The sequence below is a fragment of the Kitasatospora sp. NPDC057936 genome (genome assembly GCF_042887525.1).
GTDB lineage: Bacteria > Actinomycetota > Actinomycetes > Streptomycetales > Streptomycetaceae > Kitasatospora.
The window spans coordinates 1-55632 of sequence record NZ_JBHVPD010000044.1 but is presented as its reverse complement, the minus strand read 5'-3'; the positions used below and the strand labels follow the sequence as shown (position 1 = coordinate 55632).

The window sequence follows — 55632 nt, the reverse complement described above, 5'->3', positions numbered from 1 at the left end:
GCGGGTCGGTCCTCAACCCCAAGCTCCAGGGGGACCCGTACGTCGAGGAGAACATCCACGAGGTCCGGCGCAAGGAGATGGACGCCGCGCGGGCGATCCTCGGCGTGCGGCAGGCCTGGCTGGGCTTCGTCGACTCCGGCCTGCCCGAGGGGGACCCGCTGCCCCCGCTGCCCGAGGGCTGCTTCGCCCTGCAGGACGTGGAGGAAGCGGCCGAGCCGCTGGTCCGGCTCATCCGCGAGTTCCGCCCGCAGGTCATCACGACCTACGACGAGAACGGCGGCTACCCGCACCCCGACCACATCATGACCCACAAGATCACGATGGCGGCCTTCGACGCCGCCGGGGACCCGGACGCCTACCCGGAGGCCGGCGAGCCCTGGCAGCCGCTGAAGCTGTACTACAACCACGGCTTCCCGATGGACCGCATCCGCGCGCTGCACGCCCACCTCACCGAGCAGGGCCGCGAGTCGCCCTACGGCGAGTGGATCGCGAACTGGGAGAAGAGCGGCCGCAAGGAGCGCGAGATCACCACCCGGGTGCGCTGCGACGACTGGTTCGAGACCCGCGACCGCGCGCTGATCGCCCACGCCACCCAGATCGACCCGGACGGCCCGTGGTTCCGCGTCCCGCTGGAGGTCCAGCGCGAGGTGTGGCCCACCGAGGACTACGAGCTCGCCCGTACCCTGATCGACGTGGACCTGCCGGAGGACGACCTGTTCGCCGGCCTGCGCACCCCCACCCTGGCGGCCGAGGCCGCCGACACGCGCGACTGAACCACCCCCCGATGGCCCGGCTCGCCGTGAGCCGGGCCACCATAGAGATATGAGCGCCCCCGTGAACCTCGTCCACCTCGCCGCCGACCTCGCCGTCGACGACGCCAAGGTCACCCCCGGTCTCCTCGGCTTCGTCGTCTTCGCCGCCCTCGGCGTGGCCACCTGGTTCCTGGCCAAGTCGATGAACCGGCAGTTCAAGAAGGTCAACTTCGCCGAGGACCCGGAGTCCCCGAAGGAGTGAGCCCCGGGCCCCCGTCCGGGCGCCGATGCGCGAGGATGGGGCCATGCCGAACCGTCTCGCGGACGCGACCTCGCCCTACCTCCTGCAGCACGCCGACAACCCGGTGGACTGGTGGCCGTGGAGCCCGGAGGCCTTCGAGGAGGCGCGCCGGCGCGGCGTGCCCGTGCTTCTGTCCGTCGGGTACGCGGCGTGCCACTGGTGCCACGTCATGGCGCACGAGTCGTTCGAGGACGAGGACGTCGCCGGGTACCTCAACGAGCGGTTCGTCGCCGTCAAGGTCGACCGCGAGGAGCGGCCGGACGTCGACGCCGTCTACATGGAGGCCGTCCAGGCGGCCACCGGGCAGGGCGGCTGGCCGATGACGGTGTTCCTGACGCCGGACAAGGAGCCGTTCTACTTCGGTACGTACTTCCCGCCGCAGCCCCGGCACGGCATGCCGTCCTTCCGGCAGGTGCTGGCGGGCGTCGAGGCCGCCTGGCGGGACCGGCGCGAGGAGGTCGGCGAGGTGGCCGGGCGGATCCGGGCCGACCTCGCCGAGCGGGCCTCGGTGTACTCGGCCGGTGCGCACCACCCGCCCGCGGCGGCCGACCTGCACCAGGCGCTGGTCACCCTCGGCCGCGACTTCGACGAGCGGCGGGGCGGCTTCGGCGGCGCGCCCAAGTTCCCGCCGGCCATGGTGATCGAGTACCTGCTGCGCCACCACGCCCGCACCGGCTCGCAGGCGGCGCTGGAGATGGCCGTGCGCACCGGCGAGGCGATGGCCCGCGGCGGCATCCACGACCAGCTCGGCGGCGGCTTCGCCCGGTATGCGGTGGACGCCGGGTGGGTCGTGCCGCACTTCGAGAAGATGCTGTACGACAACGCGCTCCTGCTGCGCGCCTACCTGCACCTGTGGCGCGCCACCGGGTCCCCGCTGGCGCGCCGGGTGGCGCTGTCGACGGCGGACTTCCTGCTGCGCGAACTGCGCACGCCCGAGGGCGCGTTCGCCTCCGCGCTGGACGCCGACAGCCTCGACGGGGAGACCGGCGCCTCCGCCGAGGGCGCGTACTACGTGTGGGAGCCGGGCCAGCTGGTGGACCTCCTCGGCCCGGCCGACGCCGCCACCGCCGCCCGGCTGTTCTCGGTGACCGCGGACGGCACGTTCGAGCACGGCACCTCCGTCCTCCAGCTCCTCGCCGACCCCGAGGACTTCGACGAGTTCGAGACCATCAGGGAGCGGCTGCTCGCGGCCCGTGCCGAGCGGCCGGCCCCCGCCCGCGACGACAAGGTCGTCGCCGCGTGGAACGGCCTCGCGATCGCCGCGCTCGCCGAGACCGGCGCCCTCCTCGACCGGCCCGACCTCGTCGAGGCCGCCGAGCGCGCCGCCGACCTGCTGCTCGCCGTCCACCTCACCCCCGACGGGCGACTGCTGCGCACCTCCAGGGACGGCCGGGCCGGTGCCAACGCGGGCGTGCTGGAGGACTACGCGGACATCGCCGAGGGCTTCCTCGCGCTGTACGCCGTCACCGGCGGGGCGGAGTGGCTCCAGCTGGCGGGCGGGCTCCTCGACACCGTGCTCAAGCACTTCACCGACGAGGCGTCCGGCGCGCTCTACGACACCGCCGACGACGCCGAGGAGCTGATCCGCCGCCCGCAGGACCCGACCGACAACGCGACCCCGTCCGGCTGGACGGCCGCCGCCGGCGCCCTGCTCACGTACGCCGCCTACACCGGCTCGGCCCGCCACCGCACCGCCGCCGAACGGGCGCTCGGCATCGTCGGCGCGCTCGCCGCCCGGGCGCCGCGCTTCATCGGCTGGGGCCTCGCCGTCGCGGAGGCGCTGCTCGACGGGCCGCGCGAGGTCGCCGTCGTCGGCCCCGCGGACGACCCGGCGACGGCCGCGCTGCGGCGGGCGGCGCTGCTGGCCACCGCGCCGGGGGCGGTCGTGGCGGTCGGGGCGCCGGCGACCGGCGACACCGAGGTGCCGCTGCTGGCCGACCGGCCGCTGGTGGGCGGGGCGCCCGCCGCGTACGTCTGCCGGCACTTCGCGTGCGACGCGCCGACCACGGACGCGGCGGTGCTGGGCGAGCGGCTGGGCGTGGCCGTCGAGTAGCCGCGGGCGGCGCGCGGCGGCCGGTTAATCGGTGGTGGCGGTGTCCGGGGCGGCGCGAGAATGGCGCATGGCCTGGACCCTGAGCAGTTCCCTCGACGACTTCCGCGAGCGGGCGGGCGGCTTCCTCGCCGCGCACCCGGCCGAGAACACCGTCCTGCTCACGGTCGTACACCGGCTCGCCGAGTCGGGGCCGCAGGTCTTCGGGCAGCGGCCGCCGGCCTTCGGGTGGTGGACCGCGGCCCCGGGCGGCCCGGTCCTGGGCGCCTTCCTGCAGACGCCGCCGTACGAGCCCCGGCTCGGCCGCATGCCGGCCGACGCGGCGGCCGAGCTCGCCGCCGAACTCGCCTCCGCCGGGCCGGAGTTCGCGGAGGTCGACGGCGTGTCCGGCGGGGTGGGCGCGGTCCGTGCCTTCGCCGCCGCGTGGACGGCGACCAGCGGGTGCCGGCAGTCCGTCAAGGAGAACCAGCGGCTGTACCGGCTCGGCCGGCTGACCGGCCCGCCGCGCCCGCCGGCCGGCCGCCACCGGCAGGCCTCGGCGGCCGACCGGGAGCTCGTGATCCGCTGGTACGAGGAGTTCGCGGCCGAGGCCGGTGTCCTGGCGCCCGACATCCCGCGGTCCGTCGACGACCGCACCGCCGCCGGGGGCCTGCACCTCTGGGAGGACGGCGGCGAGCCGGTCGCGCTGGCCGGCAACAGCCCGGTGATCGCCGGGATGTCCCGCATCGGCCCCGTCTACACCCCCGCCGACCGGCGCGGCCGCGGCTACGCGAGCGCCGTCACGGCCGCCGCCACGGCGCACGCCCTCGCCGAGGGCGCCGCGCAGGTGCTGCTCTACACCGACCTGGCCAACCCGGTCAGCAACTCGATCTACCGGCAGATCGGGTACCGGCCGGTGGAGGACTGCCTGGGGGTGGCCTTCACGCGGTAGCGGCCGCGGCCCCGTCGCGTCGCGGCGGATCACTCCCAGTCCCACCGGACCCCGAGCAGGCACGGGGTCAGCGCCGTCGCGACGAGGTGCACGCAGTGGTGCCCGTCGAGCGTCAGCTCCTCGCTCTCGTACGGTGCTTCGCCCGGCGAGTGGAGCGCGAAGCGGTGGCAGCGGACCGGCAGGGCGGCCGGGTCGAAGGTGACCTGGAGGACGTACTGGCCCGCGCCCGAGTTGAAGCCGCGGACGTACTCGCAGCTGGGCCCGGGCGAGGGCGCGTCGTCGAAGCCGTAGCCGAGCAGGTGGGTGTCGCCCGCCCGCAGCCGGCGGTCGAGGAGGAGCTCGGCGACGAGCAGGTGGTGGGCCTGGTCGCGGCGGACGCGACCCGGGCGGCAGTTCTCCTCGGCGCGGACGCCGACCTGGGTGATGTCGCAGCCCGGGTCGCCCTGGTAGATGGCCAGGTAGCGGTCGATGCCGTCGCGGTGGGCGCGCAGGGCGTGCTGGGAGTCGCGGCGGACGAGCTGGCGGTCGGGGCCGATGCGGATCCGCTCGATGTGGGTGATGGTGTGCAGCCCGGTGTCGCGGGGGCCGGCGATGGTGGCGAGCAGGTCGTCGACGGCCGTGGCCGGGGTGATGAGGTCGCGGTAGGGGCGCACGGGCGGGCCGGTGGGGGCGGTGTCGGCGGCGCGGCGCGGGCCGAGCAGCCGGGTGAGGGAGTGCTCGGGCAGGTCCAGCACCGCCTCCAGGGCGGCGACGGCACGGAGCGATTCCGGCCGTTCGGGGCGCCGCCGGCCCTGCTGCCAGTAGCTGAGGCTGGTGAGGCCCACGTGGACGCCGCGCAGCGCGAGGTGGCGCCGGACGCGGTGCAGGGCGAGGCCGCGGGCGGTGATGGCGGTGCGCAGGGCCAGGTGGAACGGGCCGGTGCGCAGCGCGGCGGCGAGATCGGGGTGCTCGCTGCGGTGCATGTCTTCCTCCTGGGGAACGGGCGTGGGGAGCCCAGGATTTGACCGTGAATATTCACATCAGCCCGGCCGTTTGTCACCCGTCCGGGCGTGTCGCGCGGGCGTTCCACGGGCGGTGTTCACACCGGGTCACGCCCGTTCACACCTGATCCGCGGCGCCCGCGGCGCCCGTTGACCGGCCTTCGTCAACGGCGCGATGCTCATGGCGCGATCCGGACCGCGCCCCCACACAGCACTTCCCTCTGCTCGTGCAAGGAGGCATTCCCCCATGCCAGTTCCACGGATACGGCTGCGCCGCGCGGTCTCGGTGCTCGCGCTGGGCGTGCTCGGCCCGGCGCTCACCGCGGCCGCGGCCACGCCGGCCGCCGCCGCTCCCGGCCAGGACCGGGTCCCCACCCCGGTCCGGCCGCACGCCCAGGTCCGCCAGGCCGCCGCGCCCGGCAGCACGGCCGACCTGGCCGGCACGTACAAGAAGCTCAACATCACCATGCAGCAGCAACAGCAGACCAACTGGTGCTGGGCGGCGAGCGGGAACACCATCGCCACCTGGTTCGGCTACACCTACAGCCAGAACCAGTTCTGCAACGCGGCGTTCGGCCGCTCGGTCGACTCCGGCTGCCCCAACAGCCAGGCCACGCTGGGCGACGTCCAGAACGCGCTCGGCTGGATCGGCATCAACCCCGGTTCGTACGTCACCGGCTACCTGCGCTACAGCACGGTGCAGGCCGAGGTGGACGCGAACCGGCCGATCGAGGCGCGCATCCAGTGGAGCTCGGGCGGCGGGCACATGCACGTCCTCTACGGGTACGACACCGGCAACAACTGGGTCTACTGGGGCGACCCGTGGCCCTCCAACTACCGCTACAACTGGGCGGACTACTGGTACTACGTGAACAACGACACGTTCTCGTGGACCCACTCCCTGTACCGGATCGGCGCGTGAGGGGCGACCATGACTGACCTCGGGAAGACCCGCCGGGCCGCCATCACCGCCCTGCCGGCCACCGTGCTGCTGGCGGTCGGCGTCGTGCTGGCCCTCGCGCCAGCCGCGCACGCCGACGCACCGGCCGGCGCGCCCGCGCCGGTGGCCGCCGCCGACCTGGCGAAGGCCCGCGACGCCGTGCGGAGCCCGGCTGTGCTGGACCGGCTCGGCCACTTCTTCGCCCGCAAGGGCGTCCCGCCGACGCAGCAGCTGACCATCGGCGCGGACGAGGAGGCGCGGGCGGCGACCGCCGAGACGCCCCGGCTCGCCGGCGACACCGTGCCGGTGTACACCCTGGACGCCGCCTTCGTGGCCGGCACCCCGGGCGCGGCCGTCGCGAGGGCGGAGTTCACCGCGAGCAAGGTGGTCGCGGCGGACGGGCAGACCGCTTCGGTGTGGACGGTCCGCCAGGGCGACGACTGGCGGGTCGTCAACATCGCCTCGGGCGGCGACGAGGGCGACTACGCGGCGAAGGCGGCGGCGGACGGCGGCACCGCGTTCCGCGAACCGCAGATCAACGCGTGGTACGCGCTGCGCGACGGCCGGGTGCTGCCGCTCGACGACGAGGCCCGTCGCTCGGTGGGCGCGGACGGGGTGGCGCTGGCCGCGTACCAGCAGCTGGTCCACCAGCGGTACGGCGACAAGCTGCCCGGCTCGGCGTACGACCGGGCGGGCGAGGGCGGCGGCTACCAGGTGGCCGCCGCCGCACCGGAACCGGCCGGCCACGGTGCGCTGCTCCCCGCCGCGACGGCGGGCGCGGCGCTGGGCGCCACCGCGCTGGTCGGCGCGGCCGCGGTCCTGCGGCGGAGGACCGGCGCCCGACGAGGGTAGGGCGTCACCGCACGGGGAGGCGGGGCCCGGCCGACACGGCCGGGCCCCGCCCTCGTGCGTTCGGGGTCGGGCGCTTTCGGACGCGTAAAGAGGGGACGGTACGGCGGCCGTCGACCCGGGAGGGTGATCCCGGGGGGCCGTGGGGCTCGTCCGGGGGTGCTTTAAGTGCGGCTCCCGCACATGGAATTGACGCAACGTTGATCTGTCGTTCGCCGTCCGGAGGCAGCTCGGAGTGACTGACGGTAGATACCATGTGGCAATCGGTCAGTGCTGGCCGACGCGTGCCGAGAGCGGAGAAGGGGTGGGGCGGCAGGAGCCGACCACGAGCCCGGCGCCGGGAAAGGGGAGCCGTAGTGGCTGACAGTGACGACAGGCGGGCCGGTGCCCAGGTGTGGGGCGCGGCCGTGGTGGTGGGGTCCGCGCTGGCCGTGGTCGCGGCCTATCTGATCAACGGTGCCGCGCTGGTCCTGGCGGTCGCCGGGGTCGAGGTGCTGCTGCTCATGGTGTACGTCGCCCGGCGCTGGCGGGCGCTGCACCGGGCGGACGCGCCCGGCGGCCACCGCCCGTCCGCCGGGACCCCGAACGCCGCGCACTGCGAGCGCTGCCGCCGGGCCCGCGAGGCGCTGGACGCGCGCCAGTCGCGCGGCGGCGCGGGCGCTGCGGGCCGTGCGTCGCACCGGCGCCACCCACAGGGCCGGGCGCCGCACGAGCACCCCTGGACGGCGGAACGGGCGGTCACCCGGTCCGTGGACGTGGACCGGACGACCGCCCGCCGTGGAGCGCCGGACTCAGCCGGCCGCGCTGTAGGCCACCAGTGAGACCCCGACGTACTGCACGATGAACGCGCCGAGCGTGAAGGCGTGGAACACCTCGTGGAACCCGAACCAGCGCGGTGACGGGTCGGGCCGCTTGAGGCCGTACACCACCCCGCCGACGCTGTAGAGCACCCCGCCGACGATCATCAGCACCAGGACGGCCACGCCGCCGGTGCGCAGGAAGTCCGGCAGGAAGAACGCCGCGGCCCAGCCCAGCGCGATGTACACCGGCGTGTACAGCCAGCGCGGCGCGCCGACCCAGAACACCCGGAACGCGATCCCGGCCAGCGCGCCGCCCCAGACCGCCCAGAGCAGCACCTGCTGGGCGGCGCCCTTGAGCAGCAGGATCGTGAACGGCGTGTAGGTCCCCGCGATGATCAGGAAGATGTTCGCGTGGTCCAGCCGGCGCAGGACGGCGTCCCCGCGCGGCCCCCAGTCGAAGCGGTGGTAGACCGCGCTGACCCCGAACAGCAGCCACGCGCTCGCCGAGTAGACCGCGCACGCGATCTTGGCGGGCGTGGAGTCGGCCAGGCAGATCAGGACGATCCCGGCCGCGACGGTGGCGGGGAACATCCCGGCGTGCAGCCAGCCGCGCCACTTCGGCTTGCTCTCCGTCGCGTTCGCGGCGCCCCGCACGAGCTCTGCAGTCATGCGCAGCATGCTACCCGGTACTTACGGGTCCGTAGGTTACTGGCAGGTAGGAAGTGGCGATCGCCACACTTAGACATTTTGGAGCAATTGAAGTGTGGCGCAGCGCACTCCGGCCCGGACGTGAGCGACGTGTTACTCGCCAGTAATCATACTAACTGTAGTAAAAGATGCGTCAATTTCACCGGTGTGCCGCAATCCGGCCTTGAACCCGGAGCTACGCTGCAAGCACCCTCAGACCCCCGCTACGCCGTCTCCCCGCCGGGATGGCGTGAAGGAGCGATCGTGTCGTACGAGATCTCTGCTGTCAGCGCATCCGCGCCCACCCGTCACCAGCGCCTGGTGGCGTGGGTGAGCGAGATCGCTGAGCTCACCCAGCCGGCCCGCATCGAGTGGTGCGACGGCTCCGACGAGGAGTACCAGCGCCTCGCGGACCTGCTGGTGGCTCAGGGCACCTTCAAGAAGCTGAACGAGGAGAAGCGCCCGAACTCCTACTACGCCGCCTCGGACCCGTCCGACGTGGCGCGCGTGGAGGACCGCACCTTCATCTGCTCCGAGCAGGAGAAGGACGCCGGGCCGACCAACCACTGGAAGGCCCCCGCCGAGATGCGCGAGGTCTTCCAGGGCGAGCAGGGCCTGTTCCGCGGCGCCATGAAGGGCCGCACGATGTACGTCGTGCCGTTCTCGATGGGCCCGGTCGGCTCCCCGCTGGCCGCCTACGGCGTCGAGATCACCGACTCCGCCTACGTCGCCGTGTCGATGCGCGTCATGACCCGCATGGGCAAGGCCGTGCTCGACCAGCTCGGCGAGGACGGCGACTTCGTCAAGGCCGTCCACACCGTCGGCGCCCCGCTCGCCGAGGGCGAGGCGGACGTCCCGTGGCCGTGCAACAGCACCAAGTACATCTCGCACTTCCCGGAGACCAAGGAGATCTGGTCCTTCGGCTCGGGCTACGGCGGCAACGCCCTGCTCGGCAAGAAGTGCTACGCGCTGCGCATCGCCTCGACGATGGCCCGCGACGAGGGCTGGCTCGCCGAGCACATGCTCATCCTGAAGCTCACCCCGCCGTCCGGCGAGGTCAAGTACGTGGCCGCGGCCTTCCCGTCGGCCTGCGGCAAGACCAACCTGGCCATGCTCCAGCCCACCATCCCGGGCTGGAAGGTCGAGACGATCGGCGACGACATCGCCTGGATGCGCTTCGGCGCCGACGGCCGCCTCTACGCCATCAACCCGGAGGCCGGCTTCTTCGGCGTCGCCCCCGGCACCGGCGTGGACACCAACGCCAACGCCATCGACACCCTCTGGGGCAACACGGTCTTCACCAACGTCGCCCTCACCGACGACGGCGACGTGTGGTGGGAGGGCCTCACCGACGAGCCCCCGGCGCACCTCACCGACTGGCGCGGCAACGACTGGACCCCCGAGTCCGGCACCCCGGCCGCCCACCCGAACGCCCGCTTCGCCGTCCCGGCCGCGCAGTGCCCGACCATCGCCCCCGAGTGGGAGGACCAGGCGGGCGTGCCGATCTCGGCGATCCTGTTCGGCGGCCGCCGCGCCACCGCCGTCCCGCTGGTGACGGAGTCCTTCGACTGGCAGCACGGCGTCTTCCTCGGCGCCAACATCGCCTCCGAGAAGACCGCCGCCGCCGAGGGCACCGTCGGCGAGCTGCGCCGCGACCCGTTCGCGATGCTGCCGTTCTGCGGCTACAACATGGGCGACTACTTCGCCCACTGGCTGAAGGTCGGCGCCCAGGCGGACGCGGCCAAGCTGCCGAAGATCTACTACGTGAACTGGTTCCGCAAGAACGCCGAGGGCAGCTTCGTCTGGCCCGGCTACGGCGAGAACAGCCGCGTGCTCAAGTGGATCGTCGAGCGCCTGGAGGGCACCGGCGAGGGCGTCGAGACCCCGATCGGCGTGCTGCCCACCACCGAGGGCTTCGATCTGGACGGCCTGGAGCTGGCCAAGGAGGACGTCGAGCTGCTCTTCACCGTGGACGCCGACATCTGGCGCCAGGAGGCCGCGCTCGTGCCGGCCCACCTGGAGATGTTCGGGGACCACACCCCGAAGGAGCTGTGGGACGAGTACAAGAGCCTCGTCGCGCGTCTCGGCTGAGCCTGAGCCTCAGCCGTGACAACGGCCGGTGCGCTGCACGAACTTCGCACCGGCCGAGCGGCAGGACGGCCGGAGCCCCCCGCCGGACGGTCTTTCCCCGACCAAGGAGACCGTCCGGGCCGAGGCTCCGGCCGTAGTGTTCTTCCCGCGCGTCCTTCCGGCGCCTACGGCTGGGCGTAGCCGCTCAGGAAGTCCCCGATCCTGGTGACGGCGTCGGTGATCTCCTCGGCGCGGGGCAGGGTGACGAGGCGGAAGTGGTCCGGCTCGGGCCAGTTGAAGCCGGTGCCCTGGACCAGCAGGATGCGCTCGGAGCGCAGCAGGTCGAGCACCATCTGGGCGTCGTCCTTGATCTTGTAGACCTTCGGGTCCAGCCGGGGGAAGGCGTACAGCGCGCCCTTGGGCTTGACGCAGCTGACGCCCGGGATGTCGTTGAGCAGCTCGTACGCGGCGTCGCGCGAGGCGAGCAGCCGGCCGCCGGGCAGGACGAGGTCGCGGATGGACTGCCGCCCGCCGAGCGCCGCGGCCACCGCGTGCTGGGCCGGCATGTTGGCGCACAGGCGCATCGAGGCGAGCACGGTGAGGCCCTCGATGTAGCTGCGGGCGCGGGTGCGGTCGCCGGACAGGACCATCCAGCCGGAGCGGAAGCCGGCCACCCGGTAGGACTTGGACAGCCCGTTGAAGGTGACGCAGAAGAGGTCGGGCGCGAGCGTGGCCAGCGGGACGTGCTCGGCGTCGTCGTAGAGGATCTTGTCGTAGATCTCGTCCGCGTAGACGACCAGCTTGTGCCGGCGGGCGATCTCGACGATCCCCTCCAGCACCTCGCGCGGGTAGACCGCGCCGGTCGGGTTGTTGGGGTTGATCACGACGATGGCCCGGGTCCGGTCGGTGACCTTGGCCTCGATGTCGGCGAGGTCCGGGTACCACTCGGACTGCTCGTCGCAGCGGTAGTGCACGGCGGTGCCGCCGGCCAGCGAGACCGAGGCGGTCCACAGCGGGTAGTCGGGCGCCGGGACGAGCACCTCGTCGCCGTCGTCGAGCAGCGCCGTCATGGCGAGCTGGATCAGCTCGGAGACGCCGTTGCCGAGGAAGACGTCGTCGACGGAGAGGCCGTGCAGGCCGCGGTCCTCGTAGTGCATGACGACGGCGCGGCGGGCGGACAGGAGGCCCTTGGAGTCGCCGTAGCCGTGCGCGGTCGCGAGGTTGCGCAGGATGTCCTGGAGGATCTCCGGGGGCGCCTCGAACCCGAACACGGCGGGGTTCCCGGTGTTGAGCTTGAGGATGCGGTGGCCCTGTTCCTCCAACCGCATCGCCTCGTCGAGCACCGGTCCGCGGATGTCGTAGCAGACGTTGGCGAGCTTGCTGGACTGGATGACCTGCATGCCTGCCTACTTTAGGGCCACGACCGGGCCCCGCGGCGCGTGTCCTGCAACACGTGCGGCGGGGCCCCGCGAGGGCTCCTTCGATCGGCAGGCGGGTGCCGTCAGCCGACCTTCCAAACCAGGGGTGCGGTGTCCAGGATGTTGCCGTACGTGAGGAACGCCGGCGGGTTCTCGTTCGGAACGAGATAGACGGCACACAGCTTCACCGACTGCCCGGGCGCGAGCGTCACGAGCGACTTGGTGTCGCACTGCGGGATCGCCTTCTCCAGGGTCGGCGCCGGCAGCGTGCCCGCGGAGTGGTCCTTCGGCTTCACCCACACCCGCATCATGTAGGCGTCCTGGGCGAGCGCGGTCCCGGTGCGGTTGGTGAACGTCATGCTGACGTAGTAAGGGGTCTTGCCGGTGGCGAGGTCCGGCAGGAAGCCGAACGGGGCGATCTCGTTCGCGGTGCCCTTGGTGATCGAGACGGCCGTGGCGTCCACGGTCGAGCTCTTGCCGAGGTAGCGGCCGGTGCCGCCGAGCGCGAGCGGGTGGTCGTAGCTGACCTGCGTGACGTTGTTGCCGCCCGCGGTGACCGACGGCTGCGGGCCGTCCCCGGGTGCGGCCGGGGCGCCGGTGGCCGCGGAGGGGACGGCGCCCGGCGTGGCTGGCGGGGTGGCGGTGGCGGTGGCGGGCGGCGCGGCCGGGTCGCCGGTGCTCGCGGCCGGGTCGGCGTTGTCCGGGCCGCAGGCGGTCAGCAGCAGCGCGAGCGCCGCGGCCGGAACCGCGGCGCGGGCGGCCCGGGTTGTGAACCGGGTCTTCGTCATGGTCGTTCCCCCGTTGGATGATGTGGGTCGGTGGGCCCCCGCCCGCCGGGCGTCCCGCTTGTCATGTGGGCGCTGAGCGAGAGGGGGTTGCGCCGGTGATGCTAGCGGCCGCCGGGGCGGTACCGACCGGTTTTCTGGTGGCTCCGTTGCTGCGGGGCCTGGTGGCCAGGTTCGCCGTGCCCGAGGGCGAGGCGTGGTGCCGGGCCTGCCCGTCGTGCGCGGCTCCGACGCGGCTGCTGCCGCCGACCGGGCGCTGCCCGCGCTGCCGGGAGCGGGTGGGCGCCGGCGCGTGGACGGTCGAGGCCGCCGCCGCGGCCGTCGCCGTCGCGGTGGTGCTCGCGGCGGACGGGTCGTCGGCCGCGGCGCTGGCCTGGGCGGCCGGGCTCGGCGTGGTGCTCGCCTTCGTCGACGGCCGGGTGCGCCGGCTGCCGTACCGGCTGACGCTGCCGCTGGCCGCCGGGCTGGCCGTGCTGCTGGCCGCGTCCGCCGTGGCCGAGGGCCGGCCGGGGGTGCTGGTGCGCTGCCTGCTGGTGGCGCTCGCGGCCGGGGCCCTGTTCGAACTGCCGGTCTGGCTGGGCCTGATGGGCCCGGGGGACTCCCCGCTGGCGTTCGCGCTGGGCGGTCTGCTCGGTTGGTACGGGTGGGGCGTGGCGTTCAGCGGGCTGTTCTTCACCGTCCTGCTGGCCGGCCTGTGGGCGGTGCTGAGGGCCGTCGCCGCGCTGGCGCGCCGCCGTCCGGTGCGCGGACTCGAGGTCCCGGTGGGCCCGTTCCTGCTGCTCGGCACGTTGTCCGCGGTACTGGTGCGCTGAGCGGCCGCGGCCCGCACGGCTGGAGCCCGCACGGCCGCGGCACGCACGGACGGGGCCCGCAGCACCGGTCGCGGTACTGCGGGCCCCGCCGCGGACGCGCCCACCCCACCCTCAAGGAGCGGCGCGTCGCGGGGAATCAGGTCCTGGCGGTGCTCACTGCATCTTGTGGACGAACGGGCCGACGGCGTTGGAGAACGCGTTGCCGTTGTTGGCGTCCCAGTTGGTGGACCAGGTCATCGCGCCGCGGATGGTCGGCCACTTGGCCGGCGGGACGAAGCTGCCGCAGTTGGTGCCGGTGGCCAGGCAGTTGAGCGCGTTGTTCACGACCGACGGGTCGACGTAGCCGCCGCCGGCCGCCTTGGAGGAGGCGGGGACGCCGATGCCGACCTGGTCGGGCCGCAGGCCGCCCTGGATGTGGGTGCAGACCTGCGAGGTGATGAAGTCGACCGTGCCCTGGTTGTAGACCTTGCCGTCGCAGCCGTTCATGCCGCCCGAGTTGTAGAACTGGGTGTTGACGACGGTCAGGATGTCCTTGGTGTTGAGCGCCAGCTGGAAGTAGGCGCCGGCGGTGCTGTACATCCCGATCGTCTCGGGCGCCATCGTCAGGACGAAGCCCGGGCCGGCCTTGGCCTGCAGGGCGTGCAGCGCGTCGCCGAGCGGGCCGGGCTGGACGCCGTTCTCCAGGTCGACGTCGACGCCGTCGAAGCCGTAGTCCTTGAGGATCGCGGCGGCGCTGTCGGCGAAGGCGGCGCCGGCCGTCGCGTCGCCGACGCTGATCGCGCCGTTCTGGCCGCCGATGGACAGCACGACCTTCTTGCCGGCCGCCTGCTTGGCCTTGATGTCGGCCCGGAACTGCGCGTCGGTGTAGCCGCCCAGGGCCTTGGACAGGCCCGGGTCGAGGGTGAAGCTGATCGCGCCGGTCCGGGTGGGCACGGCGTCGGCGAAGGAGACCGCGATGATGTCGTAGGCGCTCTGGACGTCGGCCAGGCGCTGCGGGGTCGAGCCGTTGTCGAAGTTCTGCCAGTAGCCGGTGACGGCGTGCGCGGGCAGCCCGGTGGCCGGCGGCGTGGTCGGCGGGGCGGTCGGGGTCGCGGTGGCGGTCGGCGTGGCCGTGGCGGTCGGCGTGGCCGTCGGGGTGGGGGTCCGGGTCGGCGTCGGCGTCGCGGTGGGGGTCGCGGTCGGTGTGGCGGTGGCCGTCGCGGTCGGGCTCGGCGCCGGGGTGCCGCCCGGGCCGGCCAGGCTCACGTCGTCCGCGAGGTAGGCGGCCTGGCCGTACCAGCCGTGCAGGTACAGCGTGATGCTGGTGGCGTTCGGGCCGGTGGTGAAGGTGGTGGCCAGCTGGTTCCAGCCGGTCTGGTTCGACCACACGCTCGGGTCGGTGGCGCCGGTGCCGCGCGCGCCGAGGTAGACGTACGGGCCCTGGACCCACGCGCTCAGCGAGTAGCTGGAGTTGGGCAGCACGCTGACGGTCTGGGTGCACTCGGCGGTGTCCGCCGATCCCGGGGTGGCCTGGAGCGCGCCGCTGCCGGAGTGGACCGGGGCGGAGACCGCGGCGGCGGTGCCGGTGCAGGTCCAGCCGGCGAGCCCGTTCTCGAAGCCGCCGTTGGTGACGAGCTCGCCGACGGCCGCGCTCGCGCCGCCGGCGAAGAGCGCGAGGCCGGTGCCGGCCAGCGCGAGGGCGGTCGCACCGGCGGCGACGGCCGGGAGGGGGCTGCGCCGGCGCTTGTGCGCGGGCTGGTTCGGCGTACGGGCCATGGGGTGACGCTCCTGGGGGAGGAGCGGCCGCCGCGGTGGGGGTCGCGGCGGCCGCGTGTGGGGGAGGGGAGGTCCGCGGTCATGCTGGTGGGGGAGGGGCCGGGACCGTCGCGTCGATCTCGTTCCGTCCCGGATCAAAAGCTGGACTAGACCATTGCCGGGCGTCAAGCACCGGAACGTCGGCTTACGGATTCCTTAAGGAACCGGAGACCGTTCCGTAGCCGTCGCCGCCGGCCCCGCCCGCGGCCCGCGACATGCACGTCGCGACAGACTTCGTACAGGACCGTGACCAGACCGCTACCTGCGGCTTTCCCGGTCGCCTGCGCGCCGGAGTAGGCTGCGCCGGGGTGGTGACGCACCCGCCGAAATGAGTACGGAGGGGCCGAAAACATGGGTCTGCGCGATGTCGTGGAACGCACGCCGGGGCTGCGCACGCTGCTGCACGGTGCGTACGGGCTCTACGGCCGCCGGGTCGAGGTCCACCTCGCCCGCACTCCCAACCACATCGGCGTGATCCTCGACGGCAACCGCCGCTGGGCCAAGGCCGCCGGCGGCTCCACCGCGTACGGCCACCAGCGCGGCGCCGACAAGATCAGCGAGTTCCTCGGCTGGTGCGACGAGACCCACGTCAAGGTCGTCACCCTGTGGATGCTCTCCACCGACAACCTCGACCGGCCCGCCGACGAACTCGTCCCGCTGCTCGGGATCATCGAGGACGCCGTCACGGGCCTCGCCGCCGCCCGCCGGTGGAAGGTGCACCCGGTCGGCGCGCTGGACCTGCTCCCGCAGCACACCGCCGACGTGCTCAAGCGCGCCGCCGAGGAGACCGCCGGGATCGAGGGCATCACCGTCAACGTCGCCGTCGGCTACGGCGGCCGGCACGAGATCGCCGACGCCGTCCGCTCGCTGCTCCAGGAGCACGCCGAGCGCGGCACGTCGATCGAGGAACTGGCCGGGATCCTGGACCCGGAGCACATCGCCGAGCACCTCTACACCCGCAACCAGCCCGACCCGGACCTGATCATCCGCACCTCGGGCGAGCAGCGGCTGTCCGGATTCCTGCTCTGGCAGAGCGCGCACAGCGAGTTCTACTTCTGCGAGGCGTACTGGCCGGCCTTCCGCAAGGTCGACTTCCTGCGGGCGCTGCGCGCGTTCGAGCAGCGCAACCGGCGCCTGGGCCTGTAGCGCCCGCCGCTCCCGACTGACCCCCCGTAGGGGTGGCCTACCCGGCCGCCGCGCGAGGCCAAACGTTCACCGGCAATGATCCGTCAGTTCGCCGGGGACGCGAATGCACCGCCCCTCGCCTGGGAATACTCCAATCAGTCCGGTCCCGGGGCCACCGGGGCAGCGGGGCCGGCTTGCCGCGGATGACGCAGGGTCATCCGCTCTGGAGGCCTAGTGGTCAGTTCCAAGAGCCGCCGGACACCAGACCGGCGCACGTACGTTCTCGACACCAGCGTGCTCCTGGCGGACCCTCTCGCCATGACCCGCTTCGAGGAGCACGAGGTCGTCCTCCCGGTGGTCGTCGTCACCGAGCTGGAAGCCAAGCGGCACCACCCCGAGCTGGGCTACTTCGCCCGCCAGGCGCTGCGGCTTCTCGACGACTACCGCATCCGCCACGGCCGGCTCGACGAGCCGATCCCGGTCGGCGAGCTCGGCGGGACGATCCGGGTCGAGCTCAACCACTCCGACCTGTCGATACTGCCGGCCGGCTACCGCTCCGGGGGCGGCGAGGCGGACACCCGGATCCTCGCGGTCGCCCGCAACCTGCAGGCCGAGGGCTACGACGTCACCGTCGTGTCCAAGGACCTGCCGCTGCGGATCAAGGCCAGCTCGGTGGGCCTGCTCGCCGAGGAGTACCGGGCCGAGCTCGCGATCACCTCCGGCTGGACGGGCATGTCCGAGCTGCACGTCGCGGCCGACGACGTGGACGCGCTGTTCGCGGCCGGCCACGACGTCTCGGTGGACATCGAGGGGGCCGCCGAGCTGCCCGTCCACACCGGACTGGTGCTCACCTCGGAGCGCGGCCGCGCGCTCGGCCGGGTGACCGGCGACGGCCGGGTCCGGCTGGTGCGCGGCGAGCGGGAGGCGTTCGGCCTGCGCGGGCGCAGCGCCGAACAGCGGGTCGCGCTGGACCTGCTGCTCGACCCGGACGTCGGCATCGTCTCGATGGGCGGCCGGGCCGGTACGGGCAAGTCCGCCCTGGCGCTGTGCGCGGGGCTGGAGGCGGTGCTGGAGCGGAGGCAGCATCGCAAGGTGATGGTCTTCCGGCCGCTGTACGCGGTCGGCGGGCAGGAACTCGGCTACCTGCCGGGGTCCGAGACGGAGAAGATGAGCCCCTGGGCGCAGGCGGTCTTCGACACCCTCTCCGCCGTCACCACTCCGGACGTGATCGAGGAGGTCATCGCACGGGGGATGCTGGAGGTCCTGCCGCTCACCCACATCCGCGGGCGCTCGCTGCACGACGCCTTCGTGATCGTGGACGAGGCGCAGTCGCTGGAGCGGAACGTGCTGCTGACGGTGCTGTCCCGGATCGGCCAGGGCTCGCGGGTGGTGCTCACCCACGACGTGGCCCAGCGGGACAACCTCCGGGTGGGCCGGTACGACGGCGTGGTGGCGGTGGTGGAGAAGCTGAAGGGGCATCCGCTGTTCGCGCACATCACCCTCACCCGCTCGGAGCGTTCGCCGATCGCGGCTCTGGTCACGGAAATGTTGGAGGACATCCACCCGTGATCCACGACTGACCGGGACATAGTCGGACAATCCGGTCAACTTCGCACGTGGGGCCCGCTCCTGACGGAGCGGGCCCCGTCCGTTTCATCACGTCGAGTACCTGTCTGTCCGGAGAACTCCCGTGCGGTGAATGTGACATGCGCCACGCGGGCGGGAATTGCGTCGAACGTGCCCGGTGCGGCATGGTGAGGGTTCTGTCAGGCCCCGCGTACGGCGCGGCAGGGCTTCCGGGCAACCGGAGTCCGGCCCGGAAGGTCCGCCAACTCCGTTCGGTGGACGCACAATTGAAAACCGACGAGCCGTACGCCGCCCGATCTCAACGCCCGGTCGCCTCACCTCGGCCGGACGCCGGGCCAGCACCTCCCGTGACCAGAGCACCTGCGGAGGTCCGTGCCAAGGGGCATGTTGCGTCCGCACGGTCACGCGTGGGCGATGCTGGAAGGAAACCATGTGACTCGGATCTCGGTCCGGGGAGTTGCTGTGGCCTCCGCCACCGCCGTCACCGCCGTCGGTGCCGTCGTGGGTGTGGCCTCGGGCAGCGAGGGCAAGACCACGCAGACGGTCGACGTCGCCGGCGCGACCTTGCTCGCCGAAGTCCCCTCTGGCGCCCAGGCGCAGATCATCAGTGACAACATCGGCCAGCAGGCGTCCTCTCAGCAGGCCTCTGCCGAGGCTGCCGCCAAGGCCGCCGCGGAGCAGAAGGCCGCCGAGGAGGCCGCGCGCCAGAAGGCCGCCGCCGACGCCCAGGCGAAGGCCGACGCGCAGGCCAAGGCCGACGCCGCCGCCAAGGCGGCCGCGGACGCCCAGGCGAAGCGCCAGGCCGACGAGGCCGCCAACCGCTCCAAGGCCCGCTCGGCCCTGGCCGCCACGGACAACAGCGCCCCGCCGGTCTCGGTCAGCCCGGGCTCGGTGCAGGACACCGCGCGGCAGATCGTCGGCAACGACACCCAGTTCCAGTGCTTCAGCCAGATCGTGAAGCGCGAGAGCGGCTGGGACTACACCGCGACCAACAAGAGCTCCGGCGCCTACGGCCTGGTCCAGGCGCTGCCCGGCTCCAAGATGGCCTCGGCCGGTGCCGACTGGCGCACCAACCCGGCGACCCAGATCCAGTGGGGCCTCAGCTACATGAACAGCCGCTACGGCAGCCCCTGCGGCGCCTGGTCGTTCTGGCAGGCCCACAGCTGGTACTAGGAGCCACCCCGCCCCGGCGGACTCCACGCAAGGCCACGGCCCCCGGCCGCTCACCCGCTGAGCGCCCGGGGGCCGTGTCGTCGGCGACCCCGCCGGGGCGGGCGGGCCGCGCCGCCCGGCCGCGCTGACCAACGCGCTCACGGGCGGTGCGGTCCTGGGTGCGGACGCGGGGCGCGGGAAGGGGTCCTGGTTTTGCTTCCCGCACCGGCCGGTCCGCCGGCGGATGGCTGGGGGCCGCTCCGGCTTCGGGGTCTCGCTCCGACTCCTCCCCAGCGTCGTGCATCCGAAACCTCACGTTCCGTCCCCTTTTACGGGCGTTCGCGCGCCGGGCCGGTGCGTTCGAACCGGGGTCGGCCGGGCCGAACCCGCCGGGCGGCCGGACTCGTTCCGCCCCGGGCGGGTAGCGTCATCCCTGACGGCCGTGGCGCGACGCACGGCGTACCGCCGGGTGACGGCGGACCGGCACGGGAGCGGTGGTAGCGAGGATGGCGCGGGGCGGGAAGGCCTTCAAGGCCGTGGCCAAGGGCATGGCCGTGGTGGCGAGCGCGGCCGCTGTGATCGAACGGCGCCGGCGTGCCGCGATGACGGCCGATCCGCACGACGCCGTCGCGCTGCCGGGCGCCCTCCCGGACACCGAGCGGGCCGACCCGCCCGCCGCCGTGACCGCACCGGCCCCGGCCGACACGGCGGGGCCGCTGCCCGTCCCGCGCACCGACTCCGCCCCCGTCGTGGAGGCGCCGCCCGCTCCGGTGGAACCGGCCGCGCCCGCGCCGGTCGCGCCGGGCGCCCAGGGCGCGCACCCCCGGGAGTACCACCCGGGCCGGCCCGCGACGCCCGTCGAGGCCGTGCCGTGGGGCCTGCGGGTCGCCGCCGAGTCCACCTGGCGGCTGCTGCTGCTCGGCGCCGCGCTCTACGTCGTCTTCTACGTCGTCGACATGCTGCGGCTGGTCGCCTTCTCGGTGCTGGCCTCGCTGCTGATCTCGGCGCTGCTGGAGCCCTCGGTCTCCTGGCTGCGCCGCCACGGCGTGCCGCGCTCGCTCGCGGCCGTCGGGGTGTTCCTGAGCGGCCTGGCCGGGATAGGGCTGGTCGGCTGGTTCGTGGTCTGGCAGGTCAGCACGAACCTGTCGGACGTCACCAGCCAGGTCCAGAAGGGCGTCATCCAGCTGCGGGACTGGCTGATCGACGGCCCGCTGCACCTGACCCAGCAGCAGATCACCGACTTCGCCAACCAGATCACCAAGGCGATCACCACCAACACGGACCAGATCACCTCGGCCTCGCTCACCACCGCGCAGATCGCCGTCGAGGTGCTGACCGCGGTGCTGATGACCTTCTTCACCACGTTCTTCTTCATCTACGACGGCCAGAAGATCTGGAACTGGGCGCTGCGCGGGCTGCCCCGGCACTCCCGCTTCGCGATGGCCGGGGCCGGGCCGAAGGCGTGGACGACGCTGACCGCGTACGTGCGCGGCACCGTGTGCGTGGCGTTCATCGACGCGGTCTGCATCGGCATCGGGATCGACCTGCTGGGCGTGCCGATGGCGATGCCGCTGGCCGTGATCATCTTCCTGGGCGCCTTCGTGCCGCTGGTCGGCGCGCTCGTCACCGGCACCGCCGCGGTCCTGATCGCGCTGGTCACGCAGGGCCCGTGGACGGCGCTGATGGTGCTGGTCGTGCTCGTCGCGGTGATGCAGATCGAGAGCCACGTGCTCCAGCCGCTCATCCTCGGGCGCGCGGTGCGGGTCCACCCGCTGGGCGTCGTGCTCGGCGTCGCGGCGGGCGGCATCATCGGCGGCATCGGCGGTGCGGTCGTGGCCGTCCCGCTGATCGCCGTCACCAACACCGTCGTGACCCACCTGCGCAAGCGCAACGAGGCCGGGCAGGCCGTGTTCACCGCGCTGGAGAACGCCCGCGAGGCCGCCGGGCGCACCGCCGCGACCCCGGCCGCCGCTCCCACCCCGGCGCCGGTCGCCGACTGAGTCGACCGAGGCGAACGAGTCGACCGAGACGACGGAAGGGCCCCGCCGGACGGCTGTCCGGCGGGGCCCTTCGGGTACGCGCGTGTCCGTCAGGCGTCGACGGCGGCGAGGGCGGCCTCGGAGTCGAGGACGCCGGCCACGGCCTGGAGCACGGCGGCGATCTTCATCGAGGCCTGGACGACCTCGCGCTCGACGCCGGCCTTGCGCAGCACGGCCTCGTGCGAGTCGAGGCACTGGCCGCAGCCGTTGATGGCCGAGACGGCGAAGCACCAGAGCTCGAAGTCGACCTTCTCGACGCCCGGAGTGCCGATGATGTTCATCCGCAGACCGGCCCGCATGCTGCTGTACTCCTTGTCGGAGAGCAGGTGCAGCGTCCGGTAGTAGACGTTGTTCATCCCCATGACGGCCGCGGCGCCCTTGGCGGCGTTGTACGCCTCCGGGGAGAGGTTGGCCTTGGCCTCGGGCTCCAGCTCGCGCAGCACGGCGGGGCTGCGGGTGGCCATCGCGCAGGAGAGGACGGTGCCCCACAGCTGCTGCGCGGGGAGGTCGGAGTTGCCGATGACCGAGCCCAGGTTGAGCTTGAGGTCCTTGGCGTACTCCGGGAGGGCGGACTTCAGGTCGTCGAGGGCCACGGGTCAGCCCGCCAGCAGGGCCTGGGCGTCGAGGGTGTCCTCGCCCTTGGTCCAGTTGCAGGGGCACAGCTCGTCGGTCTGCAGGGCGTCCAGCACGCGCAGGACCTCCTTCGGGTTACGGCCGACGGAGCCGGCGGTCACCATGACGAACTGGATCTCGTTGTTCGGGTCGACGATGAACACCGCGCGCTGGGCGGTGCCGTCGGCGGCCTCGACGCCGCAGGCCTGCATCAGCTCGTGCTTGACGTCGGCCAGCATCGGGAAGGGCAGGTCGCGCAGGTCCTTGTGGTCCTTGCGCCAGGCGTGGTGCACGAACTCGGAGTCGCCCGAGACGCCCAGGATCTGGGCGTCGCGGTCGGCGAACTCGTCGTTCAGCTTGCCGAACGCGGCGATCTCGGTCGGGCAGACGAAGGTGAAGTCCATCGGCCAGAAGAAGACGATCTTCCACTTGCCCTCGTAGGACTTGTGGTTGATGTCGGCGAAGGCGTTCGCGGCGTCGAGGTCGACACAGGCCTTGAGGTCGAACTCGGGGAACTTGTCACCGATCGTGAGCACGTTCGCTTCTCCTGAAGTGAGACTGCGGGGAGTTGTCCGGATTGCGGACAGGCCTCCACGATTCCACATCGTGGACTGATCAGGGAAATAGCTATACTCGATGTGTCTGATCGGAGAAAGTTATCAATACCCAGTCCGTCGGCGCCTCCGGCCCCGCCCGCAGCCCCCGCACGCCCACGCTCGCCCAGCTCAGGGCGTTCGTCGCGGTCGCCGAGCACCGGCACTTCCGTGAGGCGGCCGCCGCCACCGGCACCAGCCAGCCCGCGCTCTCCGGAGCGGTCGCGGCACTGGAGGAGTCGCTGGGTGCCCAGCTCGTCGAGCGTACGACGCGCAAGGTGATCGTGACACCACTGGGGGAGCGGGTGCACGCGCACGCCCGCCGGGTGCTCGCGTCGCTCCAGGCGCTCACCGAGGAGGTCGAGGCCGCGCGCCGCCCGTTCACCGGGCCGCTGCACCTCGGCGTCATCCCGACCGTCGCGCCCTACCTGCTGCCCGCCGTCCTGCGGCTGGTCCGCCGCCGCTACCCGGAGCTGGAACTGCACGTCCACGAGGAGCGCACGCCCTCGCTGCTGGAGGGGCTGGCCGCCGGGCGGCTGGACGTCCTGCTGCTCGCGCTCCCGGCCGGCGGCGCCTCGCCGACCCGGGACATCCCGCTGTTCGACGAGGACTTCGTGCTGCTGACCCCGCCCGGGCACCCGCTCGCCGGGCGGATCGACGTCCCGCGCGACGTGCTGCTCGACCTGGACGTGCTGCTGCTGGAGGAGGGCCACTGCCTGCGCGACCAGGCCCTCGACATCTGCCGCGAGGTCGGCGCCGACCCGGCCGGGTCGACCACCCGGGCGGCCGGCCTGTCCACCCTGGTCCAACTCGTCGCCGGGGGCCTCGGGGTGACACTGTTGCCCGCGACCGCCCTGGACGTCGAGGCCGGCCGCGCCGACCGGCTCGCCGCCGTCCGCTTCGCCGCCCCCGCGCCCGGCCGGCGCATCGGCCTGGCCACCCGCCCGGGCTCGGCCCGCAGTGCCGAGTACGACCGCTTCGCCGCCTCGCTGCGCGAGGTCCTCGCCGAACTCCCGGTCCGGATCGTCGAGTAGGGCGTGCCTACGGGACCTCCGCCGGCGCCGCCAGGCACAGCCCGACCGTCGTCGCCACCAGCAGGTCGAGCGCCCGCACGGTGTCCGCGTCCGGCCCGGCGGCGGGGTCGGCGCCCAGCGCGAGGTAGCGCGCCGTCAGGCCGTCGAAGCCGCTGAGGAAGTGGACGGCGATCTCGCGCGCCGGCATCGGCAGGGTCAGTCCGTGCGCCGCCGCGAGGGCGGTGAGCATCTCGGTCGCCGTGCCCTCGACCTCGCGCTGGAGCGCGAGCATGATCTCCTGCAGGTCGGCGTCGCGCATCGCCAGCGCGCCGAACTCGCTGAGCAGCACGCAGCGCCCCTCCTCGCCGGTGGCGGCGTCCCAGAGCGCGTGCACGAGCGTGCGGACCTGCTCGCCGAACGGGCCGTCACCGGGGGAGGCCGCCCGGACCTGGCCGATGAAGTCGGCGGTCAGCTGCTCGACGACGGCCCGGTAGAGGTCCTTCTTGGTACCGAAGGTGTAGTGCACCGTCGCCTGGGCCACGCCGAGCTCGGCCGCGATCGCCCGGGTGCTGCCGGCCGCGATGCCCTCGCGGCTCATCAGGTCGAGGGCGGCCTGCACCAGCTGGGGCCGCCGTTCTGCGGCGGGGACGTGTGCCATCCAGCCAGGGTATCGCCATGGTCGGACAACTGTGTCGAACGATTCCGTCGATTGCTCGTGTCGCTCGACTTTGTCATCCGACAAAGTCGAGCGTACGGTGGATCCGAGACCTGGTCAGGCACCCGCCTGCCCGACGACCGGACCGAAGGGTCAGCCATGGCCACGTACCTGTACCGATTGGGCCGCTCCTGCTTCCGGCGCAGGCGGGCCGTCCTGGCCGTCTGGATCGCCGTGCTGATCGCCGTCGGCGGGGCCGCCGGGGCGTTCGCGGGCAAGACGAGCAACGAGTTCAAGGTCCCCGGCACCGAGGCGCAGGCGACCCTCGACCGGATCAAGGACGCCTTCCCGCAGCAGGGCCACGGCTCCGCGCAGATCGTCTTCGCCGCCCCGGCGGCCGACGGCGTCAAGGCGCCGGACGCGGGCCGCGCGGTGAGCGAGGCCGTCCACCGGATCGCCGCCGTCCCGGGCGTGGCCGCCGCGCCCGACCCGTACGCCACCGGCGCGGTCTCGCCGGACGGCAAGGTCGCGATCGCGCTGGTCTCCTTCGACCGCAAGCTCGGCGACATCACCGACCAGCAGCGCGACGCGGTCAGGGCGGCCGCCGAACCGGCCCGCGCGGCCGGGCTGGACGTCGCCTTCGGCGGCGACGCGTACAACCGGATGGCCCAGGTCGACGGCGGCGAGGCGATCGGCCTCGCGGTGGCCGGCGTGGTGCTGGTGATCACCCTCGGCTCGCTGGTCGCCGCCGGACTGCCGCTGCTCACCGCGCTGGTCGGCGTCGGTGCCGCGATGGCCGGACTGCTCGCGCTCACCGGCTCGTTCGAGATCATCACCACCGCGCCGGTGCTGGCGCTCATGGTCGGGCTCGCGGTCGGGATCGACTACGCGCTGTTCATCCTCTCCCGCCACCGCCGCCACCTGGGCGAGGGCCTGACGCCCGAGGAGGCCGCGGCCCGCGCCACCGCGACCGCGGGCAGCGCCGTCGTGTTCGCGGGCCTGACCGTCGTCGTGGCGCTCGCCGGGCTCGCCGTCGCGGGCGTCCCGTTCCTCACCGTGATGGGCCTCGCCGCCTCCGGCGCCGTCGTCGTGGCCGTCCTGGTGGCGATCACGCTGCTGCCCGCGCTGCTCGGCTTCGTCGGCCGCCGGATCGACCGGCTGCCGGTCTGGCGGCGGGCCATGCGCACCGGCGGCACGACCACGATGGGCGAGCGCTGGGCCGGTTTCGTCGTGCGCCGCCCGCTGCCCGTCCTGCTCGTCGGCCTGGCCGGGCTCGGGGCCCTCGCGGTGCCCGCCGCGAGCCTCGGCCTCGGCCTGCCGGGCGGCGGTTCACAGGCCGCGGGGACGGACGCGCGCAAGGCGTACGACCTGGTGAGCGAGGGCTTCGGGCCCGGGTTCAACGCGCCGCTCGTCGTCGTGGTGGACGCGAAGGGCACGCCGCAGCCCGAGCGGGCCGTGCAGGGCGTGGCGGCGCAGCTGCAGACGCTGAAGGGCGTGCAGACGCTGCTGCCGCCGGCCGTCGACCCGGCCAGTGGGACGGCCCTGCTGACCGTCATCCCGCGGACCGGGCCCGACGACGAGGCCACCAAGTCGCTCGTCAACGAGATCCGCGCCCAGCGCGCGGAGTTGAAGGCCTCGACCGGCGCCGGCATCGCCGTCACCGGCACCACGGCCGCCAACATCGACGTCTCCACCAAGCTCGGCCAGGCGCTGCCGCCCTTCCTCGCGGTCATCGTCGGCATCGCGATGGTGCTGCTGGCGCTGGCGTTCCGCTCGGTGCTCGTCCCGCTCAAGGCGGTGGCCGGGTTCCTGCTCAGCATCACCGCCTCGCTCGGCGCGGTGGTCGCGGTCTACCAGTGGGGCTGGCTGGACGGCCTGATCGACGTGCCGAAGGTCGGCCCGGTGGTGAGCTTCGTGCCGATCCTGCTGATCGGGGTGCTGTTCGGGCTGGCGATGGACTACGAGCTGTTCCTGGTCTCCGGGATGAAGGAGCAGCACGTCCACGGCGCGGCGCCGCGCGAGGCCGTGGTGGCCGGGGTGCGGGGCGGCGCCCGGGTGGTGACGGCGGCCGCGCTGATCATGGTGGCGGTGTTCGGCTCGTTCGTCTTCGGCCACGACCCGATCGTCCAGCCGATCGGCTTCGCCCTCGCGGTGGGCGTGCTGGTGGACGCCTTCGTCGTGCGGATGGCGCTGGTGCCGGCCGCGATGGCGCTGTTCGGCGAGGCCGCGTGGTGGTTCCCGAAGCGGCTGGAGAAGGTCGTGCCGCGGGTGGACATGGAGGGCGAGCAGCTGATCGCCCGTCTGGACCGGGAGCGGGTGTCCGGGGCGGCGAAGGAACCGGCCGGGGTCTGACCGGCCCCACGAGCCGGGCCCGGCGGGATCACTTCCCGCCGGGCCCGGCCGTCGGCCCGGTCGTCACTGCGGCAGCCGCTGCTCGAACCAGACCACCTTGCCGGTGCCCAGCCGGGTCGCGCCCCAGCGGTCGGCGCAGCGGGCCACGATCTGCAGCCCGCGCCCCCGCTCGTCCTCGGGGCCGGTCCGGCGCGGGCGGGGCAGCAGCGGGCTGTCGTCGCCGACCTCGCAGCGCAGCCGGGTGGTGCGCACCAGGCTCAGGGTGACCGGACGGGTCGCGTGCTGGACGGCGTTGGTGACGAGCTCGCTGACCATCAGTTCGGTCGCCTCGCTGAGCTCGCCCAGGCCCCAGCGGCGCAGCGTGTGCGCGGCCAGCCGGCGGGCCCGGCCCGGCGTCTCGTTGCGCGGCTGGAGGTACCAGTGCGCGACGTCCCCGGCCGGGATGCCGTCGAAGCAGGCGCCGAGCAGGGCGATGTCGTCGCCGCGGTCGCCCGGCGGCAGGATCCGCAGCGCCTCCTGGCACAGCTGCTCGGGGGCGTGCCAGGTGGAGCCGGCGATCTTGGCGCGGAGCAGTTCGAGGCCGTCGCTGAGCGGGCGGCTGCGGGTCTCGACCAGGCCGTCGGTGAACAGCAGCAGGGCCGAGCCGGGCGGGGCGGGCAGTTCGACGGAGTTGAAGTCGACCCCGCCGACGCCGATCGGCGCCCCGGAGTCGAGCTCGACCAGTTCGGCCGTTCCGTCCGGCCGTACGAGCACCGGCGGGACGTGCCCGGCGTTGGCGATCACCACGCGGTTGGCGATCGGGTCGTACACCGCGTAGACGCAGGTGGCCAGGTGCTGTTCGCGGCCGAGCCGCTGGGCCTGTTCGTCCAGGTGGTAGAGCACCTCGTGGGGCGGCAGGTCGAGCGCGGCCAGGGTCTGCGCGCTGGTGCGGAGCTGGCCCATGATGGCGGCCGAGGTGAGCGAGTGGCCCATCACGTCGCCGACGATCAGGGCGACCCGGTTGCCGGGCAGCGGCACTGCGTCGTACCAGTCGCCGCCGACCTGGGCGCCGCGCTCGCCGGGCAGGTAGCGCTGGGCGAGGCGCACGCCGTGCGGCTGCGGGAGGCGCAACGGCAGCATGCTGCGCTGGAGTTCGTTGGCTATCTCCCACTCGCGGGCGTACCGCAGGGCGGTGTCGACGGCCAGCCCGGCCTGGGTCGCGAGGTGCGCGGCGGTCGCGGTGTCGGCGGCGTCGAACGCCGGGCGGCCGGTGCGTTCGGGAGGCCGGCGGATCAGCACGAGCAGACCGAGCACCGCCTTGCGCCCGCGCAGCGGCAGCGCGAGGACGGACGTGCCCGCGCCGAGCCGGGCCAGCCCGCGGGTGCCGTACAGCTCGCGCAGCAGCGTCTCGGTGCGCTCGGCGGCGGGCGTGCCGATCACGGCGGCCTCGGCGGGGCGGCGGCTGAGCAGGGCGTGCGCGAGGGCGCCGCCGCGGGTCACCGGGGTGGCGGGCCCGCCGTCGGCGTTCGAGCGGGTGCCCCAGCGGGTGCGCCGGCGGTCCTCCGCGCCGCTGGGGCGGCCGCGGCGCCCGATCCGGGTGCCGGTGCTGTAGTGGATCCGCAGTTCGTCGGGGAAGCCGGGTTCGCGCTCGACGTTGGGCAGCGGGTCGCGCAGGTGGACGACGGCGGCGTCGGCGAGGGCCGGGACCAGCACCCGGCCGACGTTGCGCAGCGTCGCGGCGAGGTCGAGGGCGCTGTTGATCCGCCGGGTCGCCGAGTCGAGCCAGCCGAGGCGCCCGGCGACGTCGTCGCGACCGGCCGCCGCGGGTTCGCTGCGCGGCTGGGGGAGCGCAGGCGGCTGTCCGGCCTCGGTGTTGAGCTGGTCGCGCACGGCTGCCTGTCCTGGGCTCGGGGTGGGCTCTGGGGGTGTGCTGCTTGCTGGTCTCTTCCGCTGTCGCGGCTGTCGGCGTGCTCGGGAGCCGCCGCCGGGCGGTCAGCCGACGCGTCGGCAGCAGAGGAACAGTTGCTCCTCCGGCGGCAGCGAGGTACTGGCCGGCGCGTACGGGTGCCCCGAACACTCCTCGACGGCGAACCCGGACGCGACCAGAACCCGTTCCAGATCCTCCCGCAGATACCCGCTGATCCGCAGCTCTCTGCCAAGGAACGGAAGCGGAACGTGATCCAGATCGGCCTCGACCATCCCGAGGGCCAGCAGCCCGCCCGGCCGCAGCAGCGCGTGCAGCCGGCCGAGGACGGTCGGGATCTCGTCCTGCGGCAGCAGGATCAGCGAGAAGAACGCGGTGACGGCGGCGAACCCGCCCGCGCCGTCCGGCCCGAGCCCGGGCACGTTCCAGACCCGCCCGGCGCGCTCGGTGCCCAGGTCGTAGAGGTCGATCCGGTGGAATACGGGCGGGTGCTCCCCCGGGTGGTGGGCCTGCGCGGCCAGCGTGAGCATCACGTCCGAGAGGTCCGTCGCGGTGACCCGCAGCCCGCCCGCGGTCAGCTGGCGGACCGTCGGCTCCCCGGTGCCGCAGCCGACGTCCAGGACCCGGGCGCCCGGCTCCAGCTGCGCCAGCAGCCGCCGGCCGCACGCGAGCTGTCCGTCCTTGGCCGGGAACGCCTCGCCGTACCCGGCGCCGATCGTGTCGAAGGCGACCGCCTGCAAGGCCCGTACGGCCCGGCGCCGCCGGGTGTCGGGCTCGTCGTCACCCGCGTCCTCGCCGACGGGGAACGGGTCCGATATCTGTCCGGTCGTCACGATAGAGAGGCACCCTTCCACCCTGGCCTCCGCCAGCCTGGCCGGCCGCTGCCGGTGGCGGTGCGTCACGCTCCCCGCATCACACTGACGGACTGCACTCCGCACGCTGAGAACTGGGCATTCCGAAACTCTGGCACGTCGCCGGCCGGCACTTGTGTGTGCACTGGCATCTGAGAATATGCGTGATCACACCGCCGTGGGGCCCCTTTCCGGCCAACTCGTCGTTCTTGGGCCGTTGTGGACGGTGTTGCGGAAGCACGACGGTGCGGGCCGGGGTGGTGCGCGTCGGCCCCGCACGCCGCACAGCGCGCCGGGGGCGTGGGTGCTGACCTGCGGTTTTCACCGCTCCGCAGGCTGACAATCGGACGTTTATCGAACGTCAATCGGCGCGGTGCACAGTAGGGACCAGCGCCGGGGAAGCGTTGAGGGCGCTCCCGCAGCCGGGGGGCTGCGGGAGCGCCGACGCAACGCGAATCGGGGGAGGATCTCCGCTGGGGGGTGGAGGCCTCACGGCGCCGGGGGTGAGGAAGAGGCAGGCTCGGTGTGCTGCTGGGAGATGAGGTCCGCCACGGGGGAGGCCTCCGGCACACCGAGCCGCGTGAACATCGCGTGCGCCTCCCGCAGACACGCCAGCCCGCGGGCCGGCTGCGCGAGCGCCAGCAGCGCCTCGCCGAGCGCGGCGTTGGCGAGGCCCTGGCAGTAGGCGCCGTCGATCTCCTGGGCGATCGCCAGCGATTCGCCGGCCGCCTCGGCCGCCTCGCCGGCCTGTCCGATCGCCAGCAGGCTCTCCGAGAGCCGGGCCAGCGTGTACCCCTCGCGGAGCCGGTTCTGCTGCTCCTGGTACAGCTTGTGCGCCTCCCGGAGGTGCGAGACGGCCTCCACCGGCGCACCCGTCGACGACAGTACGACGCCGAGCTGGTACACCGTGTCCGCGAGGCAGGCCCCGTTCGCCGACCTGCGCGCATTCGCCACCGCCGCGTGGACGGACTCGACGGCCTCCGCGGTCCGCCCGACGTCGAGCTGGGCCCGGGCGATGTTCCCGAGCAGCCGCGCCTCGCTGATCGGTGCGCCGACGACGTGGCTGATCGAGAGCGCCTGCTCGAAGAACGGCAGGGCTTCGGCGCTCCGGTTGGCGATGCTCAGGATGATCCCGAGGGTGTTGGTGACCATCGAGCGCACGACCGTGACGTCGTCCGGGTGCTGGAGCGACAGGCTCTCGCGCAGGGAGTTCTCGGCGCCCAGGAAGTTGTTCGCGAAGTACTCCAGCGTGCCCCAGGCCAGGTGGACCCGGGCGAGCGCCCGGGTGTCCCCGTGCGACTGGGCGTTGGAGTCGGCGATCTCCAGCAGACGCCGGGTCCTGGGGGCGTGAGTCGGGTCCTCGACGATGCTGTTGAGCGTGATCAGCAGGTCCAGAGCGGGCCGCAGCAGGTTCGGCGGGCCTCCCAGCGCCGCCTCGAGCGTGCTCAGCAGCATGCCGGTCTCGGCGCGCAGCCACTGCTGGGCGTCGGCGGCGGTCGCCAGGCCGAGCCCCGGCGCCTTCAGTTCCTCCAGCGTCTCGAAGAGCAGATCGTCGGGCTCGATGGCCTGCGCGGCGGTGCGCAGCGTCGGCAGCAGGTGCTCCAGCAGCCGGAGCACCGCCTGCTGCTGCTCCTGCGTGTCCGCGGACTTCTCGTTCTGCCGCTGGGCGTAGAGCCGCAGGAGGTCGTGGTAGCGGTAGCGCCCGGGCGTGAAGCACTCCAGCATGTTCGCCTCGACCAGTGCCTCGGCCAGGTCCTCGGCACGCTCCTCGGCCTCGCCGAGGAGCGCCGCCACGGCGTCCAGCGGCAGGTCGGGGGAGTCCACGAGGGAGAGCAGGCGGAAGGCACGGGCCTCGTCGGCGCGCAGTTGGCCGTACCCGAGCCCGATCGTCGTTTCCACCGCGAGGTTGCCCAGCTGCAGCTCGTCGAGCCGCCGCCGTTGGTCCGCTAAGCGCCGGGCGAGGTCCGAGATGCTCCAGCGCGGCCGGCTGGCGAGCCGGGCCGCGGCGATGCGGACGGCCAGGGGCAGGAAGCCGCAGGCGGTGACCACCGCCAGGGCCGCGTCCGGCTCCGACGAGACGCGCTGCTCGCCGACGATGGCGGAGAACAGCGCCAGGGCCTCGGCGGGCGTCAGTTCCTCGACGTCCACCAGATGAGCGCCCGGGATCCCGGCGAGCCGCGACCGGCTGGTGGCCAGCACCGCACAGCCCGACACCCCGGGGATCAGCGGCCGCAGCTGGTCCGCGTCCTGGGCGTTGTCGAGCAGGATGAGCATCCGCCGGTTCGCCAGCAGCGAGCGGTACAGGGCGGAGCGCTGCTCCACCGAGTCCGGGATCTCGGTGACGCCGAGGGCGTGCAGGAAGTCGCCCAGGACGACGGCGGGTTCGGCCGGTGAGGCGCCCGCGCCGCGCAGGTCGACGTACAGCTGGCCGTCGGGGAACTCGGCCCGCACGCTGTGGGCGACGTGCACCGCGAGCGTCGTCTTGCCGACCCCTCCGATGCCGGCCAGCGACGTCACCACGACGGCCTGGCCGGTGGCGCTCTGGAGCACCGCGCGGAGCTCGTTGACCAGCCCTTCGCGTCCGCTGAAGTCCGATACGTCGGCGGGCAGTTGTGCCGGCGCCGGCACGCTGGTCGTGGCGTCGTGCCGGACGGCGGCGGGGCCGGTGCCGGTGGGCGGGGTCAGGGCGGGGTCGCCGGCCAGGATGCGGGCGTGCATCGCGGAGAGCCCCGCACCCGGTTCGACGCCGAGCTCGTCGATCAGCAGCTTGCGCGTGTCGGTGTAGACGCCGAGCGCCTCGGCCTGCCGCCCGCAGCGGTACAGCGCGAGCATCAGCAGCTCCCGCAGGCGTTCCCGCAGCGGGTGTTCCGACGTCAGCGAGCTCAGCTCGGCGACGACCTCGGTGTGCAGGCCGATCTCCAGCGCGACCGCGCAGCACTCTTCCCAGACCGACACGTGTCGCTCGGCCAGCCGCAGCCGCTGGGAGTCGGCGTACGGTCCCGGCACGCCGGCCAGGGCCCGGCCTCTCCACAGCGCCAGGGCGGAGACGAGCAGCCGGTGTGCTTCGGCCGGGTCCCCCTTGGTCCGGGCGGTGGCGGCCTCGGTGACGGTGGTTTCGAACACCGAGAGGTCCAGCGTCCCGGAGGAGATCCGCAGCGCGTACCCGTCGCTCACCGAGACGAGGATCTCGGCCGGCGCGCGCACCTCTCGGTGCGGCTCGATGACCGTGCGCAGCCGCGAGACGTACGTCCGCAGCGCGGCGATGGCCTGCGGCGGGGGCCGTTCGCCCCAGATGCCGTCCACCAGGTCCTGCGTCGTGACCGGGCGGCCCTGCTGGAGCAACAGCGAGGTCAGGACGGCCTGCTGCTGGGGGGATCCCAGCGACAGGGGCTGCTCGCCGCGCCACGCCTGCATGGGGCCGAGCACCTGGAAGCGCAGCGCCTTGCTGTGCGGCGTTTCCTGAGGCTCCATGAATCCCCCGATTGACCTGTGGCGGGTGCGCGGGGCGCTTGGGTGGTCCCGCTGTGGTCGCATCAGCTTAGGCGGGCGGCTGTAAACACCGGAGAGCGGCTCCGGCGGCGCGATGTTTATAGGACATTTAACGGCTCCTACGATACTGTCCCGGCGCCTTGGTCGAGTCAGTCGGGCGCGAGCAGACCTCAATGACCTGAAAGGCAGCCAACCCATGGCCGAGAATGACCCCACCAGCACTGTGACTCCGCAGGCCGCGCCGAACGCCAACGGGGCCGCCGCGGGCCAGCCCGCCGGCGCCGTGGCCACCGCGACTCCCGCCGCCGACGCGGCGGTGGCCGACGCCGCGTCGAACGTGGCCGGGTACATAGTGCCCGCGGACGAGCAGCACGTCGACCCCCAGGAGCTCATGGGCGGCGGCGAGGTGGAGGAGCCGCAGCACCCCCAGGGCAAGCCCGGCGAGACCGTCCCGCTCGGTGTCATCAACAGCCGGCCGTAAGTGACCCGGGCCGTCCGCCCGGTGCCGCACCCCTGGTGAGGCGCCGGGCATGCACTGTCGACGGCCCCGCGCGCACCGCCCGGCGATCCGGATTCCGGTCGCCGGCCCCCCAGGCAGAGCCGATCAGTTCGATAGCGAGGTTGTCATGAGCAAGCTTCGTCGTATTGCGGTGGTAGCGGTGTCGACGGCCCTTCTGGCCGCCGGTTCCGTGGTGACGGCCACCGGCGCCTTCGCCGGGGTCATCTTCAGCCGTCCCTGACTGGACGTCAAGGTCGCGCCCTGCGTTCGCAACTGGCGAGTGCGGGGCGTTCGTCGTTTTCGGGGGCACGGCGGTGGTCGGATCCCGCCCGTCGGCCTCCTTCGCGGCGCCGGCCCCGAATTCTCCCCCGGGAGTTTCGTGGCGGCCCCGGATCCTTTCCGGAATTCCGGATTCGGGGGAAATCGGCGCGATGTCTTGAATGGCCGTTTTGCTGGATTTTGCAGGGCAATGGCGGTTGTCGCCATTTTAACGAATGACGATCTCGTTCCGTGCCGCTAGCCGGCGCGCTCCCCGCCGAGGTGGCGGCAGCGGCCGCGGGCGGGGCGGCGGGGTCTTCCGGTCGGATCGGAGTCCGGGCCGTCGTCGGCCGGGGCGGGGCTCGGGGCGGGGGCCGGGGTGACGTGGGTCGGGTCGGCGGTCCATTCGCGGCCGCCGGACTCGGGGCGGAGGTAGTGCTCGCCGCCGATGGTGTCCATGTAGATGCCGGTGCGCCCGGTCCTGCGGTCGAGGACGCGGTCACCCGCGTGCGGCCGGTAGGCGGCGGCGTTGCGCTGACGGGGATTCACCGAACCCTCCCTAGCTCTGCGGTCGCCGTCCGCGCGTCCGTGGTGACGCTCGGCGACTACCCAGCATCTCTAGAGAAGCTAATATCTCTAGAGATGTCAACGGTCGTATCCGCTTACTTGCGACCGCGGGCGCGCCTACGATTTCCGAGAGGGAGAGGGAGCGGCGATGACCGGCAGCAGTGGCGACAAGCAGCCCAAGTACCAGCGGATCGCCGACACGCTCAGGGCGGCCATCGACGCCGGCGAGTACCGCGCGGGCGACCGGCTGCCGGGCGAGAACGACCTCATGGACGAGTACGGCGTCGCCCGGATGACCGCCCGCCAGGCCCTCGGGGTGCTGCAGAGCGAGGGCATCGCCGAGGCCCGCCGGGGCGCCGGGGTGTTCGTGCGGGACTTCCGCCCGCTGCGCCGGCACGGGATCCAGCGGCTCGCGCAGGGTCAGTGGGGCTCCGGGCGGTCGATATGGTCCGCGGACATCGACCGGCGCACCCTCGTCGTCGACCAGGTGTCGGTCACCGAGCGCGGCGCGCCCGAGCACGTGGCCCGCGTCCTCGGCGTCGACCCGGGCGAGCCGATGTGCGTGCGCCACCGCCGCTTCGTCCTGGACGGCAAGCCGGTGCTGCTGTCCACGTCCTACCTCCCGGCGGTCCTGGTCGCCGGGACGGCGATCACCCGCGAGGACACCGGCCCGGGCGGCACCTACGCCCGCCTCGCCGAGATCGGCGCGAAGCCCGTCCACTTCCGCGAGGAGGTGCGCTCGCGCATGCCGAGCGCCGAGGAGGGCGTGCGCCTGGACCTGACCGCCGGCACCCCGGTGATCCTGATCTGCCGCACCGCCTTCGCCGACGAGGGCCAGGTCGTCGAGCTGAACGAGATGATCCTCGACGCCGCGTCCTACGTGCTGGAGTACGACTTCGACGCGTGAGCTCCGCTGTGACCGTCAGCCGACGGCCGGCCGTCGGATGTCCTGCTCGCGGAGATCGGTGATGACCCGAGCGACGGTGGCGAAGTCGTCGTCCAGGTGCAGGACGGTCATGTCGTGGTGGACGGCGGTGCCGGCCAGCAGCAGGTCTGCCAGCCCGGCCGCTCGGTGCTGGCCTTTCTGGGTCAGCTTGTACTGGGCGGTGTCGATCCACTCCCAGATTGACTTCGGGGCACCGACGGTCGGGCCGAACAGTGCCGCGAGTTCGTCCTCCAAGTCGTCCCGATGCGCCGAGTTCCGGGCGGAGAAGAGGATCTCGGTCCTGGTGGACTTGCTGATCCTGATCAGGCCGGACTCGATGTGTCCCCACCACTGCGACCGAAGCTCACGGTCCGACACCAGTCGCACATAGGCCTAGGTGTCGATCAGGAAGCTGTCGATCATTCGGCTTCCTCCCGCTGCGCCCGCTTGCGGGCCTCGTAGACCCGGACGGTCGGCTCGAACTCGCCTGCGGCGGCTCGGCGGGACAGCTTCTCCAGAGCCTCCAGCCGCTTCAGTCGGTTGACGTAGTCGGCGAGGGCGTTGTTGACCGTGTCCTTCTTCGTCGTCGTCCCCATCAACCGCATGGCCTCCGCAAGGATCGTGTCGTCGACATCGATGTTGGTCATACTCACCTGCGCGCCTCCGTGGACGATGTGGGTGATCCACCTCTCTCATCCACGGTACCCACGTTCAGCCCGCGCCGGTATCCGAAACCGCCCCGGGCGCACGGAGGCGGCCGGGGCGGTGGGACGGGACCGGGGGAGGGCTACTCCTTCGAGCGCACCCGGAGGTTGGTGATCAGCGGGCCCTCGGTGGTCTCGCGGAAGAAGTCGTTGCCCTTGTCGTCGACGACGATGAAGGCCGGGAAGTCCTCGACCTCGATGCGCCAGACGGCCTCCATGCCGAGCTCGGCGTACTCCAGGACCTCGACCTTCTTGATGCAGTCCTGGGCGAGCCGGGCCGCCGGGCCGCCGATCGAGCCGAGGTAGAAGCCGCCGTGCGCGGCGCACGCGTCGGTGACCTGCTTGCTGCGGTTGCCCTTGGCGAGCATGACCATCGAGCCGCCGGCCGCTTGGAACTGGTCGACGTAGGAGTCCATCCGGCCCGCCGTGGTGGGGCCGAAGGAGCCGGAGGCGTAGCCCTCGGGGGTCTTGGCCGGGCCCGCGTAGTAGACCGGGTGGTCCTGGAGGTACTTGGGCATGCCCTCGCCGGCGTCCAGGCGCTCCTTGATCTTGGCGTGCGCGATGTCGCGGGCGACGACGAGCGTGCCGGTGAGCGAGAGCCGGGTCTTCACCGGGTACTTGGACAGCTCGCTGCGGATCGCGGACATCGGCTGGTCGAGGTCGACGCGCACCACGTCGTCGTCCAGGTGCTCGTCGGTGGTGTCCGGCAGGTACTTGGCCGGGTCCGTCTCCAGCTGCTCCAGGAACACGCCCTCGGCGGTGATCTTGCCGAGCGCCTGGCGGTCGGCGGAACAGGAGACGGCCATGGCGACCGGCAGCGAGGCGCCGTGGCGCGGCAGGCGCACGACGCGCACGTCGTGGCAGAAGTACTTGCCGCCGAACTGCGCGCCGATGCCGATCTTCTGGGTCAGCTCGGTGACCTTCTGCTCCAGCTCCAGGTCGCGGAAGCCGTGCCCGGTCTTCGCGTCGCCGGAGGTCGGCAGGTGGTCGAGGTAGTGCGCCGAGGCGTACTTGGCGGTCTTGAGCGCGAACTCGGCGCTGGTGCCGCCGATCACGATGGCCAGGTGGTACGGCGGGCACGCGGCGGTGCCGAGCGAGCGGATCTTCTGCTCCAGGAACGAGAGCATGCTCGCCTCGTTCAGGATGGCCTTCGTCTCCTGGTACAGGTACGACTTGTTGGCGGAGCCGCCGCCCTTGGCCATGAACAGGAACTTGTACGCGTCGCCGTCGGTGGCGTACAGCTCGATCTGGGCCGGCAGGTTGTTGCCGGTGTTCTTCTCGTCCCACATGGTCACCGGGGCCATCTGGGAGTAGCGCAGGTTGAGCTTGGTGTACGCGTCGTACACGCCGCGCGCGATGGCGGACTCGTCGGCGCCGGAGGTGAGCACGTTCTGGCCGCGCTTGCCCATGACGATCGCGGTGCCGGTGTCCTGGCACATCGGCAGGATGCCGCCGGCCGAGATGTTGACGTTCTTCAGCAGGTCCAGCGCGACGAAGCGGTCGTTGGGGCTGGCCTCCGGGTCGTCCAGGATGCGGCGCAGCTGGGCGAGGTGCGCGGGGCGCAGGTAGTGCGAGATGTCGTGCATCGCCTCGGCGGTGAGCAGGCGCAGCGCCTCGGGCTCGACCTGGAGGAAGGTGCGGCCGCCGGCCTCGAAGGTGGAGACGCCCTCGGAGGTGAGCTTGCGGTACGGGGTCGGGTCAGCGCCCAGGGGGAGCAGGTCGCTGTACTCGAAGTCTGGCGTGGGAGCCATGGGGGCGGTCCTTAGGTTTCCAGTGATCCGGCTGCGTCGGCGAAGCACCATCCAGGGTAGGACCCGGCGATCGCGTGCACGCGGACAGGTCCGCCTTGCGTGACCGGGCTCACTCGGGCAGCAGTGCGAGCGACTAGTCTTGGCCCGTGGACAACTCGCCGCCGCAGGACGATCAGGGTCGGCCGCCCGTGCCGGCGCCCGTGCCGATGACCAAGCCCGAGAACCATCCCGAACCGCAGCCCCGGCCCGAGCGGCCGGACCGGCCGGCGCCGGCGCCCGTGCACGCCCCGGTGGCCGAGGCCGAGCTGCGGGCCTCGGACGCCGACCGCGAGCGGGTGGCCGACCTGCTGCGCGACGCCTACGCCGAGGGCCGGCTGGACGTCGACGAGCACGCCGAGCGCATCGAGGCCGCGTACGCGGCGAAGACCCTGGGCGAGCTGGCGCCGCTCACCCGCGACCTGCCCAGCCACCGTCCGCTCTCCTTCGAGAAGCCGCCGCTGGACGCCCCCGCCGCCCGCCCGTCCGTCCCGGCGCAGCCGCCGGCCCGTCAGGAGGCGCCCCAGATGGTGGCGATCTTCGGCGGGGCGTCCCGCAAGGGCCGCTGGCGGGTCGGCTCGCACCTGAAGGTGGTCGCGGTCTTCGGCGGCGTGGACATCGACCTGAGCGACGCCGTCTTCGAGTCGCCGGAGGTCGTCATCGACGTGCTGGCGCTGTTCGGCGGCGTCGAGGTCCGGGTGCCGGAGAACGTCAGCCTGCACGGCGGCGGCGTCGGCATCTTCGGCGGCTTCGACGTCAAGGAGCAGACGGCGGCGGACCCTTACGCCCCGGTGGTCCGGATCCGGGGCACGGCGATCTTCGGCGGCTGCGACGCCAAGCCGCGCCGGGGCAAGAAGCTCAAGGAGTGGGTGCGCAAGCAACTCGGCGTCGAGTAGCGGGCGTTGGCCGGCGACTGTCCGGCCGCCGACCTGCGCGTGATCCGACCGGTGCCCGGCCGTGGGAGCAACTCCCGGCCGGGCACTCGGCGTTGCGGCGGGTGCAGCGAGTAGTCGATTGCGTGCAGTGTGCATGAATCGCGGCCCGGCGGGGTATTCCCTCTCGCACATCGCTTCTTGTACGGCTGCGCACCGGGGGCGGCCAGCGGCCGGCCCGGGGGTGGAGAGCGGGGGCTCGCAGCCGGGCAGGGGAGCGAGCTTCCCCGTGTCCGAGAGTCTCGTCAGGAGTACGGCCGTGCTGCATCCGATCGAGTCCCGCACCACCTCGCCCGTCGCCGCCGCGCAGCTGTTGGAGCCCCGCCCCGACAGCCGCCCGCAGCCGCAGGGCTCACCGGCCGGTCAGGGGCCCCAGGGGGAGGACAACCCCTGGCACACCGGCGCCGCGTGCCGTCGGGACGAGGTGGGGCTGTTCTTCGCGCCGTCCAAGGAGCCGACGGCGGCCCGGCTGTCGCGCGAGGACCAGGCGAAGCGGGTCTGCGCCCGCTGCCCGGTGCTGCTGGAGTGCCGTGAGCACGCGCTGGCGCAGCCGGAGCCGTACGGCGTCTGGGGTGGGCTGACGGCCGCCGAGCGGCGCGTGGTGCTGGCCCGTCGCCGCCGCCGGGAGTCGGAGCTGCGCGAGGCGGCCCGGGTGTCGACGGCCCACCGGCGGATAGCGGGCTGACGGCGCCGGATCGCGCGCCGGAACGCGCCGCGGCCCCGGCGGAGGGGGATTCCGCCGGGGCCGCGTCGTGTCGGGCTGTGAACTCCAGGCCTTGGAGCCTCAGTTGGCGCGGTCGAAGTCGATCGCGCTGTAGGCCCGCAGCTTGGACAGCTTGTGGGTGGAGTGGATCTCGCGGATGGTGCCGCTCTTGGAACGCATCACCAGCGAGCTGGTGGTGGCGGTCTCCGAGCGGTAGTGGACGCCGCGCAGCAGCTCGCCGTCGGTGATGCCGGTCGCGACGAAGAACACGTTCTCGCCGCTGACCAGGTCGTCGGTGGTGAGGACCCGGTCGAGGTCGTGCCCGGCGTCGAGGGCCTTCTGCCGCTCGGCGTCGTCCTTGGGCCACAGGCGGCCCTGGATCACGCCGCCCATGCACTTCATCGCGCAGGCCGCGATGATGCCCTCGGGGGTGCCGCCGACGCCCATCAGCAGGTCGACGCCGGTGCCCTCGCGGGCGGCCATGATGGCGCCGGCCACGTCGCCGTCCGAGATGAACTTGATCCGGGCGCCCGCCTCGCGGATCTGGCGGACCAGACCGTCGTGGCGCGGGCGGTCGAGGACGACGACCGTGACGTCCTCGACGGCACTGCCCTTGGCCTTGGCGACCCGGCGGATGTTGACGGCCGGCGGGGCGGTGATGTCGACGAAGTCGGCGGCCTCCGGCCCGGCGACCAGCTTGTCCATGTAGAACACGGCGCTGGGGTCGAACATCGTGCCGCGGTCGGCGACCGCGAGCACCGCGACGGCGTTGTTCATGCCCTTGGCGGTGAGCGTCGTGCCGTCGACCGGGTCGACCGCGACGTCGCACTCGGCGCCGGTGCCGTCGCCGACCCGCTCGCCGTTGTAGAGCATCGGGGCCTCGTCCTTCTCGCCCTCGCCGATGACGACCACGCCGTTCATCGAGACGGTCGAGACGAGGGTGCGCATGGCCTTGACGGCCGCGCCGTCGGCGCCGTTCTTGTCGCCGCGGCCGACCCACCGGCCGGCTGCCATCGCCGCGGCCTCGGTGACCCGGACGAGTTCGAGCGCGAGGTTCCGGTCGGGAGCCTCGGGCGCAACCTCAAGGGCACTGGGAAGGTGGTGCGGGTACTGCGTGGTCATCGTCGTTACCTCTCTGTACGCGACGGCCAGTGAGCGCCCGACTACTGCCTGGTCGAACGCCGTGGTGAGGGTCCTGCGATCGTATCTGCCTTAGAGATGACTGTCTGTGGCGCGGGTCGCCACGCTCGGCCCGGCTCCCTCCCGGTAACCACCGGTTCGTCCCGCTTCACCCGTACGCGGGCACCCCGGGTGACCTGTCCGGTGTGTGGATGAGTCACCATGTGGGGGTGGCAGGAGAGAGCAAGGGCATGAGGGGCCGGCAGACCGTGCGGGACATGGTCCTGTCGATGCTGGCGGTCGGCGGCGTGGTGTGGATCGGGTACCTGTTCCTCCCGCACGACGCGGACAGCGTGCCCCAGCACAAGGTCGAGTACCGGGTCGAGGCGGCCACCGCGAAGCGCGCCGCGCCGTACAAGCTGGTTGCCCCGGAGGGGCTGTCCGACAAGTGGCGCGCCACGTCGGTCAGCTACCAGTCGGCCGCGCAGAGCAACGGCAAGGGCAACGCCTGGCACCTGGGCTTCGTCACGCCGTCCGGGCAGTACGCGGCGGTCGAGCAGAGCGACGTCCCGCGCGAGTCGCTGGTGTCGGACAAGGTCGACGGCGCCAAGCCGGACGGCACCGCGGAGGTGGCCGGCCGCACGTGGGACCGCGTGCAGGGCGCCAAGGCCCGCGCGCTGACCTCGCAGGACGGCGGCGGCACGACGCTCCTGACCGGCACCGCCTCGTACGACGAGCTCGCCGAGTTGGCGCAGGCGCTCAAGTAGGCCGTAGGCCGTTCGGGCCGCGCGCCGAACAGGCCGCGCGCCGCAGGGGCCGTACTCCGCAGAGGCCGTACGCCGAAGGGCCCCCACCGGATGATCCGGTGCGGGCCCTTCCGCATGGCCGGGCGCGTCAGACGGTGGTGACGACCTCGTCGTAGGCCAGGCGCGGCGAACGCGGGAACCAGGCGTCCTCGCCCGGCTTGCCGATGTTCACCACGGCCAGCACCGAGTGCTCGCCGTCACCGAAGAACTCCTTGTTGATGCCCTCGGCGTCGAAGCCGGTCATCGGGCCGGCGGCCAGGCCGGCGGCGCGGACGCCGATGATGAAGTAGCCGGCCTGCAGGGCGCCGTTCAGGCGGGCGGAGCCCTCGCGGGCCGGGCGCTCCGAGAAGAACACGTCCTTGGCCTGCGGGAAGTGCGGGAACTGGGTCGGCAGCTCCTCGTGGAACTCGTTGTCCACGGCCAGGATGGCGACCAGCGGGGCGGCGGCGGTCTTGGCCTTGTTGCCGTCCGCCAGGTGCTGGACCAGGCGCTCGCGGCCCTCGGCCGAGCGGACCAGGACGACGCGCAGCGGCTGCTGGTTGAAGGCGGTCGGGCCGTACTTGACCAGGTCGTAGATGGCCTGGACCTGCTCCTCGGAGACCGGCTCGTCGGTGAAGGTGTTCGCCGTGCGCGCCTCGCGGAACAGCAGGTCCTGAGCGGCGGCGTCGAGTACCAGGGCGTCGGTGGTCATGCTTCTGCACCTCATGCGGGAGGGGGGTCGTCGGTGTGGCCGACCGCGGTCGGTCACTGCTCCCAACATAGGTGAAGTTTCAACTATTCCCAAGTGGTATGTGGCGCACATCACTTCGAAAGTGACGCCGGTGCCCCCCCGGGGCCGGTCACTCCCCGGCCCCGGTGCCCTCCTCGGCGGCCAGCGCGGCGTCCAGCCGGGCACGGGCACCGTCCAGCCAGCGCTGGCAGACCTTCGCCAGCTGCTCGCCGCGCTCCCAGAGCGCCAGCGACTCCTCCAGCGACGTGCCGCCGTTCTCCAGCTGCCGGACGACCTCCAGCAGCGCGTCCCGCGCGTGCTCGTAGCCGAGGGCGTCGTCCGCGCCCTGCGGCACCTCGCCGGGGCGGTCCTGCTCCTGCTGCTCTGCCATGCGAGCCAGACTAGGGGCTCACGCCGACAGAGCCGGCACAACGGCCGCGCCGGGTGGAATTCGGGTGCGCACGGCCGCGCCCCGGCACTACCCTCCGCCGCATGATCGACGTCCGCCCCGCCGCCCCGGCCGACGCGCCCGAGCTGGTCCGGCTGCGCAACCTGATGTTCGAAGCGATGCCGGGCATGGCCGCCCAGGCCGGCCCCGGCCCCTGGCAGGCCACCGCCGAGCGGGTGCTGCGCGAGCGCCTCGCCGTCCCGGCCGGCGCGCTCACCATGCCGTCCTTCGTCGTCGACGACCCCGCGCGGCCCGGCCGGCTCGCCGCCTGCGCCGTCGGCACGCTGGAGGAGCGGCTGCCCGCGCCCGGCAACCCGGAGGGCCGCTTCGGCTTCGTCTTCAACATCTGCACCGACCCCGGCCACCGGCTGCGCGGCTACGCCCGGGCCTGCACCGAGGCGCTGCTGCAGTGGTTCGACGACCACCGGGTCGGCCGGATCGACCTGCACGCGAGCAGTGGCGGCGAGGCGCTCTACCGCAGCCTCGGCTTCGGCGAGCACTCGACGGCGCTCTCCCGCCGGCGCTCGTTCTAGCCCGCGGAGGCCCCCTCCTCGGCCACCGTCACGCCGAACCCGCCGCCCGCCACCCTGGCGTGCAGCGCCTCCCCGGAGGCGACCTGGCCCGGATCCGTCACCACCGTGCCGTCCGCCCGCTGGAGCACCGCGTAGCCGCGCTCCAGGGTGGCCGCGGGGGAGAGCGCGACCACCCGGGCCAGCGTGTGCCCGAGGTCGCTCTGCGCGTGGTCCAGCCGGTGCCGCAGGGTGCGCCGGGCCCGCTCCAGCAGCCCGTCCACCTCCTGGCCCCGCCCGTCCAGCATCCGGTGCGGCGCGGCCAGCACCGGGCGGCTGCGCACGCCGTCCAGCCCGTGCTGCTCGCGCTCGACCCGCCCGTGGACGTACCGCCGGGCCCGGTCCCGCAGGTGGAGCACCTTGGCGAGCTCCTCGCCGACGTCCGGCACCACCCGTTTGGCGGCGTCGGTCGGAGTGGACGCGCGCAGGTCGGCGACGAAGTCCAGCAGCGGCTGGTCCGGCTCGTGCCCGATCGCGCTGACCACCGGCGTCCGCGCCGCCGCGACCAGCCGCACCAGCCCCTCGTCCGAGAACGGCAGCAGGTCCTCGACGCTGCCGCCGCCCCGGGCCACGATGATCACGTCCACCTCGGGGTGCTCGTCCAGCTCCCGGACGGCCGCGCTCACCCGCTCCACCGCGCTGACGCCCTGCACCGGCACGTTCCGCACCTCGAAGCGGACGGCCGGCCAGCGCCGCCGGGCGTTCTCCAGGACGTCCCGCTCGGCCGCCGAGCCGCGCCCGGTGACCAGCCCGACGCACTGCGGCAGGAACGGCAGCGGCCGCTTCCGCTCGGCCGCGAACAGCCCCTCCCCGGCGAGCCGCCGCTTCAGCTGCTCCAGCCGGGCCAGCAGCTCGCCGAGCCCGACCGGCCGGATCTCCGAGGCCCGCAGCGACAGCTGCCCGCGCGCCGCGTACCACTCCGGCTTGGCGTGCACGACGACCCGTGCGCCCTCCTGCACGACGTCCGCGACCTGGTCGAAGACCGACCGGAAGCACGTCACCGTGAGCGACACGTCGGCCTGCGGGTCGCGCAGGGTCAGGAACACCACGCCCGCCCCGGGCCGCCGGCTGAGCTGGGTGATCTGCCCCTCCACCCACACCGCGCCGAGCCGGTCGATCCAGCCGCCGATCAGCGCGGAGACCTTGCCGACCGGGAGCGGGGCTTCAGGGGAGCTGCTGTTGGCCATGCGTACGAGGTTAGGGCCCGTCGTCAAACTCCCGTCTGCGTGGCGGCGCTGGGGCACGCGCCTCGCCGCGTTGTCGTCGGTCGCCGATGCTCCGCATGGACTCCCTCCTCCGCCTTGCGATGCACGCACCCCAACGCCGCCACGCCCGCCCTCCGGGCGGACGACGGGAGTTCGACGACGAGCCCTAACGGCGCCCGCCGACAGCGTCTCCGCCCGCGTCGCCCGTGCCGCCCGTGCCGACCGAACCCTGCACGGCCAGCACCACCAGCCCGACCGCCAGCCACGCCACCCCGACGATCTGCGCCGTCGTCGAGGCCTCGTACACCACCGCCCCGATCACCGCGATCCCCAGCACCGGCACCACCACGTGCCGCAGCCGGTCGCGCGAGCCGTGCCGCACCGCGTACCAGCCGACGACGGAGGCGTGCAGGAGCGCGAAGGCGGTCAGCGCGCCCACGTTCACCACCGAGGTGAGCCGGTCGAGGCCGTCGTCCCGGTTCGCCGCCCAGACCGCCGCCGCCAGCGTGATCACCGCCGCCGCGAGCAGCGCCCGGCGCGGCACCGCCGAGACCGGGTCGACCGAGCCGAGCAGCCGCGGCAGCCGCCCCTCGCGGCCCATCGCGAAGACCAGCCGACCGGCCGCCGCCTGCCCGGCCAGCGCCGCGAAGGCCGCGCCGATCGCCTTGCTCGCCGCCACCAGCACGTGCAGCCAGTGCCCGACGCTGGCCTCCACGGTGTCGTAGAACGCCGAACCCTGCGCCACCGGGTCGGCCGCCAGCTGCGCCGGGGTGAGCGGCTCCAGCAGCGCCGCCAGGTACGTCTGCGCGACGAACAGCACCCCGGCCAGCGCCAGGCACCACAGCACCGCCCGCGCCACCGCCGCCGACGCCCCCACCGCCTCCTCGACGAACGTCGCGATCGCGTCGAAGCCCAGGTAGGAGAGCACCGCGACGGACACCGCCGAGATCACCGCCGTCAGCGAGAATGGGCCGACGGCGGTGAACGGCGTGTCCCAGGCGCGCCGGGCGCCGTCCTGGACCAGCACCACCACGGCCGCGACGACGAACACCGTGAGCACCGCGATCTCCATGGCGAGCACCGCGAAGCCGACCGAGGCCGCCGTCCGGACCCCGACCAGGTTGAGCGCCGTGGTCACCACGACCGCGAGCGCCGTCCACACCCAGCGCGAGACGCCCGGCACCAGCGAGTGCAGCGCGATCCCCGAGAAGAGGTACGCGACCGCGGGGATCAGCAGGTAGTCGAGCATCGCCATCCACCCGGCGACGAACCCGGGCCCCTCGCCGAGCCCGGCCCGTGCGTACGCGAACACCGACCCGGTCCGCGGCACCGCGCGCACCATCTGCGCGTACGAGAACGCCGTGAAGCCCATCGCGACCGTCGCCGCCAGGTACACCGTGGCGACGGCGCCGCGGCTCTTGGCGTCCAGCACGCCGAACACGCCGACCGGGGCCATCGGGGCGATGAACAGCAGCCCGTAGACCATCAGGTCGCGCACGCCCAGGCTGCGTCGCAGGCCGCCCTCGCCGCCCGTGCCGCCCGCGCCGCCCTGGGCGTCCTGCGCGATTCGCTCACTCATGAGCACCACATTTGAGCACCGGCGACCGGATCCGTCCGGATTGCGCCTCCCGTCGGCGCGGCTCCCCGCCGCCCGTACGATGGACCCATGTCCAACACCGCGCAGCGCCGTGTCCTGCTCGCCGCCCCCCGGGGCTACTGCGCGGGAGTCGACCGCGCCGTGATCGCCGTGGAGAAGGCCCTGGAGCAGTACGGGGCCCCCGTCTACGTCCGCAAGCAGATCGTCCACAACAAGTACGTGGTGCAGACCCTGGAGAAGAAGGGCGCGGTCTTCGTCGAGGAGACGGAGCAGGTGCCCGAGGGCTCGATCGTGGTCTTCTCCGCGCACGGGGTCGCCCCGTCCGTCCACGACGAGGCGAAGGCCGGCAAGCTGGCCACCATCGACGCCACCTGCCCCCTGGTCACCAAGGTGCACAAGGAGGCCGTCCGCTTCGCCGACGAGGACTACGACATCCTGCTGGTGGGCCACGAGGGCCACGAGGAGGTCATCGGCACGATGGGCGAGGCCCCGGAGCGGATCCACCTGGTGGACGGCGCCGAGGACGTGGCCAACGTGCAGGTCCGGGACGAGTCCAAGGTCGTCTGGCTGTCCCAGACCACCCTCTCGGTGGACGAGACCATGGCGACCGTCGGCGAGCTGAAGAAGCGCTTCCCGCTCCTGGTCAGCCCGCCCAGCGACGACATCTGCTACGCGACCCAGAACCGCCAGGTCGCCGTCAAGCAGCTCGCCCCCGAGACCGACCTGCTGATCGTCGTCGGCTCCAAGAACTCCTCCAACTCGGTCCGCCTGGTCGAGGTCGGCCTGGAGTACGGCGCCAAGGCCGCCCACCTGGTGGACTTCGCCGAGGAGATCCGCGAGGAGTGGCTGGAGGGCGTCACGACCGTCGGCCTCACCAGCGGCGCCTCGGTGCCGGAGATCCTCGTCGACGGCGTGCTGGAGTTCCTGGCCGCCCGCGGCTACGACACGGTCGAGACCGTCAAGACCGCCGAGGAGCACCTGACCTTCTCGCTGCCCAAGGAGCTGCGCCGCGACCTGCGCGCCGAGGCCGCGGGCAAGCTGTAACGCCGTGCCGCGAGGCCCGGTGCCCCACCCGGGGCGCCGGGCCTTTCTGCTGTGCGCGGCCGCGCGGCCTCTCGTAGTTTTGTGCACAGGCTGTGGACGACGGTCCGCGGCATCCGGCGGAGGGCGGTCGTGATGACGGCGGTATTCGGAGTGGACATCGGCGGTTCGGGCATCAAGGGCGCCCCGGTCGACCTGGGCCGCGGCGCCCTGGCCGAGGAACGCCACAAGGTGCTCACCCCGCAGCCGTCCGCCCCCGAGGCCGTGGTCGCCGCCGTCCGGGAGGTGGTCCGGCACTTCGGCCACGAGGGCCCGGTCGGGCTGACCTTCCCCGGCGTGGTGGTCGACGGCCGGACCAGGACGGCCGCCAACGTCGACAAGGGCTGGATCGGCCTGGACGCCGAGGGGCTGTTCCGCGAGGCGCTGGACCTGCCCGCGACCGTCCTCAACGACGCCGACGCGGCCGGCCTCGCCGAGACCGCGCACGGCGCCGGCCGGGAGCAGTCCGGCGTGGTCCTGGTGCTCACCTTCGGCACCGGCATCGGCAGCGCGCTCTTCGTGGACGGCGTGCTGGTGCCCAACACCGAGCTGGGCCACCTGGAGCTGCGCGGCAAGGACGCCGAGCGCCGGGCCTCCTCGGCGGCGAAGGAGCGGCACGACCTGAGCTGGGAGCAGTGGGCCGGGCGGGTCGACGAGTACCTGGACCTGGTGGACATGCTGTTCTCGCCGCAGCTGATCGTGATCGGCGGCGGGGTGAGCCGCAAGCACCAGAAGTTCCTGCCGCTGCTGCGCGAGCGCGGGGCCCGGGTCGTGCCCGCGGAGCTGCGCAACGACGCGGGCATCGTCGGCGCCGCCATGGCCGCGGCCCGCGCGGCCGGCTGAGGCCGCCCGCGGGGGCGCCGCTCAGCGCGAGCGCTGGATCCGGCGCTGGGCGACGAACCGGGCGAGGACGATCAGCGCGGCCAGCCCGGTGCCGGTGAAGAGCCAGCCGGCCCGCAGCGCGAGCCCGGTCGCCAGCGCCACCACCTGGGCGGTCACGCCCGGGGAGTTGACCGGCGCGAGCAGCGACAGTGCGAGCGCGAAGGCGATCGGGCCGCTGATCGGCGCGGCGAGCAGGTCGACGTAGCGCACCCGGACGGCCAGCTGGAAGCAGACGACCACGTAACCGAGGCCGAACAGCCAGCCGAGGCCGTCGAACAGCAGCCGGTCGGCCCCGGCCACCGCGAGGGTCGCCAGCACGCCGACCACGCCGGTGCCGACGGCGGTCAGCCGGGTGGGCCGCCCGGTGCGGCGGCGCCCGTAGAGCCGGGCGTCGCCGCGCCCGCGCAGCGGCAGCCGCAGCCGCAGTTTCGGGGTGGCCGGGCGGACGCTCGCGGGGGCCCCGGCCACCGGCCGCAGCCGGGAGGAGGGGGCCCCGGCGGCCTCGGGGCCGCGCCCGGGACCGGGGACGGCGGCGCCCTTGCCGTTCGGCGGACGGCGTCTGGGCCCTGGCGGCTGGGTACGGATGCTCTGCTCCACCCACCCAACGTACGGTCCGATCATCGCCACACTGTGTAATGGACCGTTCAGGCCTCGCTCCGTGTCTCCGGACGGAGTACTGATGTGATCGTCGTTCAGGCCCGCCGGCCTGCCCGGCCGACGCCGCTTCCACTCCGGCGACCGGCTGGGCAACCGGCCGGAGTTCCTGGAGCCCCTGCCGGTGGCGACCGGGGCGTGAGGAGCTGCCCGTAGACTTGGGGGTCGGCCCGCACGGTGCCGGTCCAACTCCTCCAAGCCCCGGGACTGCGCTTCATGTCGCTCACGATCGGAATCGTCGGCCTGCCGAACGTCGGCAAGTCGACCCTGTTCAACGCCCTGACCAAGAACGACGTGCTGGCGGCCAACTACCCGTTCGCCACCATCGAGCCGAACGTCGGCGTCGTCGGCGTCCCGGACACGCGGCTGGCCAAGCTCGCCGAGATCTTCGGCTCGCAGCGCATCCTCCCGGCCACCGTCGACTTCGTCGACATCGCCGGCATCGTGCGCGGCGCCTCCGAGGGCGAGGGCCTGGGCAACAAGTTCCTCGCGAACATCCGCGAGTCGGACGCGATCTGCCAGGTCGTGCGGGCCTTCACCGATCCCGACGTGGTGCACGTGGACGGCAAGGTGTCGCCCAAGGACGACATCGAGACCATCCACACCGAGCTGATCCTGGCCGACCTCCAGACCGTCGAGAAGGTCCTGCCGCGGCTCCAGAAGGAGGCGCGCCTCAAGAAGGACACCGCCCCCGTGCTGGCCGCCGCCGAGGCCGCGCAGGCGATCCTGGAGACCGGCAAGACCCTCTTCGAGGCCGGCTTCGACACCGCCCCGATCCGCGAGCTCCACCTGCTGACCGCCAAGCCCTTCCTCTACGTCTTCAACGTGGACGAGGACGAGCTGGCCGACGAGGACTTCAAGAACGCCCAGCGCGAGCTGGTCGCCCCGGCCGAGGCGATCTTCCTGAACGCCAAGATCGAGTCCGAGCTGATCGAGCTCGACGACGAGGAGGCGCTCGAACTCCTCCAGTCGATGGGCCAGGAGGAGCCCGGCCTCGCCACCCTCGCCCGCGTCGGCTTCGACACCCTCGGCCTGCAGACCTACCTGACGGCCGGCCCCAAGGAGACCCGCGCCTGGACCATCAAGAAGGGCGCCACGGCCCCCGAGGCGGCCGGTGTGATCCACACCGACTTCCAGAAGGGCTTCATCAAGGCCGAGGTCATCTCCTTCGCCGACCTGGTCGAGACCGGCTCCATCGCCGAGGCCCGCAGCAAGGGCAAGGCCCGCATCGAGGGCAAGGAGTACGTCATGCAGGACGGCGACGTGGTGGAGTTCCGCTTCAACGTCTGATCATTTGATTGCTTTGAGATAGATCGATCTGTCAAATGTGCAGGTCGGACGGGGCCCGCCTCCCTTGAGGCGGGCCCCGGTCCGTTTTCCGTGCTGACTCGGTGCTGACTTCTTCGGCCCGTCGCATGCACTTGAGTGGTACGTTATGTGGTACCGGTCATGGAAGGAGTTCAGTCGATGTCGATCACAGCCAGCGAGGCGCGCAAGGCTCTCTTCCCGTTGATCAAGAAGGTCAACGACGATCACGAGGCCATTGAGATCGTCTCCAAGCACGGGAATGCCGTGCTCGTCTCGGCCGAGGACTATGCCGCCTTGCGTGAAGGCTCCTACCTCTTGCGCTCGCCGGTGAACGCGCGCCGCTTGCTCAAGGCGTACGAGAACGCCCTTGGCGGCACAGGGCTTTCCGAGCGGGAGCTCATCGATCCTGATGCGGCGGGTGTCGAGAAGGGCGCCGCGTGAGGCTCGTCTTCGAAGAGGCCGGCTGGGAGGACTACACGTCCTGGCTCAAGAGCGACCGCAAGATGCTCGCTCGGATCAACAAGCTCATCGAGGATGTCCTGCGCGACCCGTTCACCGGGATCGGCAAGCCCGAGCCGCTGAAGTACCACTTGCCCGGTGCCTGGTCGCGGCGGATCGATGACGAGCACCGTCTCGTCTATCTGGTCACGGACCGGGAGATCATCATCCTGGCAGCCCGCTACCACTACTGATCGTCAGCAGCGGGTTCACGTCACCGTGCTGGTTCTGTGCTGACTTCGTTCGTCGGCAGGGGCGTTCTCGCAGGTTGCAGTGGTGTGATGGCAATTCCGCTTCAACGTCTGACCGCCGCCGGTGCGGTGGACCGCCCGGTTCCGTGTTCGCACGGGGCCGGGCGGTTCGGCGTTCGTGGGGGGAGTTCAGCGGATGGTGACGGTCGCCGTGCCGTCGGGCTCGGTGGTGACGGTGACGGCTTCGAGGGTGTCGGCGTGGGCGTCGGGGCGGTGGGCGGCGGCGCGGGGGCCGATGCCGACGACGCGCAGGCCGGCCGCGCGGGCGGCGGCGATGCCGGCCCCCGAGTCCTCGAAGGCGAGGCAGTCGGCCGGGGGGAAGCCGAGTGTGGCGGCGCCCTTGAGGAAGCCCTCCGGGTCGGGCTTGCTCGCGCCGACCGACTCGGCGGTCACCAGGACGCCCGGCAGCGGCAGTCCGGCGGCGGCCATCCGGACCCGGGCGAGCGGCTCGTCGGCGGAGGTCACGAGGGCGTGCGGGAGGCCGGCCAGCGCGGCGAGGAAGGCGGGCGCGCCGGGGACGGGGACGACGCCGTCGGTGTCGGCGCGCTCGGCGGCGAGCATCCGCCGGTTGTCGGCGAGGTTCTCCTCGACCGGGCGGCCGGGCAGCAGCTCGGCCATCGTCGCGTGGCCCTGGCGGCCGTGCGCGACGGCGAGGACGGCGGCCGGGTCGAGGCCGTGCACGGCCGCCCAGCGCCGCCAGCAGCGCTCGACGACGGCGTCGGAGTCGACGAGGGTGCCGTCCATGTCGAGCAGGAGGGCGCGGGCGGTCAGCCGGACGGGGGCGGCGGGCATGGGTCGGGCTCCTCGCGGTGCGGGCCGGCGGGTGCCGGCGGGCGGCGGTGGACCCGGCGAAGACGAGCCCTTTGTTCAATGATGATACAAAAGATCATCCGAGCAGGTGGGCGTTGACCTCCCGGGCCTCCGCCGCCAGCTCCGCCAGCTCGACCACCTCGACCCCGGCCGCCTCCAGCAGCGCCGTGCCCTGGCAGTCGGTCACGAACAGGTCCGGCTCGCGCCAGGCCACCACCACCCGCGGCACACCCGCCGCGATGATCAGCCGGGCGCACGGCACCGGGCGCGAGGCCCGCTGCCCGCACGGCTCCAGCGAGCTGTAGACCGTCGCGCCGCGCAGCCGCGGGTCGTCGGCCGGGAGCTTGCCGAGCGCGGCCTCCTCCGCGTGGTCGTGGGCGTCCGTCTCGCGGCTGTACCCCTCGGCGAGCACCTCGCCGTCGGCGCCGACGACCACCGCGCCGACCGAGAAGGCGGTCCCGGACGGCGGGCAGAGGCGGGAGAGTTCGACGGCCCGGCGCAGGTGGTCGAGGTCGGTGGTCACGGGGCGGGCTCCTTCGGGGCGTACCTGAGCAGGACGACATCGCCCACCGTACGTGCCTCCAGCAGGCGCATCCGCCGCGCCGGTCCGCCCGGGAAGGCGGCCGGGTGGACGAACCGCGGCGCCTGCGCCTGGCCGACCAGCAGCGGGGCCACGGCCAGCTGGAGTTCGTCGGTCAGGCCCTGCGCGAGGAACTGGGTGTGCACGCTGCCGCCGCCCTCGACCATCAGGCGGCGCACGCCGCGGGCGCCCAGGTCGTCCAGCACCGCGCCGAGGTCCACCGCGCCGCCGAGCGCGACCACGTCGGCCAGCCCGTCCAGCGCCGGGCGCAGGGCCGCCGCGCCGGCGTCCGTCGTGTACGCGACCTTGCCGCCGCCGGTGTGCCAGAACCGCAGCGCCGGGTCGAGTGCGCCGCTCGCGCTGAGCGTCACCTTCAGCGGGTACGCCGGCCGGCCGGCCGCGACCCGGGCGGCCCTCCGGCCGGCGTCGTTGACCAGCAGGCGCGGGTTGTCGGCGCGCAGGGTGTTGCCGCCGACCAGGATCGCGTCGGCGGCGGCGCGCTCCTCGTCGACCCGGTCGAAGTCGGCGGCGTTGGAGAGCAGCAGGCGCTCGGGGGAGGCGTCGTCGAGGTGGCCGTCGAGCGACACGGCGGCGCTCAGCAGGACGAAGGGGCGCGGGCCGGGCATGGGGCGGGACCGTTCTGTCGGGGGGCCTCCACGGTACGGCGGGCGGTGGGGCGGGCGCCGTCGGGTGGCCATCATGTGAGACGAATCTTCTCGCGATGCGAGAACAGGAGTAGCGTCGGGGGAAGCCGAACACGATCGAGGGGGATCCGATGAGCGGAACGTCCACCGTTTACACGCACGGCCACCAGGAGGCCGTGCTGCGCTCGCACCGCTCGCGCGGCGCCGCCGACTCCGCCGCCTACCTGCTGCCCGAACTGCGCCCCGGGCAGGCCCTGTTGGACGTCGGCTGCGGGCCGGGCACGATCACCGCCGACCTGGCCGAGCTGGTCGGTCCGAGCGGGCGGGTGGTGGCCGTGGACACCTCCGCCGAGGTGCTGGAGCAGGCGGCCGAGTACGTCGCCGCGCGGGGGCTGTCGAACGTCGTCTTCGAGGTCGCCGACGTCCACCGACTGTCCTACCGTGACGGCGAGTTCGACGTGGTGCACGCCCACCAGGTGCTCCAGCACGTGGCCGACCCGGTGGGCGCGCTGCGCGAGATGCGCCGGGTGCTGGCGCCGGGCGGCGTGGTCGCGGCCCGGGACGTCGACTACGCCTCGATGACCTGGTACCCCGAGGCGCCCGCGCTGGACGACTGGCTGGCGCTCTACCGGCGGACCGCGCGCGCCAACGGCGGCGAGCCGGACGCCGGGCGGCGGCTGCTGTCCTGGGCCCGGGCGGCCGGCTTCGCCGAGGTCGCCGCCACCGCCACGACCTGGACGTTCGTGACGCCCGAGCGGTGCGCGTGGTGGGGCGGCATGTGGGCGGACCGGACGGTCGACTCGGCGTTCGCCCGCACGGCGGTGGCCGCGGGCTTCGCCGACCGGGCGGAGCTGGAGCGGATCGCGGCCGGCTGGCGGGAGTGGAGCGGCGCCGGGGACGCCTGGTTCTCGATGCTCCACGGCGAGGTCCTGGCGCGCGGCTGAGGGGCGGGAACAAGGGGCGGGCAGGCGTTCGAAAAGATCGGGTAAAGTCGCGCGACCGTTCGTTCTCGGCCCCGTTCGGGTCCGAGCCGTGTGCCGAAGGCCGCCGAGCGGCGCAGAACGCCGAGCTGACGCCCGCACCGCCGGGCCGGGGGAGTCCACGTGTCCAAGCCCGATCCCGACGCGCCCGTCCCCGGGCCGGAGAACCCCGCGGCCGCCGAGAACCCGGTGGCCCCGGTGGCCCCGGCGGACCGGGTGGACCTCGGCAAGGAAGCGGCCCCGCCCGCCGAGTCTCCGCAGCCCGCGGACACCCCGGCGGACCGGGTGGACCTCGCCAAGACCGACGTCCCGGCAGCTCCCGCCGACGCGGCCCCGCCTGCTGCCGCCCCGGCCCCCGCCGACCCGTGGGCCGCCCCCGCCGGGGCCCCGCCCCTGGCGCCGCCGCCGCCCGTCGGGGCAGCCGGGGCCACCGGGCCCGCCGGGGGCTGGGCGTCGGTGCCGCCCGCCGCGCACTCCGGCTTCCAGCCCGGTTACCCGTACGGCTACCCCCAGCCCCCCAAGCAGGTCAACGGGTTCGCCATCGGAGCCCTCGTGACCGGCCTCGTCTGCGCGTGGCCGGTCGCCCTCGTGCTGTCGATCGTCGCGATGGTCCAGATCAGGAAGCGCGCCGAGCGCGGCATGGGCATGGCCGTGACGGGCCTGGTGTTCGGCGTGTTCGGCGTCATGGTCACGGTGTTCGGCGTCCTCGGCGCGGTGCTGGGCCCGGTCGACCGTGCTGACTCCGGCGCGCCGCCCAAGGCCCCGGCCGGCTCGGTCCGCTGGTCCGCCCTCAAGTCCGGGGACTGCTACAGCTCCCCGGACGGGGGCAGCCGGGTCGACCCGGAGGGCGGCGACGAGACGGTGTACTGGGTCCGCAAGGTGCCCTGCTCCGCCCCGCACCACGGCGAGGTGGCCGGCACCGCCAGGACCCCGGCCGGCGACAGCCGGACCTACCCGGGCGAGTCGGCGATCCGCGAGCGCGCCGCGGAGCTCTGCCGCCCCGTGCTCGACGACTACGCCCTCGACCAGTGGGCGATCCCGGACGGCATGGACGAGATCTACCTCTACCCGACCGCCGGCAACTGGAAGTACGGGGAGCGGTACATCACCTGCGCCTTCGAGGACCGCGACGCCGAGCACGTGGGCACCGTCCGCACCGACCGCGGCAGCCTGACCTCCGCCCAGCTCGCCTACCTGGAGGCCGTCCGCGGCTTCAACACGGCCTACGCGAACCAGCCCAAGGGCGAGGTCGCGACGGCCGGCTCCGAGTACGCGACCTGGGCCGGGCGGATGGCGGCCGCTTCCCGCGCCGAGGCCGAGCAGCTGTCCCGCACGACGACGTCCTGGCCGGACGCCGCGAAGCCGAAGGTCGCGGCGCTGGCCGCCGCCCAGCGGGACGCCGCCACCGCCTGGGAGTCCGCAGCGCGGACGACCGATCCGACCGCGCTGGAGGGCGAGATCCGGCGGGCGAAGCTGCTGACGGCCAAGACCACCCCGCTCAGCGTGGACGCCCGCCGCGAGCTGGGCCTGTCCACCGGTGAGCAGGTGCCCGACCTCCGGGTCTGACGCGCCGTCTTACCCGGAGTTAACCCGGCCCGTACCTGCCGGTAGCGAGCCGCCCGTACGGTTCGGGACAGGTATCCCCGGCCCGACCCCCACGCAGGCCGGGGATACGCTCCCGCCATGAGCACCTTTCGGGTGATGCGGCAGGACGACAACGGCAACCGCTTCGTCGTCGCGCGGGGACTGGCGAAGGACGAGGCCGAGCGCCTCGCGGCGGAGTTCGAGGCCCGCGGCCACAAGCAGCTCTACTGGACCGAGGCCGAGCGCGCGGCCGGGGACGCCTAGGCTCGTGCCATGAATCCCGCAACCGTGAACATCGAGGAGCAGGCCGCCGTCCGGATCGTGATCGGCGGCGTGATCGTCCGGGCGGGGCGGGTGCTGGCCGCGCGCCGCAACACCCCCGCGGAGGTGGCCGGGCGCTGGGAGTTCCCGGGCGGCAAGGCCGAGCCCGGCGAGACGGAGTCCGAGGCGCTGGAGCGCGAGCTGCTGGAGGAGCTCGGCGTGCACGCCCGGGCGCTGGAGCGGCTGCCCGGCGCGTGGGCCGTCCGGCCGGGCCTGGAGCTGCACTTCTGGGCCGCCGAGCTGCTCGACGGCGACCCCCGTCCGCTCCTGGAGCACGACGAGCTGCGCTGGCTCGGCCCGGACGAGCTGGACTCGGTCGACTGGCTCGACCACGACCGGGACGTCCTCCCGCACGTCGCCGGCCTCCTGGGTACCTGAGCCCCACCTGTCGGCGCGAGCCCGGCGCCGCGCCAGGTAGGTCAATCGGACAAGACGACCCGGCAGCCGGGATAGCCTGGGTTCTGCTGGGTATGTCACTTTTCGGCACGTTTCGTCACCATCGGTGAGCCGCCCCAGCCGGCGCCGCCGATCCCGACCAGAGCCGGAGGCCCCGTCGGTGTCGAATACCGGTAACGGCGGCGGGGGAGCACGGCGGACAGGCACCGCGGGGAGCGCCGCCGCCCGCGCCCGGCTGCGCCGCGGCGCCCGCCCGGCGGCCCCGCAGCCGGCCGC

Annotated in this window: 52 protein-coding genes and 1 pseudogene (1 of these 53 only partly in view); 30 read left to right on the top strand and 23 right to left on the bottom strand. The window is 73.3% G+C overall.

Features of this window, described 5'->3' with window-relative positions; genetic code table 11:
- The 4 genes from mca to ACFVU9_RS22920 all read left to right on the top strand — a co-directional run.
- Positions 1–773 carry the 3' portion of a mycothiol conjugate amidase Mca gene (gene mca / locus ACFVU9_RS22935; RefSeq protein WP_380441563.1) on the top strand. It extends 133 nt beyond the left edge of the window, so the window shows 773 of its 906 coding nt (coding positions 134–906); its start codon lies off the left edge, out of view; its stop codon occupies positions 771–773.
- Between the two features lie 49 nt (positions 774–822).
- On the top strand, positions 823–1014 hold the full coding sequence (locus ACFVU9_RS22930) for a hypothetical protein (protein WP_329927391.1): 192 nt from the start codon (positions 823–825) through the stop codon (positions 1012–1014).
- A gap of 43 nt (positions 1015–1057) precedes the next feature.
- Positions 1058–3106 (top strand): thioredoxin domain-containing protein, encoded by a 2049-nt coding sequence (locus ACFVU9_RS22925; protein ID WP_380441566.1) that lies wholly within the window; start codon positions 1058–1060, stop codon positions 3104–3106.
- 67 nt (positions 3107–3173) lie between these two features.
- Positions 3174–4034, top strand: a complete 861-nt coding sequence (locus ACFVU9_RS22920) for a GNAT family N-acetyltransferase (protein ID WP_387595956.1) — start codon at positions 3174–3176, stop codon at positions 4032–4034.
- A 29-nt stretch (positions 4035–4063) separates the two neighbouring features.
- On the opposite strand, the gene ACFVU9_RS22915 is transcribed toward ACFVU9_RS22920, so the two are convergent.
- Positions 4064–4996 (bottom strand): hypothetical protein, encoded by a 933-nt coding sequence (locus ACFVU9_RS22915; protein ID WP_387595953.1) that lies wholly within the window; start codon positions 4994–4996, stop codon positions 4064–4066.
- A 265-nt stretch (positions 4997–5261) separates the two neighbouring features.
- Here ACFVU9_RS22915 and ACFVU9_RS22910 point away from each other — a divergent pair, with 265 nt between their 5' ends.
- The 3 genes from ACFVU9_RS22910 to ACFVU9_RS22900 all read left to right on the top strand — a co-directional run bounded on the left by ACFVU9_RS22910 (position 5262) and on the right by ACFVU9_RS22900 (position 7624).
- On the top strand, positions 5262–5936 hold the full coding sequence (locus tag ACFVU9_RS22910) for a papain-like cysteine protease family protein (RefSeq protein ID WP_380441572.1): 675 nt from the start codon (positions 5262–5264) through the stop codon (positions 5934–5936).
- Positions 5937–5945: 9 nt separating this feature from the next.
- Complete coding sequence (locus ACFVU9_RS22905) at positions 5946–6806, top strand: hypothetical protein (RefSeq protein ID WP_380441574.1); 861 nt, start codon at positions 5946–5948, stop codon at positions 6804–6806.
- Between the two features lie 353 nt (positions 6807–7159).
- Entirely contained in the window at positions 7160–7624 is a 465-nt protein-coding gene (locus ACFVU9_RS22900; protein WP_380441576.1) for a hypothetical protein, read from the top strand.
- Here ACFVU9_RS22900 and ACFVU9_RS22895 read toward each other — a convergent pair.
- Positions 7595–8281: a hemolysin III family protein gene (locus ACFVU9_RS22895; protein WP_380497208.1), complete on the bottom strand. Its 687-nt coding sequence runs from the start codon at positions 8279–8281 to the stop codon at positions 7595–7597. The genes ACFVU9_RS22900 and ACFVU9_RS22895 overlap by 30 nt on opposite strands.
- Before the next feature lie 273 nt (positions 8282–8554).
- Here ACFVU9_RS22895 and ACFVU9_RS22890 point away from each other — a divergent pair, with 273 nt between their 5' ends.
- Positions 8555–10381: a phosphoenolpyruvate carboxykinase (GTP) gene (locus ACFVU9_RS22890; protein WP_380497210.1), complete on the top strand. Its 1827-nt coding sequence runs from the start codon at positions 8555–8557 to the stop codon at positions 10379–10381.
- Between the two features lie 164 nt (positions 10382–10545).
- Here ACFVU9_RS22890 and ACFVU9_RS22885 read toward each other — a convergent pair whose 3' ends face one another.
- Together ACFVU9_RS22885 and ACFVU9_RS22880 are read right to left on the bottom strand one after the other, a co-directional pair.
- Positions 10546–11760 (bottom strand): pyridoxal phosphate-dependent aminotransferase, encoded by a 1215-nt coding sequence (locus tag ACFVU9_RS22885; RefSeq protein WP_380441582.1) that lies wholly within the window; start codon positions 11758–11760, stop codon positions 10546–10548.
- Between the two features lie 101 nt (positions 11761–11861).
- Entirely contained in the window at positions 11862–12566 is a 705-nt protein-coding gene (locus ACFVU9_RS22880; protein WP_387595948.1) for a hypothetical protein, read from the bottom strand.
- Positions 12567–12703: 137 nt separating this feature from the next.
- Between ACFVU9_RS22880 and ACFVU9_RS22875 the strand changes: the two genes are divergently transcribed.
- A complete protein-coding gene (locus tag ACFVU9_RS22875; RefSeq protein ID WP_387595945.1) occupies positions 12704–13375 on the top strand; it encodes a prepilin peptidase in 672 nt (223 codons plus the stop codon).
- Between the two features lie 153 nt (positions 13376–13528).
- On the opposite strand, the gene ACFVU9_RS22870 is transcribed toward ACFVU9_RS22875, so the two are convergent.
- Positions 13529–15130 carry a chitinase gene (locus ACFVU9_RS22870; RefSeq protein WP_387595942.1) on the bottom strand — a complete coding sequence of 534 codons (1602 nt, stop codon included), beginning with the start codon at positions 15128–15130 and terminating at the stop codon, positions 13529–13531.
- A 390-nt stretch (positions 15131–15520) separates the two neighbouring features.
- Here ACFVU9_RS22870 and ACFVU9_RS22865 point away from each other — a divergent pair, with 390 nt between their 5' ends.
- The 4 genes from ACFVU9_RS22865 to ACFVU9_RS22850 all read left to right on the top strand — a co-directional run bounded on the left by ACFVU9_RS22865 (position 15521) and on the right by ACFVU9_RS22850 (position 21033).
- Entirely contained in the window at positions 15521–16315 is a 795-nt protein-coding gene (locus ACFVU9_RS22865) for an isoprenyl transferase (protein WP_363656985.1), read from the top strand.
- A gap of 213 nt (positions 16316–16528) precedes the next feature.
- On the top strand, positions 16529–17863 hold the full coding sequence (locus tag ACFVU9_RS22860) for a PhoH family protein (protein ID WP_380441591.1): 1335 nt from the start codon (positions 16529–16531) through the stop codon (positions 17861–17863).
- Between the two features lie 450 nt (positions 17864–18313).
- Positions 18314–19054 (top strand): transglycosylase SLT domain-containing protein, encoded by a 741-nt coding sequence (locus tag ACFVU9_RS22855; protein ID WP_380441593.1) that lies wholly within the window; start codon positions 18314–18316, stop codon positions 19052–19054.
- A 485-nt stretch (positions 19055–19539) separates the two neighbouring features.
- Complete coding sequence (locus tag ACFVU9_RS22850) at positions 19540–21033, top strand: AI-2E family transporter (RefSeq protein ID WP_387595937.1); 1494 nt, start codon at positions 19540–19542, stop codon at positions 21031–21033.
- 89 nt (positions 21034–21122) lie between these two features.
- On the opposite strand, the gene ACFVU9_RS22845 is transcribed toward ACFVU9_RS22850, so the two are convergent.
- Together ACFVU9_RS22845 and ACFVU9_RS22840 are read right to left on the bottom strand one after the other, a co-directional pair.
- Entirely contained in the window at positions 21123–21665 is a 543-nt protein-coding gene (locus tag ACFVU9_RS22845) for an alkyl hydroperoxide reductase (protein ID WP_380441597.1), read from the bottom strand.
- A gap of 3 nt (positions 21666–21668) precedes the next feature.
- A complete protein-coding gene (locus ACFVU9_RS22840; RefSeq protein ID WP_380441599.1) occupies positions 21669–22220 on the bottom strand; it encodes a peroxiredoxin in 552 nt (183 codons plus the stop codon).
- A 122-nt stretch (positions 22221–22342) separates the two neighbouring features.
- Between ACFVU9_RS22840 and ACFVU9_RS22835 the strand changes: the two genes are divergently transcribed.
- Positions 22343–23311, top strand: a complete 969-nt coding sequence (locus ACFVU9_RS22835) for a LysR substrate-binding domain-containing protein (RefSeq protein ID WP_387595982.1) — start codon at positions 22343–22345, stop codon at positions 23309–23311.
- Positions 23312–23318: 7 nt separating this feature from the next.
- On the opposite strand, the gene ACFVU9_RS22830 is transcribed toward ACFVU9_RS22835, so the two are convergent.
- On the bottom strand, positions 23319–23948 hold the full coding sequence (locus ACFVU9_RS22830) for a TetR/AcrR family transcriptional regulator (protein ID WP_380441601.1): 630 nt from the start codon (positions 23946–23948) through the stop codon (positions 23319–23321).
- Positions 23949–24104: 156 nt separating this feature from the next.
- Between ACFVU9_RS22830 and ACFVU9_RS22825 the strand changes: the two genes are divergently transcribed.
- Entirely contained in the window at positions 24105–26297 is a 2193-nt protein-coding gene (locus tag ACFVU9_RS22825; protein WP_387595932.1) for an MMPL family transporter, read from the top strand.
- A gap of 63 nt (positions 26298–26360) precedes the next feature.
- On the opposite strand, the gene ACFVU9_RS22820 is transcribed toward ACFVU9_RS22825, so the two are convergent.
- The 3 genes from ACFVU9_RS22820 to ACFVU9_RS22810 all read right to left on the bottom strand — a co-directional run bounded on the left by ACFVU9_RS22820 (position 26361) and on the right by ACFVU9_RS22810 (position 32522).
- Positions 26361–28166 (bottom strand): SpoIIE family protein phosphatase, encoded by a 1806-nt coding sequence (locus ACFVU9_RS22820; protein WP_380441605.1) that lies wholly within the window; start codon positions 28164–28166, stop codon positions 26361–26363.
- A gap of 102 nt (positions 28167–28268) precedes the next feature.
- Positions 28269–29033 (bottom strand): methyltransferase domain-containing protein, encoded by a 765-nt coding sequence (locus tag ACFVU9_RS22815; protein ID WP_380441607.1) that lies wholly within the window; start codon positions 29031–29033, stop codon positions 28269–28271.
- A gap of 507 nt (positions 29034–29540) precedes the next feature.
- Positions 29541–32522: a BTAD domain-containing putative transcriptional regulator gene (locus tag ACFVU9_RS22810; protein WP_380497219.1), complete on the bottom strand. Its 2982-nt coding sequence runs from the start codon at positions 32520–32522 to the stop codon at positions 29541–29543.
- A 214-nt stretch (positions 32523–32736) separates the two neighbouring features.
- Between ACFVU9_RS22810 and ACFVU9_RS22805 the strand changes: the two genes are divergently transcribed.
- On the top strand, positions 32737–33021 hold the full coding sequence (locus ACFVU9_RS22805) for a hypothetical protein (protein WP_380441611.1): 285 nt from the start codon (positions 32737–32739) through the stop codon (positions 33019–33021).
- 534 nt (positions 33022–33555) lie between these two features.
- Here the strand turns inward: ACFVU9_RS22805 and ACFVU9_RS22800 are convergent.
- Complete coding sequence (locus ACFVU9_RS22800) at positions 33556–33846, bottom strand: hypothetical protein (RefSeq protein WP_387595927.1); 291 nt, start codon at positions 33844–33846, stop codon at positions 33556–33558.
- A gap of 166 nt (positions 33847–34012) precedes the next feature.
- On the opposite strand from ACFVU9_RS22800, the gene ACFVU9_RS22795 reads away from it, so the two are divergent.
- On the top strand, positions 34013–34771 hold the full coding sequence (locus tag ACFVU9_RS22795) for a GntR family transcriptional regulator (RefSeq protein WP_380441615.1): 759 nt from the start codon (positions 34013–34015) through the stop codon (positions 34769–34771).
- 15 nt (positions 34772–34786) lie between these two features.
- Here ACFVU9_RS22795 and ACFVU9_RS22790 read toward each other — a convergent pair whose 3' ends face one another.
- The 3 genes from ACFVU9_RS22790 to ACFVU9_RS22780 form a co-directional block, all read right to left on the bottom strand.
- Positions 34787–35167, bottom strand: a complete 381-nt coding sequence (locus ACFVU9_RS22790) for a PIN domain-containing protein (protein WP_387595924.1) — start codon at positions 35165–35167, stop codon at positions 34787–34789.
- 41 nt (positions 35168–35208) lie between these two features.
- On the bottom strand, positions 35209–35442 hold the full coding sequence (locus ACFVU9_RS22785; protein ID WP_380441617.1) for a type II toxin-antitoxin system VapB family antitoxin: 234 nt from the start codon (positions 35440–35442) through the stop codon (positions 35209–35211).
- A 134-nt stretch (positions 35443–35576) separates the two neighbouring features.
- Positions 35577–37244, bottom strand: coding sequence for a fumarate hydratase (locus tag ACFVU9_RS22780; protein WP_380441619.1), 1668 nt, complete (start codon positions 37242–37244; stop codon positions 35577–35579).
- A 206-nt stretch (positions 37245–37450) separates the two neighbouring features.
- On the opposite strand from ACFVU9_RS22780, the gene ACFVU9_RS22775 reads away from it, so the two are divergent.
- Both ACFVU9_RS22775 and ACFVU9_RS22770 read left to right on the top strand, forming a co-directional pair.
- Entirely contained in the window at positions 37451–38176 is a 726-nt protein-coding gene (locus ACFVU9_RS22775) for a DUF1707 domain-containing protein (protein WP_387595979.1), read from the top strand.
- Positions 38177–38522: 346 nt separating this feature from the next.
- Entirely contained in the window at positions 38523–38897 is a 375-nt protein-coding gene (locus tag ACFVU9_RS22770) for a WhiB family transcriptional regulator (RefSeq protein ID WP_380441661.1), read from the top strand.
- 99 nt (positions 38898–38996) lie between these two features.
- On the opposite strand, the gene glpX is transcribed toward ACFVU9_RS22770, so the two are convergent.
- A complete protein-coding gene (glpX, locus tag ACFVU9_RS22765; protein WP_359963404.1) occupies positions 38997–40037 on the bottom strand; it encodes a class II fructose-bisphosphatase in 1041 nt (346 codons plus the stop codon).
- Between the two features lie 227 nt (positions 40038–40264).
- Here glpX and ACFVU9_RS22760 point away from each other — a divergent pair, with 227 nt between their 5' ends.
- The gene (locus tag ACFVU9_RS22760) at positions 40265–40801 is read left to right on the top strand and encodes a DUF4245 domain-containing protein (protein ID WP_380506727.1); all 537 of its coding nucleotides are present in this window, start codon (positions 40265–40267) and stop codon (positions 40799–40801) included.
- A 127-nt stretch (positions 40802–40928) separates the two neighbouring features.
- Here the strand turns inward: ACFVU9_RS22760 and ACFVU9_RS22755 are convergent, their stop codons facing one another.
- Positions 40929–41531, bottom strand: coding sequence for a malonic semialdehyde reductase (locus tag ACFVU9_RS22755; RefSeq protein ID WP_380441623.1), 603 nt, complete (start codon positions 41529–41531; stop codon positions 40929–40931).
- Positions 41532–41679: 148 nt separating this feature from the next.
- Positions 41680–41940 carry an exodeoxyribonuclease VII small subunit gene (locus ACFVU9_RS22750; protein ID WP_380441625.1) on the bottom strand — a complete coding sequence of 87 codons (261 nt, stop codon included), beginning with the start codon at positions 41938–41940 and terminating at the stop codon, positions 41680–41682.
- 101 nt (positions 41941–42041) lie between these two features.
- Here ACFVU9_RS22750 and ACFVU9_RS22745 point away from each other — a divergent pair, with 101 nt between their 5' ends.
- Positions 42042–42530: a GNAT family N-acetyltransferase gene (locus tag ACFVU9_RS22745; protein WP_387595919.1), complete on the top strand. Its 489-nt coding sequence runs from the start codon at positions 42042–42044 to the stop codon at positions 42528–42530.
- On the opposite strand, the gene xseA is transcribed toward ACFVU9_RS22745, so the two are convergent.
- Entirely contained in the window at positions 42527–43753 is a 1227-nt protein-coding gene (gene xseA / locus ACFVU9_RS22740) for an exodeoxyribonuclease VII large subunit (protein WP_380441628.1), read from the bottom strand. The two genes, ACFVU9_RS22745 and xseA, sit on opposite strands and share 4 nt — an antisense overlap.
- Positions 43754–43937: 184 nt before the next feature.
- Positions 43938–45350, bottom strand: a complete 1413-nt coding sequence (locus tag ACFVU9_RS22735) for an APC family permease (RefSeq protein ID WP_387595916.1) — start codon at positions 45348–45350, stop codon at positions 43938–43940.
- 87 nt (positions 45351–45437) lie between these two features.
- Here ACFVU9_RS22735 and ACFVU9_RS22730 point away from each other — a divergent pair, with 87 nt between their 5' ends.
- Positions 45438–46412, top strand: a complete 975-nt coding sequence (locus ACFVU9_RS22730) for a 4-hydroxy-3-methylbut-2-enyl diphosphate reductase (protein ID WP_380441633.1) — start codon at positions 45438–45440, stop codon at positions 46410–46412.
- A 132-nt stretch (positions 46413–46544) separates the two neighbouring features.
- Complete coding sequence (gene ppgK, locus ACFVU9_RS22725; protein ID WP_380441635.1) at positions 46545–47291, top strand: polyphosphate--glucose phosphotransferase; 747 nt, start codon at positions 46545–46547, stop codon at positions 47289–47291.
- Between the two features lie 21 nt (positions 47292–47312).
- On the opposite strand, the gene ACFVU9_RS22720 is transcribed toward ppgK, so the two are convergent.
- Positions 47313–47927 carry a DUF6542 domain-containing protein gene (locus tag ACFVU9_RS22720; RefSeq protein WP_380441637.1) on the bottom strand — a complete coding sequence of 205 codons (615 nt, stop codon included), beginning with the start codon at positions 47925–47927 and terminating at the stop codon, positions 47313–47315.
- Positions 47928–48200: 273 nt separating this feature from the next.
- On the opposite strand from ACFVU9_RS22720, the gene ychF reads away from it, so the two are divergent.
- The 3 genes from ychF (at position 48201) to ACFVU9_RS22705 (ending at position 49984) form a co-directional block, all read left to right on the top strand.
- Positions 48201–49274 (top strand): redox-regulated ATPase YchF, encoded by a 1074-nt coding sequence (gene ychF / locus ACFVU9_RS22715; RefSeq protein ID WP_380497230.1) that lies wholly within the window; start codon positions 48201–48203, stop codon positions 49272–49274.
- A gap of 177 nt (positions 49275–49451) precedes the next feature.
- Positions 49452–49733, top strand: coding sequence for a type II toxin-antitoxin system Phd/YefM family antitoxin (locus tag ACFVU9_RS22710; RefSeq protein ID WP_380441641.1), 282 nt, complete (start codon positions 49452–49454; stop codon positions 49731–49733).
- Positions 49730–49984, top strand: coding sequence for a Txe/YoeB family addiction module toxin (locus ACFVU9_RS22705; protein WP_380506743.1), 255 nt, complete (start codon positions 49730–49732; stop codon positions 49982–49984). Before ACFVU9_RS22710 ends, ACFVU9_RS22705 begins: the two co-directional genes overlap by 4 nt.
- 186 nt (positions 49985–50170) lie before the next feature.
- Here ACFVU9_RS22705 and ACFVU9_RS22700 read toward each other — a convergent pair whose 3' ends face one another.
- Together ACFVU9_RS22700 and ACFVU9_RS22695 are read right to left on the bottom strand one after the other, a co-directional pair.
- Entirely contained in the window at positions 50171–50833 is a 663-nt protein-coding gene (locus ACFVU9_RS22700) for an HAD-IA family hydrolase (RefSeq protein WP_387595911.1), read from the bottom strand.
- A gap of 94 nt (positions 50834–50927) precedes the next feature.
- Positions 50928–52057 (bottom strand): annotated as a pseudogene (locus tag ACFVU9_RS22695) (dihydrofolate reductase family protein).
- A gap of 149 nt (positions 52058–52206) precedes the next feature.
- Here ACFVU9_RS22695 and ACFVU9_RS22690 point away from each other — a divergent pair.
- The 4 genes from ACFVU9_RS22690 to ACFVU9_RS22675 all read left to right on the top strand — a co-directional run bounded on the left by ACFVU9_RS22690 (position 52207) and on the right by ACFVU9_RS22675 (position 55338).
- Entirely contained in the window at positions 52207–53019 is an 813-nt protein-coding gene (locus ACFVU9_RS22690; protein ID WP_387595908.1) for a methyltransferase domain-containing protein, read from the top strand.
- 159 nt (positions 53020–53178) lie between these two features.
- Complete coding sequence (locus tag ACFVU9_RS22685; RefSeq protein ID WP_387595905.1) at positions 53179–54621, top strand: DUF4190 domain-containing protein; 1443 nt, start codon at positions 53179–53181, stop codon at positions 54619–54621.
- A 117-nt stretch (positions 54622–54738) separates the two neighbouring features.
- Positions 54739–54903: an SPOR domain-containing protein gene (locus ACFVU9_RS22680; RefSeq protein WP_380441651.1), complete on the top strand. Its 165-nt coding sequence runs from the start codon at positions 54739–54741 to the stop codon at positions 54901–54903.
- A 9-nt stretch (positions 54904–54912) separates the two neighbouring features.
- Entirely contained in the window at positions 54913–55338 is a 426-nt protein-coding gene (locus ACFVU9_RS22675; RefSeq protein ID WP_380441653.1) for an NUDIX domain-containing protein, read from the top strand.
- Positions 55339–55632 lie beyond the last annotated feature (294 nt).

Coding starts and splice junctions, on each gene's coding strand:
- ACFVU9_RS22930 (WP_329927391.1), top strand. CDS start 823: ATGAGCGCCCCCGTGAACCTCGTCCACCTCGCCGCCGACCTCGCCGTC.
- ACFVU9_RS22925 (WP_380441566.1), top strand. CDS start 1,058: ATGCCGAACCGTCTCGCGGACGCGACCTCGCCCTACCTCCTGCAGCAC.
- ACFVU9_RS22920 (WP_387595956.1), top strand. CDS start 3,174: ATGGCCTGGACCCTGAGCAGTTCCCTCGACGACTTCCGCGAGCGGGCG.
- ACFVU9_RS22915 (WP_387595953.1), bottom strand. CDS start 4,996: ATGCACCGCAGCGAGCACCCCGATCTCGCCGCCGCGCTGCGCACCGGC.
- ACFVU9_RS22910 (WP_380441572.1), top strand. CDS start 5,262: ATGCCAGTTCCACGGATACGGCTGCGCCGCGCGGTCTCGGTGCTCGCG.
- ACFVU9_RS22905 (WP_380441574.1), top strand. CDS start 5,946: ATGACTGACCTCGGGAAGACCCGCCGGGCCGCCATCACCGCCCTGCCG.
- ACFVU9_RS22895 (WP_380497208.1), bottom strand. CDS start 8,281: ATGCTGCGCATGACTGCAGAGCTCGTGCGGGGCGCCGCGAACGCGACG.
- ACFVU9_RS22885 (WP_380441582.1), bottom strand. CDS start 11,760: ATGCAGGTCATCCAGTCCAGCAAGCTCGCCAACGTCTGCTACGACATC.
- ACFVU9_RS22880 (WP_387595948.1), bottom strand. CDS start 12,566: ATGACGAAGACCCGGTTCACAACCCGGGCCGCCCGCGCCGCGGTTCCG.
- ACFVU9_RS22870 (WP_387595942.1), bottom strand. CDS start 15,130: ATGGCCCGTACGCCGAACCAGCCCGCGCACAAGCGCCGGCGCAGCCCC.
- ACFVU9_RS22865 (WP_363656985.1), top strand. CDS start 15,521: ATGGGTCTGCGCGATGTCGTGGAACGCACGCCGGGGCTGCGCACGCTG.
- ACFVU9_RS22850 (WP_387595937.1), top strand. CDS start 19,540: ATGGCGCGGGGCGGGAAGGCCTTCAAGGCCGTGGCCAAGGGCATGGCC.
- ACFVU9_RS22830 (WP_380441601.1), bottom strand. CDS start 23,948: ATGGCACACGTCCCCGCCGCAGAACGGCGGCCCCAGCTGGTGCAGGCC.
- ACFVU9_RS22825 (WP_387595932.1), top strand. CDS start 24,105: ATGGCCACGTACCTGTACCGATTGGGCCGCTCCTGCTTCCGGCGCAGG.
- ACFVU9_RS22810 (WP_380497219.1), bottom strand. CDS start 32,522: ATGGAGCCTCAGGAAACGCCGCACAGCAAGGCGCTGCGCTTCCAGGTG.
- ACFVU9_RS22805 (WP_380441611.1), top strand. CDS start 32,737: ATGGCCGAGAATGACCCCACCAGCACTGTGACTCCGCAGGCCGCGCCG.
- ACFVU9_RS22795 (WP_380441615.1), top strand. CDS start 34,013: ATGACCGGCAGCAGTGGCGACAAGCAGCCCAAGTACCAGCGGATCGCC.
- ACFVU9_RS22780 (WP_380441619.1), bottom strand. CDS start 37,244: ATGGCTCCCACGCCAGACTTCGAGTACAGCGACCTGCTCCCCCTGGGC.
- ACFVU9_RS22775 (WP_387595979.1), top strand. CDS start 37,451: ATGACCAAGCCCGAGAACCATCCCGAACCGCAGCCCCGGCCCGAGCGG.
- glpX (WP_359963404.1), bottom strand. CDS start 40,037: ATGACCACGCAGTACCCGCACCACCTTCCCAGTGCCCTTGAGGTTGCG.
- ACFVU9_RS22755 (WP_380441623.1), bottom strand. CDS start 41,531: ATGACCACCGACGCCCTGGTACTCGACGCCGCCGCTCAGGACCTGCTG.
- ACFVU9_RS22750 (WP_380441625.1), bottom strand. CDS start 41,940: ATGGCAGAGCAGCAGGAGCAGGACCGCCCCGGCGAGGTGCCGCAGGGC.
- ACFVU9_RS22745 (WP_387595919.1), top strand. CDS start 42,042: ATGATCGACGTCCGCCCCGCCGCCCCGGCCGACGCGCCCGAGCTGGTC.
- xseA (WP_380441628.1), bottom strand. CDS start 43,753: ATGGCCAACAGCAGCTCCCCTGAAGCCCCGCTCCCGGTCGGCAAGGTC.
- ACFVU9_RS22735 (WP_387595916.1), bottom strand. CDS start 45,350: ATGAGTGAGCGAATCGCGCAGGACGCCCAGGGCGGCGCGGGCGGCACG.
- ACFVU9_RS22730 (WP_380441633.1), top strand. CDS start 45,438: ATGTCCAACACCGCGCAGCGCCGTGTCCTGCTCGCCGCCCCCCGGGGC.
- ppgK (WP_380441635.1), top strand. CDS start 46,545: ATGACGGCGGTATTCGGAGTGGACATCGGCGGTTCGGGCATCAAGGGC.
- ychF (WP_380497230.1), top strand. CDS start 48,201: ATGTCGCTCACGATCGGAATCGTCGGCCTGCCGAACGTCGGCAAGTCG.
- ACFVU9_RS22710 (WP_380441641.1), top strand. CDS start 49,452: ATGTCGATCACAGCCAGCGAGGCGCGCAAGGCTCTCTTCCCGTTGATC.
- ACFVU9_RS22700 (WP_387595911.1), bottom strand. CDS start 50,833: ATGCCCGCCGCCCCCGTCCGGCTGACCGCCCGCGCCCTCCTGCTCGAC.
- ACFVU9_RS22690 (WP_387595908.1), top strand. CDS start 52,207: ATGAGCGGAACGTCCACCGTTTACACGCACGGCCACCAGGAGGCCGTG.
- ACFVU9_RS22680 (WP_380441651.1), top strand. CDS start 54,739: ATGAGCACCTTTCGGGTGATGCGGCAGGACGACAACGGCAACCGCTTC.
- ACFVU9_RS22675 (WP_380441653.1), top strand. CDS start 54,913: ATGAATCCCGCAACCGTGAACATCGAGGAGCAGGCCGCCGTCCGGATC.